This is a genomic window from Pseudohalioglobus sediminis (genome assembly GCF_008370495.1).
Taxonomy (GTDB): domain Bacteria; phylum Pseudomonadota; class Gammaproteobacteria; order Pseudomonadales; family Halieaceae; genus Halioglobus.
The window spans coordinates 115344-172823 of the sequence record NZ_VTUX01000006.1 but is presented as its reverse complement, the minus strand read 5'-3'; the positions used below and the strand labels follow the sequence as shown (position 1 = coordinate 172823).

The window sequence follows — 57480 nt, the reverse complement described above, 5'->3', positions numbered from 1 at the left end:
CTGGCGCCGGATGGTGTCTGCGTGGTGATCTCACCGGATGTTGACTCGCTGTGTGCGCGCCTGCTCGGCAAACGCTGGTGGCATTACCGTATTGCACATATCAGCTACTTCAATCGCAAGACGCTTACTCATGCAGTACAGGAGGCGGGGCTGGAAGTGGTTGCCGTGTCTCGCCCGGGCTGGTACTTCCCGGCGAGCTACCTGTTTTCAAGGGTCATGCAGTACCTGCCCGCTTTCATGCGTGTGCGTCCGCCACGGTTTCTTGACCGTTTCACCGTGCCGCTGAATCTCTTTGACTCACTGATGCTGGTCTGTCGCCACCATGGTGAGCAACCCCGGGTGTAGCGTCATTCAGGCTGTTTCCGGCCGCTGCCGGCAGAAGGCGAGGTTGGGGTTATAGTTCGGGTCGTCGTCGGATTGCACTTCGGGTGCCGACACTGCGAAGTCATCGGGTGGTGCGCCCGCTGGCACCGTTGCCAGTATCCCGGGTGTCCAGATATTGCGCAGTCCCATGCGCTGGCAGCCCAGCGCCAGTGCCATGTGCACCGGGTATGACTCGAGCGACGCATCTGCCGCGGCCGCCAGCGCGCGCAAGTGCTCCTGGCGCAGCAACAACGGCGCTTGCTGCTCAAGCAGTAATACTTCCCGGTCAAGGCGGGCCGCGGCGAAGTAGGCCCTGCCTCCGCCCCAGTAGGTTTCACAACCCAGTTCTCCGGAAACCACCGGGGGTGGACCTGGCTCACCGCCGTGATCCAGTGCCGTACCCACACAGCCCACTTCGCGCCTGCCGGCGATGGCTGCGAGGGACATCAGCCATTCGCTGCCCCGGGGTTGCGAACCTGGTGGTACGCTGCACAGCATGTCGCAACGTTGCAGGTCACAGGCGTCGAGTTGCGCCAGCAGTTGCGGCAGCGTTGCCGGGCGTGGGCACTCGATGACGGTGATGCCGTCGTGGGTTGCTGTCTTGTGCCTGACCTGTTCTGGCGCGGTGGCAGGCTCGTATTGCCGCAGCACCGCGATGCTGGGGCGTGGCTGTGGCAGGGGCCAGTCCACCCGGTTATAGATCAATGCGCCCCTGGCGGGATGTACGCTGGCCGGTGAGCCAATGCGTTGCAGGTGTTCCTGCACCGCGCGCCGGGCAGCGGCAGCGGCGCTGGCGAGGTCGCTGCGTGAGACAGAGTCGGGCACTTCACGCCAGTGGTACAGCACGGCGGGTATATGCCTGATCTGGTCAGCCTGCAGCAATTCCACCGCGCGCAGTAACAGGTCATAGTCCTGGCTGCCATCATAACCCTGGCGCAGGCCGCCCAGTTCCTGCAACAGGGGTGTGGCGATGACGGTGAGATGGTTAAGGTAGTTCTGCCCGAGCAGCAACTCGTGATTCCAGGCGGGCTTGAAGTAGGGTCGGCAGCGCTGCCCATTTATATCGAGATGATCAGCATCGGTGTACAGCAGGCGCGCTCCGGCATGTTGCGCCAGTTCGTGCGCAACACAGAGCAAGGCGTGGTCGGGTAGGCAGTCATCGTGGTCCATAAAAGCGACGTAGTCACCGGTGGCCATGGCAATTGCGCTATTGCCTGCCGTCGCGATGCCGCTGTTGGTAGTCGCGCGTTTCACCTTGATGCGGGCATCGCGCTGCCGGTATTCGACCAGCGTGCCCCAGACCGCAGTTTCGGTCGAGCCGTCATCCACGATGCACAGCTCCCAGTTCTGGTAGCGTTGTCGGCACACGGAATCAACAGCCTGGCACAGCCAGTGCTGCGGTGTGTTGTAGGTAGTGAGCACTATTGAGATCAGCGGCCCGTCAATGCTCTGCATGCGCTTGCGCATGGGTGCCTCGACTTCCCGCAGCCAGCTTTCATAGCTGGCCTGGCTGACGTGCCAGTTCGCCGCGGCTTCGCTCATTGCTTCAGCCGGTAATCATCAACTGCCGGGCGTGTTCATTCGGCATGTGTCCAAAGTAATGCAGCGGCTTTTTGCATACCGCGTAGGGCTCGCCACGCACCGCCTCGTACTGGCGCAGGTAGGACTGCCACTTCTGCTTCTGTTCGGCCACGGTGACATTGGTGCTGGTGCCGCCATGGACCTGGTGGAAACTGGCCTCTCCCATCAACTGCACCAGGCTCGAGTCTTCCAAGCGTCCCAGCTGTCGATACAGGTCGGGCAACAGGATGCCACCGCCGGGAAGGTCAAAGCGCTCATCGCAGCCGCCTACCTGGTGGAATGCGTCCCTGCGCATGAACAGGCAATTGCTTTCAAACTGGCGTACCAGCCACAGCAGGGGTGGCCGGTAGCCGTTTGGCTCTATGCGGTAGGGTGTGCTGATCTCGAACAGGCGGTAGCCGTCTTGCGGCCAGTTTATCTGCTCCAGCAGCGCATCCTCGGCGACCTCGTCATAGCCGTTGGCCACCGTCTCCATCTGCGGTCCCGGGCCGAGGAAAAACGGCAGGGTCACGACGACGGGATTGGCGAAGCTGTCAAAACAGCGCAGGCCGAAGCGCAGTACGCCAGGTGACAGCATATGCGCGCCATCGATCATTACCGCCAGTACCTCGCCGCGGGCGGCTTGTGCAGCCATGTTGATTGCGCGAGCGGGGGAGGGCGGTGCGTCTTCGAGGTAGATGTAGCGCACGTTGGGCCCGAGCGCCTCGATGGCCGCGCCGTCCAGTGCCTCGCTCGAACCGTTCTCGACGACGATGACTTCGTAGTCGTCATTGTTCATGTCGCGCTGGTACGGTGCCAGGCAGGACTGCACCGAACGCGGCGCTTCACGGCACATATTGTACACCACGAGTATGACTGACAGGCGCACACTCACGGCCTAGGATTCACCTGTTGCTTTGGCCGCATTGGCGGATGCCACCGGGCTGGTCTGGCGCACCGACTCCAGTAACTCCGGCGTCGGTGGCGTGTGGCTGCGCGCGTTGTTGCGCATGTGTATCTTGGAATGCAGTGTCGGCAGGTGGCCAAGGAAATGCACGGGTTTGTCGCTGAGCACCAGGTCCTGCCCGTGGATTTCGCGGTACTGGGCCTTGTAGCGGGCCACTTCCCGGTCCCGCTCCTCGGGGGCGACGTTGGTTGTGGTGCCGCCATGCAACTGGTGAAAGCTGCCTTCACCGATCAACAGTACCGGTTCTGTGCCGGGGTGGTCAGCGGCACGCTTGTACAGGTCCAGGTTGACGAAGCCGCCTCCGGGCAGGTCGAAGCGCTCATCGGCACCACCGATGTCTGCAAACGTGGACTTGAGCATGAACAGGCAATTGCTCTCCGTCATTTTATTGAACCAGGTGATCTTTGGCACGTCGCCCTGCAGCGGCGTGCCAATCTCGAACAGGCGGTAGCCCTGTTGTGGCCAGTCAATGCTTTGCAGCAGGCGATCCTCTTCCTCCCGGCAGTAACCATCGGCGATGGTGTCATTCTGGTCACCGGGCCCGAGGAAGAAATAGCGGGTCAACACAATCGCATCGCCAAAGGCGCGAAACGATGCCAGGGCATGCTTGAATACACCCGGTGTCAGCAGGTGGGCGCCATCGATCATGAAGCACAGTATGTCTCCGCGTGCGAGTCTGGCACCGTGATTCATTGCCATCGCGGGAGAGGGTGGTGGACTGGGCAGGTAGTGGTAGTGAAAATTGTCGCCGAAAGCTGTTATTGCACCCGCATCCATGGGCTGCGGTGAGCCGTTGTCCATCACCAGAACCTCGTACTCCAGATCGGCGCAGTCTGTCTGGTAGTCACGGGTGAGGCTTTGCAGGGTGCGGGGTATTTCACGCTGCATGTCGTAGGCAACGACGACAACCGACAGTTTCACGGCTGCCGGGCTCCGCCCTGCGGGGTCTCTCCGAGCTGCGCTTCCAGCTCTGCCACACGCTGCTCGCTGGCTTCCAGCTTGCGTTGCAGCGTCTGCAGCACCACACCCTCGACGATGCGCAGGTGTTCGGCCAGACGGATCAGCTCCTCGCCCTGCAGCTGCTGCTCCAGGGTGCTGATCTGTGCCGCCAGCGCCGGATTTGCAGCCAGGCGTTGTTCGGTGACCAGGATACCCAGGCCGTAGTAGAAGGGCAGGTTCAGGAAACGAAAATCGAGGGCGGATTGGGCGATATAGTCTTCCACGCCGGTAAGCACACCGTTCTTCGGGCCGCCTTCGTCGACGGCGTTGCACAATTCCAGGTTCATGCCCCCCTCATCCACCAGGTGAGCCTTGTTGGGCAGCATGCCTTTGCGTTCATGGGGCTGCAGGAAAGCCTCGGGGATTGTGGTGGGATCATAGTAGAGGTCGCGGCGCCCGTAGGGCCAGCCGATGTCATGGGCAAAAATGATGGGCTGCCGCATCGGGTCACCACCGTGCAGGTCTTCCAGCGCCTTGAGTTCGTTGAATACCGTGTACCAGTTGTGGTCACCGTCCACCATGGCCACGTCCAGCTGCGGCAGCTGGCCGATTACGTTCAGGCTCAGGTCGCCGTAAAACGTCAGTCGTTCACCGTACTCCCTGCGGAAGTCATCGGCCTCGAACAAAGGTGAAGGGTCGATACAATGCAGGTGACCATCAACAGCATTGATGTAATTCATCAGCACACGTGTACTGAGGCCATATTCAGCACCGATTTCCAGTACATTGCGAGCCTCGGCCGCTTCGAAAACGGGCTTTATCAAACGCCCCCACAATCTGATCATGTCTTGTCTTGTTTATCCTTGTCGTCAGGCCAGGGTGATTCACCGCGCTCGGCAAACCGCTTCATACGGATCTCGGCACTCTGGGCCGAGCGTTGCAGGAATGGTAGTGCATGCTGCGTCACAGGGCCATACAGCAACGGTTCCCGGCTGACCGCCTTGAAGCCGCCGGGCCAGAATTCATCGAGCTGGGTCTTGAATGCGCGCACCAGCCGGTCTCTCTCGTCACCGGGTGTGGTGCTGGTGCCGCCGTGAAACTGGTGGAAATTGCCTTCACCTGGGAGGATATAAATCTCGCCCTCGATTTCGGTGGCCAGTTTGCGGTACAGGTGCAGGTTCAGGGCGCCGCCACCACGCAGGTTGAAGCGCTCGTCCGCCCCGCCTGCGGTGCGCAGGCGCTGTGCCTGCATGAACAGCGCGGTGCACTCCATGATCGGGTCCAGGTAGCCATGGCGGTTGCCGTTACTGAAACAGGCATGCTGAAAAAGCCGATAGCCGTTTTTACGCCAGTCCAGTTGTTCCAGTAACTGTCGTTCGTGCTGTAGTACTGCCTCGGGGTCGCCGCCGTCGCGGCCCTGTTCAGTCAGGTAATAGGCCGGCACCACGACAAGGGCATCTTTATCCGCCAGTGCTTCCACTGCCAGCTGCAGCGCTCGCGGGCTCAGCATGCGCGCGCCGTCGATCATCAGCCCCAGGCGCGGAGCGCGGCAAAGTGCCAGCCCGGCATTGATGGCTGCGGCGGGTGACGTGCCGGTTTCCTGCCTGCGCTGATAGATGAAATTGTCACCAAGGGCCAGCACCTCGGCCTCGTCGAGCATATCCGCCGAATCGTTCTCCACCACGATAACCTCGTAGCGTGACGCGGCGATATCCCGCTGGTACCGGGCACTGAGGCTGTACAGCGTATTCATCGCCTGCTGTCGCATATTGTGCGCGATAACAACGATGGACAACTCTGGCGGGTTCGGGTCAGTCACGGTGTCTCGGGATGCGGGAGGCCGGGCCACGAGGTAGCCAGGTGATACTTATTGTATGCGAGTGCGGCAGTATAGCGCCGGCCCGTGGGCGTGACCAGAAGCAGGATCACGTCGCCGGCGCCAGCAGTCGCGCCTGCTGCAAACTGGCTCCATCCGGTGCGCGCAGCCGCAATTGCTTGCCGCCCACGCCCTGGTGCCAGCGCCACAGGGCACTGATGCGCAACACGTAGCGGTGCGTGCCGGGGCGCACGGCAAAACTCGCCTGCCTGCGACTGCCGATACGCAACACCGCCTCCCCCGGCTGCGTCGCTTCCAGGTCCAGTTCCAGGTAACAGCTACCGCGCCGGCAGAAACCCGAGCCCGGTGCACGCAGCACAAGAGCCCCCGAGGGCTGTGCGCTGGTTGGCAGGGGCTCGCTTGCTACCAGGGATTCCGGGTGTTCGTCGTAGTTGGCCCAGATGTAGGCGAGGTGACCAAAGGCGATATCCTGTTGCAGGTAGTCGCGCTTGAGCATCTGCATGTCCTGGCCGGCGACCGATTGTGGCGGAATCTGCCGGGCGATACTCTGTTCGCAGGAGCGGCGCTTGTCGGTCCAGATATCAAAGCGGCCGATGCGCACGCAAGGGCGGAAGTGCTGGTACAGGTACTCGGCCATGCGATAGGAGCGCAGGGCATTGTCGACACCGTCGAGGGCATCCCAGCGCGGCTTGTTCTGGCGGAACACCACGAATGGCAGGCGATTGTCGGCGCGCAGCGCCTCGAGCTCTGCCAGGGTCGTTTCCTGCACCGTTTCTGAGGTGTGCCACACGGTCTCATAGACATAGTTGGGCAAGCGGATCCCGGCGAGTACATAAAGCATCGGCGCGTTGGAGAAATCGTAAAATGCGTCCCCTTCATTCAGGTAGCGCGCACTGAAATCGATGAAGCTGTCATACTGGCTGACATTGTTCTGCAGGCGCTGACCCGCCTGCACCAGGGGAGGGAATTCCCCGGGTTGCGTGCTCACTGGATAGGAGTGCCTCGGGCTCCACGGTGCGTTCGCCCTGTAGGTTTCGGTTTTCGGGATGGTAATGAAGATAAGCGCCACCAGTGCTATCGCGAACAGGCTTTTCCAGCGCCGACAGACTTCGAAGGTGGCCAGGGCCAGCACCGGCATGAGCACGAAGAAGTTGGTCTTGATCACGCCCTCCACCAGAGAGTGGCGCTGGAACAGGCGGATAGACAGCGCGAAACCGATGGCGGTGCCAAATATGATCGCCAGATGGACCGCCAGATCAGTGCTGGCGCGACGCAGATACACCTGGGCCAGGGCGTAGCCACCGGCGAGGGCACCCAGGGCAGGCAGCACGATGTACTGCCCCCAGGCCATGTAGGTCCACTCCTTGTAGAAGTGGTCATAGGATGCCGCCAGCAGTTGTATGCCCATGAGATCGCGCCAGCGCAGCAGTCTTTCTGCAATCAACTCCGGGTCCGTGGCCAGCACTACCAATACCGTGACCACAAGCACTGCCAGCGCACTGCCAACACAGGCAGCCAGCGCTTGCCATCCCCTGCTGTGCCAGGATAGCGCGGCGGCGCTGATCAGGTTGCCCGCCGCCACGATCAGGCCAAAATCGGTGCGCCAGAACACCAGCCCCAGGGTAATGATCCATTGCAGTAGCCACCAGGGCAGCGGTTTACCCGTTCGGGCGATCTGCATCAGGTTGAACAGCGGCAGTAACAGCAGGGTGTTGTAGGGCTCGAACAGGTGAAACACAGGTAGCAGCCAGAGCAGTCCGAAAGCTGTCATCGTGCCCAGGTGCCGCGCCAGCAGCACGAACAGTAGCGCGATATACAGGGTTTGCACCGTCCAGCCGATAAAGTAGCCGTTGCCCCAGATAAGCGATTCCAGCGGGTCGCCGTTGTTCAGCGCGTGGTAAGCGCCATGGGGCAACATGTCGAAGACGCCGTGACCCGGGTGGTAGTCGAGGTAGGGTATGGAGCGGAACAGGTCCCATTGTTGTAAAGGCAGGATTTTCTCCGCCAGGTGGAACATGTCGTAGGCCCGGTAGGCAATGGTGTTGTCGTACTGGTTGATTATGAAGGTGCTCATCAGTACGCCGAGGCACCCGAGCCAGGCCAGGCGTCGGAGTCCGGGATTCACTATAGCCAGGGTGGCGAGAGCCAGGGCTGCAAGCGCCAGCAAACGCAGCAGCACGCCGGCTGCGGTTGCGCTCTCTCCACCACGGAAATAGTTCCACTCGATAGCTGCGATCAGCAGCACCGGGGCTGTCAGCAGCAGTCCGCGCAGTGCGACCTGCCAGCGCCCGATTGATGCGGTGGGCGCGAAACGGAGCAACAGCAGGTAACAGGCAATGGTCAGCGCATAGTGCAGCAGCCCCGGTTGCAGCCCCCCCAGCCAGAGAATGAGCGTGGCAACCTGCCAGGCACAGCAGAATTGCAGCAGAAACTGCTCGGTCCCGGGTTCGACCTGGTCTTCGGCGATGCATTTGTCGCGGCGGCAATAGCGCCCATGCCACCACCACATTGCCAGTATGAAAGCGGTATGCGCCGCGCCGGCCAGGAACAGCGCCTGATCGGGGTGTGTCATGGCGGCCAGGCCATTGGCCACCAAACAGCTCACCAGCACCACGCCGGGCAGGGAGCCCGGCAGCTTGGGCTGCCAGGCGGGGCGGAAACCGCTAAGGGTAAACAACGCGAAGCTGGCGAGGATGGCCAATGCAGAGAGCAGCAGGAAAATACCGATGCGATAGTGCGGATCGACATCGGACAGCAGGCTGATGCCGATGGTACGGCCGGCAAAACTGTCGAAAGCAGCGCCTTCCTGTAGCACGGCGCCCAGCAGTCCGCCGAGGAGGAGTACGGCAATCCCTATCAGGACAAGCGTAAATCTGCTGCCGGGCGCGGCGTGGCAGACGGCCGCGGTCGGCGTGCCCGGTGTATTCATGAATCCCTGTCTTCCCTGTTATTGTGCGCGCCCTTGCTCATTCCCGGTATAGCTGTGGCATGTCGGTGCTGCTGCGCACCGACGCTGGCGCGGCATACGCTATACAAAGCGGCTGGCATGCGACTAGAATGGCGCTTTCGCACATACGTCCCACTTGCTTTTGAGCGAACGGCAGGCGAGGTCCGGATGCGTCTCTACATAACTATCGATTTTACACGCTATGAAACCGGAAACGACAGTAAAACCCTCTGCTGAGGACATTCAGCGGGAGTATTTCAATCGCCTGCTGGATAAGTATGAGGCGCATTACGACGACCCCACCAGCCAGCTCTACCGGCGCCGGTTCATTTTCGAGCCGATGTTCGAGGGCCTGGATTTTTCCGGCAAACACGTGCTCGAGGCCATGTGTGGCAGTGGTCCGACCACGGCTTACCTCCTCGAACGCGGCGCCCGGGTGACCGGTCTGGATGTGTCCGACAGTGCCGTGGCGTCGTTCGAGGCGCGTTGGCCGGGGTGCCGGGGTATCCGCGCCTCCATATTCGACTCGCAGCTGGAAGACGCATCCTTCGATATGGTTATCGTGCAGGCCGGTTTGCATCATCTGCACCCGCGGCTGAACGACGCGCTGGAAGAGTTGTACCGTATTCTCAAGCCGGGCGGGTATTTCTGTTTTTCCGAGCCTCACCGCGGCTCCCTCTACGATGGTGCCAGGAATCTGTGGTACCGCTTCGATCGTGATATTTTCGCCGAGAATGAGGAGTCGGTGGATGTTGAGGCAATGAGTGAACAGTTTCACGGGCGCTTTGTTTGCGAGAAAACCCATTACCTTGGCAGCGTGGCTTATTTCCTGGTAGCGCAGTCCATGGTGTTGCGCATTCCCCTGTGGGCCAAGAAGTACTACGCGCCGGCGGCATTTTTCCTGGAGCGGCTGTTCAGCCCGTTAATGGGCAAGCGCACCGCCCCCCTGGTTGCCTGCCGTTGGCGCAAGTGTGACCAGCCCCGTCAGCTGGACGGCAGCGAGGCTGCGTCATGAGTAGCGCCGCGCGCAAAATCGACCAGTATTTTGAAGAGGTGGACTGCCTGCTTTGCGGTAGTGATGCTAGTGTCCCTGCCACGCCGGTCATGCCGGATACCGATATCTACGGCGAGGCAGAACAGCCCTACCGGGACATGCGCTTCCAGTATGTCAGCTGCACGCAATGTGGCACGGTTTACCTGCGCAGGCGTATCTGCCAGCAGGAGCTGGACTACTTTTATAACAACGAATATCACTGCTACCAGAGCTACGACGAGCGCGGCTTTATCTTCAAGCACCTGGCGCTGGCGGTAACCCGGGGCAAGATCCGCACGCTGGCGCAGCTGTTCCCGGGCGATAACCGGGTGCTGCTGGATTACGGCTGCGGTGCCGGTATCTGGCTGGAACTGCTGCGGCGTGGCGGCGTGGACTGGCGTTTGATCGGCACTGAGGTCAATCCCCGCTCTATCGAAGCGGTGCATGAGCTGGGCCTGGAGGGCTATCTCTGTGACGAGGACACACTGCAGCAGCACGTGGCCGCAAATTCCGTGGGTGTCATTCACCTGTTCCATGTGATCGAGCACCTCCCGGACCCGGTGGGGGCGCTGCGCAAGCTGGCTGAAGTGCTGGAACCGGGTGGGGCAATCTACGGGCAGACTCCCAACATAGACGCCTGGGACTGCAAGCTGTTTGGCCAGTACTGGTCGCAGTGGCATGTACCCCGTCACCTGGTGCTATACACGCCGGATACGCTGCGCCGCCACGCCGAGGCCGCCGGTCTCGAGGTGCACAGTATCAGCAACTCACTTTCCAGCGCGACCGGTTGGGCCAATAGCCTGGAGAAATGGTGGGCACTGCGCCGTGGCAACAACTTCATGCCATCCAGCAGCAGGCTGTACCCCTACCTCACCCTGGCAGCAATCCCCCTGACCCTGGTACAGCAGGTGTTTTCCAGTACCGGCAATATCGACTTTGTATTCACCAAACCAGGGGGCGCGGCGCGATGACTATCCGCTTCGCCGACCTGCCCGCTGAATTCAAGCAGGTGGACGACGCCTGGGCCTGGCGGCAGTTATTGCGCTGCTGGCTCACCATCGGCGCGGCGATCTGGCTGTGCGGTCTCAGCGACAACCCGCTGGTCTGGCTGCTGGCCTTTGTAGTGGTTGGTCATATGCAGTACCACCTTTCCGTGCTCGGTCACCACGGCTTGCACCGGAACCTGTTTTCCAGCCAGCGCGTGAATGAGTTCGTGTCCCGTTACCTTTTGCACGGACCGCTCGGCCTGCCCAACGAGGCGATGCGTCGCAATCACATGACCCACCATCGTTATTTTGAGCAGGAGCAGGATTACGAGCGGGAAAACTACGATTTCAGCCTGTTTGGCCGCGACACACCGCGTGGCCTGCTGCGCTGGCTGATCGGTGCCTATACCGGTGGTGCCGTACTGCCCGCGGTGGGCAGGGTACTGCGTGGCTCCGGTAAGCAAGCCAAAAAAGATGCAAGCGGTGGAGAGGGTGCGCCCGGGGCAATGCTGTGGTCAACGCTGCGCGACTGGTTGCCGGTGATGGTATCGCAGTTGGTGCTGGTGTGCCTGTGGTGGTGGGGGACCGGGCACTGGTGGGCCTACTCACTGTGGTTTGTCGCTATCTTTACGCTGCTGGCCGGCTTCAGCGCCACCAGGGCGATGCTGGAGCACGCTGATCCCGCTGAGCCGCCGCAGCGCTTGATGAGTTTCCCCTGTAGCGCCTGGCAGCGTTACCTGCTTGGGGCGGCCAATTTCAATTTCCATGCCGAGCACCATCTCTACGGCGGGGTTCCGGCCTGCCACCTGGAGCGGCTGCATCATTACCTGCGTGAACGGGACGCCCTGCCGGGAGTGGTCCTGGTGCCGTCCTATACCGAGCGCCTGGGGCAGCTGCTCAGCCAGCTACGGCTGAGCTCTGCTGAGGGCGGCGCCCGATAAAATCAATGGTGCCGGATTTGCCGGCTATCCAGGCAAGAAACTCGGCGGGCAGGCTCAACAACAGCAGCAGGCCGTAGATGCTGGAGCGGCCATGATCCAGCTTTAGCGACCAGCCCCTGGCGAGGGCCGCGTTCTGCATTGAGATTGCTGTCTGGCAATGCGGCGCGGCGGTGATTGAAATATCGGTGAAGCCCTTTTCCTGCATCAGTGTGCGCAGGCCGTTGCGTGAGAATACCTGCAGGTGGCGTGGGTAGTGGTAACCCGCCCAGGCATCGCCGAACACGGTTTCCCAGGTGCTGTTGGTGGGTTGCTGGCCGATAAGGTAGCCACCGGGTTTTAACAGCGCGTAGCAGCGCGCCAGTACCTCGCCGGGCTCACGCACGTGTTCCAGCACGTGATTCATCGAAACCACGTCATACCTGCCCCGGTGACGTGTCATATCCATGTTTTCCAGCACGCCGGTTTCGATGTCGTAGCCACGTTGGCGCGCCATCTCCGCGACCGGTTCCTGTATCTCGATGCCGGCAAATTCCCAGTCAGCGTAACGCTGCAACTCATCAAAGTGTCGACAGTCGCCCGCGCCCACGTCGAACAGTGCACCCTGTTTGCGATCGGGCAGCAAGGCGCGGTATTTCCGACCGCGCAGCCAGCCGCGCAGGCGCACCAGTGTCCCGGCAACCAGCCCGTGGTCGTCATTGTGCGCGTGGTAGTTGTCAGGGTAGAAGGCGGGTAACTGGGCGTCAGTCGGGCGTGGGTCAAGCCACTCGGAGGCGCAGCGGCCGCAGCGCAGGTAACGGTAGTCTTCGCTGGGTTCCACGCCGTACTCATAGTCGACCGGGTGTGCGAGGCTGACCTGTGTCAGTGGTGCGCCACAGGCCTGGCAGCTGGCGGCTTGCGTATCAGCCATTCGTGGTGCTCCGTTGCGGACGAACCAGCTTGTACAGGGTCTGTGCGTAGCCGCTGCCCAGTACCTCGCTGTGATCGCGGAAATAGCCGCGATCCTGCAGCAAACGATGCATTCGCGGTAACTGGTGATACGGCACAGAGGGCATCAGGTGATGCTCGTGATGATAATAGAAATTCATTGGTCCCAGTAAAAACCGGCCCATTGGCCCGGGTTGCAGTGTCCGCGTCAGTGCCGGCGTAAAGGATTCGGGTGCGCGATCGATGCCCCGCGCTGCATAGCTCTCCGGCTGGTGCTCGGCGATAACCCGGTAGTTCTGCAGCAGCATGGTAAGGGTAAGCAGCGGCAGGAACCACATCACCAGGTAGAGCGCCGGTTGCCCCAGCCACCAGCAGTACAGCAGTAGCAGGCCATTGCCCAGGGCGGCGCAGCACAGTCGCCACAGCAAGCCGCTGTTTTCGCCGCCGCCGTCGGCGCGCGCATAGGAGCCAAATGTCACCAGTGCTTCCCAGCCGGCAAGCGTGAGCAGGGTGCGTTTCCAGAACAGGCCGCCCTTGATGGCGTACCAGCTGCGCTGGTCTGAGTCGCGGGTCCTGTCGCCCAGGTAGCGATGGTGCGGCAGGTGCTGGGCGCGATAACTGGCGGTGGAGATGCCTACCGGCCCTGCCAGCAGGATATCGCTGAACAGGTCGTTGAACTGGCGCGAGGCAAACAGCCGATAGTGGCTGGCGTCGTGAACAAGGTGGGTAAGTGCGAGCTGGCGCGAGGCGATGACCACGAAGCTGAGTACCCACAGCACCGGGTTATTCCAGGTGGCGCAGGCCGCCAGGCAGGCGAGCACCAGGGCCCAGGTGAAGAGGGTGTCGATCCACACTCGCGCAGGTGAGAAAGCCTGTAGCGACCGGATCTCATCATTGCTGAGGTAGGCGCTTAGCGGTCTGGTTGTGGTGGCGGAAGCGGTTGTCATGGATTATGCGGCAGTTACGGCTGCGTGATCATACCCCATTTGATTTCCCGGCAACACTCGGGTGCCTCACTCACCGTGGAAGTGCCAAGCGGCGTAATCCCGTGTGGCCTCAAGGATATCCCGGCACAGTGAATCGGAAAGCATGTGCCGGTAGGGGAAGAGGTAGTCGGTGGATACCGTGTTGCCATAGACGAAGTGCTCCGAGGAAAATTGCAGGTAGTCGGGCTCGAAGCCCAGGCCCAGGAAACGGAATACCTGTTGCAGCTTTTCTTCGGGAGCCAGGCACAGTGGCTCGAACTGGCTAACCAGGATGCGCGAACTGTGCGCCTTCATGGCGCGGGAGTAACCGTGCGCGTAACTGAGATAGCGCTCGCAATTACTGGCAAAGTTTTCACGCAGCCATTGCTCGGCGTCTTCCTTGTGACCGGACCAATGTGCCCATGAGCACATAAGGGCGCGCGGGTCGCGCACGCAGACGACGCAGGGGATATCGGTGGCGCGATCGAGCACCGCGTCCAGCACTTTCATGTAGGCCGGTGTCTTGTCGAACAGCAGGCTGTGCTTGTCCTCGATCACGCCCGCGCGCTCGCGGACGCGGCGATAGCACTCATCCCAGTCGTCCGTATCGCAGATATAGCGTATGTCGTCCTTGCTGACGCCCCATTTCTGGCGGAAGAAGGTGCAGTAGGGCTGTATAGAGGGAAAATCCCGCGGTGACTGGCCGAGCAGGAAGCCGCATTCAAAGCCGGAATCGACCCCGGGGTGGCGCCTGAGGATCTCGTTGAGCAGGGTGGTACCCGACTTTTCAAAGCCGCAGACAAGGGCGAATAGCGGTGATGTAGCCTGTTCGTGCATGCCTGTCCGTCCTCAATCGGTGCTACTGGTAACCATAGGGTGCAAGGTCCAAACCGGTCAGTTGTTGCAGTCTGCGGTTGCTGTCGGCAAACACACCTTGGGTCAACGCCTCGACCCTGGCATGGAAACGCCGCTCCAGCCAGTTGTCCACGGGCAGTGACCTGTTGTGCTGCTTGTGCCACGCGATCCGCCGTATCACCCTGGCGAAATCGTTGTGTTCATTGCGGCCACTGAAGTCGTTGCGTGTGTTGCCTGCCAGGCGATTGGCCATGCGCTGGCCCTCGATGAAGCCGAGTTTATCGCTGGCGTTGAGTTTTTGCTTGAAGGGCAGGGGATCGAAGTGCGTGTCGGCCACTGCCTCAAGTCCGACGTGTTCGCGGATGCGTCGCAGGAAAGCTCGCGGATTGTCACGAAACATTTCATAGGGAAGCACCAGCACCGCGGGAGCGGAAAACAGGCCCTGGTAGAGTTCCACGAGTCGGTCGAAGCAAAGGAAGCCGGGATGGAATCGTGGGCTCTCCGATGCCGAAAGCGGTTGCAGCAGGCGGCTGATATTGCGGCTTTCACCAAAGTACACCAGGGTCTTGTACGCGGAGCGCAGCAGCTGGCGCTGTTCCCGTACCACCAGCAGGATGCGCGGGTCGCCCTTGGTGATGTCACGCAGGCGCCTGGCATTGTGTTGCTGGTTATGGCCGCCACGCAGCAGGTCGCCACACAGGCCTTCTGACGAAATCACCGGGCACAAGCCGCGCTGAACGATCGGCTCCATCTGTGCCGCCAGCCTCGCGCGACTGGCGCTGGCCTGGTACCCGGGTTCTTTCGGGTCAAGGTAGTTCACCTGCAGGCGCAGAGAATCCATCACCCGCTGGTAGCCGAACTGTTCACAGAAGTAGCGCTTTTGCAGCCATGTTGATGCAGCTTTATAAAAGCCGATGTGGATCAGGGGTGTTGGCATGCGTGATTGGGGCTACAGTCGATGTCGTGGCCAATCTACCAGTGGTATCGCACGAATGCCATCGTCATTCCCTGCCGACGCCCGGGCCGGTGCAAAGAATGCTGGCCAGAGTTGCCAGCAGCCTCTGGATGTAAGACCCTTTGCCGCTGCGTGGGGCAGTGTTGGAGAATGCCATGGGATTCAAGGAACAGGGCGGCGAGTCGGAAAAGGGCCTGATCGAAGCGGTCAATGAACAGGCGGGAGAGTTGATTCACCTGCTGCGCTGCAGTCGCGCGCCCGATTCGGTACTGGCCGAGGCAACCGCGCACCTGCAGGCCGCGATGAGTTCACTGGCACCCTATCTGGAGCAGGGCGAGGGCTGGTCTGTCGCCTCTATCGCCAGTGATACCCCTGGCCTGGGTTGGTTGGAGAACGATCTCACGCACTGCATGCCCTACAGTCCGGTGAGCGGACGTCGCAACCCGGTTGCGCCCAGCATACGCATGTGGCGTGATGGTGGTGAAGTGCGCGGCGAGGCACTGTTTTCTGCGACCTATGCCGGGCCGCCCAACAGCGTGCACGGTGGTGTTATTGCTGCCGTGTTCGACGAATTGTTGTCCATGGCCAACGTGATTTCCGGCGCTGCCGGATTTACCGGTACCCTGACCGTCAAATACCACCGCCATACGCCGCTGCAACAACCGATAGAATTGTGGGCGGTCAACGACAGAAACACCGGCAGGAAACAGTTCAGCCGCGCTGAGATGCGCGTTGATGGCGAGGTGACCGCTTCCGCCGAAGGCCTGTTCATCCTGCCTGCGTCTGCGTCAGATGAGCCCTGAGGCCCCTTTATGAATGACAAGACCTCGCCGCTGCGACTGCCCCCTGAAGAGGCTGGCCGGCTGATGCGCCTGGCCACTTATGCCTCGGTGTCGGTTGCCGCGGTGCTGATACTGGCCAAATTCGCCGCCTGGACCCAGTCCGGTTCAGTCAGCCTGCTGGCATCGCTGGTGGACTCGACGCTGGATGCGCTGGCGTCGCTGGTCAACCTGTTCGCCGTGCGTCATTCGCTGTCCCCGGCTGATCGAGAGCACCGCTTCGGCCATGGCAAGGCCGAGGCACTGGCAGCGCTCGGCCAGGCCGCGCTGATCAGCGCTTCGGCGGTTTTCCTGTTGTACGAATCAGTGGGCCGCTTGCTCTCTCCGGTAGAGATCCAGTCCTACCAGTCGGCGGTGTGGGTGATTGTATTGGCGATCGCCATGACCCTGGGGCTACTCGGCTTCCAGCGCTACGTGATTCAACGCACCGACTCCACTGCCATCAAAGCCGATGCCTTGCACTATCGCTCCGACCTACTGGTCAACACCAGCGTGCTGCTGGCCCTGGCGTTATCTTATTGGGGCTGGCCGGGCTTTGACGCGCTGTTTGCCCTGCTTATCGCACTGTATATCCTTTACAGCGCCTGGGAGATCGTTCGCGGCGCTTTCGATCACCTGATGGATCGCGAGTTACCGGATTCGGAGCGCCAGGATATCCTGTTGATTGCCACGTCCCAGTCCGGTGTCCGTGGAGTGCACGACCTGCGTACGCGGCGCTCGGGAACAGACACATTCATGCAGATGCACATTGAGCTGGATGACGACCTGCAGCTGCTGCAGGCCCATACCATCGCCGAGCAGGTCGAGGCGGCGGTGTTGGCAGCGTTTCCCGGGGCCGAGGTCATCATCCATCTCGACCCGCTGTCGGTGGTGGGAGACGATGTGCGCCGGCATTGACCGGCGCAGCGCTGTTGTTCAGAAGGTATAGCTGACCCGGGCGAAGACATTGCGCCCGGTGCCGTAGAGCCGGTCGCGGATGGCGATATCGGGATTCTGCGCCCGGTTGTAGCCAGCCAGGTGATCCTGGTACTCCTTGTCCAGGGCATTATCGACACCGGCCGCCAGTTGCAGGCTGGGTGTCGCCTGCCAGGTGGCAGTGAGGTTGAGGAGGCCATAACCGGCCGTTTCCTGTTCCCGGTTGGTCTCTGACACCTGGTTTTGCGCGCTGTACAGCACATTCTCGAGCCCCAGCGACCAGGTGGCAGCGCTGTACTCCAGGCGCAGCGTCGCGTTCAGCGGGGCGATACGGTACAGCTCGTCTTCGATATCCCGGCGTTTGCCGCGTACGTAGTTGACCAGCCCCGACAGTGCCCAGTGCTCGTTCAAGCGGTAAGCCCAGTCCATATCAAAGCCGTAGAGCTTGGCGTCGACGTTATTGAACTGCAGTGGGTCTGGATTACTGGTGCCATTCATCTGGTTCATCATCCGTACCATCATCACTGCCGGCGTGAGCTCACTCGGTGTGCCCTGTATGTAGTCCTGGATGGTGTTGTAGAAAAACCGGGGCGCCAGGGTCAGCCGATCGTTGCTGAAGTCCAGGCCGAACTCGAATTTGCGCGCGACTTCGGGGTCCAGTTCAATGTTGCCGGTGTACAGGTTGCCGTCCGCCAGGCCCGCCGTGGCCTCGAGAGGTAGCCAGAGGTAACGCTCCTGGTAACTTGCAGAACGGTGTTTCTGGGCAAATCCCGCGTACCAACTGGTCGTGTCCGACGCGCTGTACCAGGCCTTTGCTACCAGGTCGACGTTGTGATCGGTTTGTCCGCGCCGGGCATTGTTGAAAGCATCCCTGAGCATTTGCGCTGGTGGCATCATATTCGCCGGTGTGCCATCGACCTCATCTGCATCCATTTTTACCTGGTTGTAGCGCATGCCGAATTCAGCACGCCAGCTGTCGCTGAAGTCGTGGTTGCGCTCCAGGAACGCGCCCAGCACCTGGCGTTCGGCGTCATTGAAGTTGACCACGAAAAACATGTCGTTGTTGGGGTTGTCGATGTTGGAGTTATGCACCGAATCGAAGCCGTCGAAGCCGAACACCCAGCTGCCCGCGTCGTCGAACATTTCGCTGTGCACGCGGAAACCCAGGTTGTCACTGTCGGCGATGTTGCGGCGCCAGCGCGCCTTCTCACCGGGGGGCTGGCGCAGGTGGTAATTGGTCATGCCGTGGTCCAACGCGCTGCCGAACAGTGCCGCCGTTATCTCCAGCTCGCCGCTGAGTTCGAAGCGATAGGTCAGGTCGTAGATATCGCCATCGAAGTAGTCGATGTCCATTGGCAGCGCCGGGGTGCCGGATTCCCCTGTGTCATTGTAGCCATAGTCGAATTGCAGGCTGTGGTTGCCGCTTCTGAAACCGTAACCGATGTCGTAGCGCTGGCGCTGGTATTCGGTGGGTAACAGCTCACCGCCGGGGAACTCTGCATCATCGCCCTGTTCGGTTACGCCGGCGAGCTTGAGTCGATGCGTGTTGTTGGTGGCATAGACTGCGCCACTGAGTTGCTGCCCGTTATTGGTCGACTGGGCACTGCCGATCACTCGGCCGCTGATCTGGAAGTCCTTGCCGGGGCTGAATTCGCCCTGGTTGCTGCGGGCATCAATGGCGCCTCCGATGGACTCCTGGGCCACACTGACCGGGACGATGCCCCGGTAGATTTCCAGCGACTCCAGTTGCCCGTTGCGGGCGTAGGACAAGGGCGGATCCATCCAGTTCGGGCCCGATGGCGCGAGCTGGGTGCCGTCCAGGGACACGGCAATGCGCTGCCCGTACATGCCGCGGTACTGCGGGATGCCGGTGATGGGCCCATTGCTGTTGACGTTGGCTCCGGGCGCTTTCCTGAGCAACTGCGCGACATCTGCAGCGACCACTACTTCGTCGGTGATATCGATAGTGCGCGTGTCGTGGCTGGCCGTGATGACCAACTCTTCCATGTGGTCAGCGCTTGCATAGTGAGGAAGCAGTGCGGCGACGAGGCCCAGGTACAATCTGCAACGTTTCATGGTGTCTCCCGGTGGCTTGGCAGTAAGGCGGGCGCAGTATATAGAGCATGGCCAGAAGCCGCCTGAGACATGATGTCGCACCCCCTGGCGAGCATTCGGTTCAAATAGGTTTACTAACCCGGGATGACCGTGGTCGATGTCAGGTTTGATTTTGTAACTAACTGTTTATAAAGGGGAAAATAAGGCTGCCCCTGCGTATCGTGTTAATAGTTCACAAGCCTTCGCAACAGGGATTTCGTATAGTGAAATAAGCTCTACACCGCAAAAAACTATTCTTACAATGATGGAGAAACATCATGCCTGTTAACCGCTCTCGCAAGCTCTTGCCCGTTGCCGTAACCCTCGCCACCGCGCTCTCTGCCGGTAACGCCCTGGCCCAGTTGGAGGAAGTCGTCGTCACCGCGCAAAAGCGCGAACAGTCACTCCAGGATACGCCAATAGCCGTCACCGCATTCGACGAGACGGCCATCGACAGCCGGGGAATTTTCAACGTGAAAGACCTGGCGCAGTTTGTGCCCAATACCATGATCGTGGAATCACCCGGCGGCACGACCGGCGCCACGGTAGCAATCCGGGGTGCGGTAACCATCAACCCGGCGATCACCTGGGAGCCCACCGTGGGTATGTACCTCGACGGGGTATTCCTCGGCAAGAACCTGGGCGGCATTTTCGATATTGCCGAACTGGAGCGAGTGGAGGTGCTGCGTGGTCCCCAGGGTACGCTGTACGGGAAGAATACTGTGGGTGGCGCGATCAACCTGATTACCCGCATGCCGGGTGAAGAGTTCGGCGGCAAGGTCGACCTGTCCGTTGGCAACGAGGGCTACCAGCGCGGGCGCCTGCGCATTGATACCGGCGCGCTCGGCGATTTCCGGGCCTCCCTGGCCTATGCCAAGGCCGAACGCGATGGCTTCTACGACAACGTGGACGCAGACCCCAGTGGCGGCATGAACCCTTTCGTCATGCCGCGTTCCAGCGACGAGTTCACCAACCTGGACAGCGAGGTCTGGCGCGTGGATGCGATCTGGGATGTGACGGACAACTTCAGCGCCCGTTACGCCTATGACTCCAGCGAACGTGATCAGCAGCCTTCCAAAGCGCAGCTCACCGATGTAAACCAGGATGCCTTCAATACCCTGCCGGGTGCAGAGTTTCTTGGCTTCCTGATGGCCCCCTACGTGGTGTCGGAGGACAAGAACGCCAGCAAAATCAGCAATGACTCTTCGTTGTACGAGGTATCCGAGACCGAGGGCCATGCACTGACCCTGGACCTGGACGCCGGAACCTGGGGCTTCATGGGTGATGTGCGCTTGAAGTCCATCACCTCCTACCGCGAACTGGACTGGGATGACTACATCGACATCGATGGCACCAACATGGACCTGTTCCATTCGGCGCGCGACATCGAGTACGAGCAGACCAGTCAGGAACTGCAGCTGCTGGGTACGACAGATACCCTCAACTATGTACTCGGCGCCTACTATTTCGATGAAGAAGCCGACGTGATCAACCCCATCACCTTCTTCGGCCTGTTCGGTTCGCCGACAGACAACAACCGATACGGGCTGGATAACGATTCCATCGCGTTTTACGGCCAGGCTGACTGGACGCCGGCGTCACTGGAGAAACTGACCCTTTCGGTAGGCCTGCGCTACACCGAGGAAGATCGCGAGCAGTATATCGAGCGTCCCAGCACCTCGACCGGCGGCGTCGGCGCCTTTGCCGGCACTGACAGCGACACCTGGGATAATACCTCCGGTACGTTCGTCGCGGCCTGGGATCTCACTGATGACATCAACCTTTACGGCCGTGTGGCCCAGGGTTGGAAGTCGGGTGGTTTCAACGGCGAGGCGCCTACGGAGACGGCCTTCCGTGAGGGCTATGATGAAGAAACGGTGCTGTCCTACGAGATTGGCATGAAGTCGCGTTTTGCCGATGATCGCGTGCAGCTGAATATCGCGGCATTCCAGAACAATATCGACGATATGCAGGTTTCCGTGTTCCTGGAGGGTTCCGGCGGTGCGGCTTCCAACGTGCAGAACGCCGGTGAAGCCACCTACCAGGGCTTCGAGGTGGAATTCATGTGGCAGGTGCTGGATGCCTTGCGCCTGTCTGCGAATTACGGCTATCTCGATGCCGAGTACGATGAATTCATTGAACTGGGCGAGGACGTGAAAAACCAGAAAGACCTGCCCTTCGCCCCGGAAAACACGGCGAGCCTGGCACTGGACTGGACAATCTGCAACTGTGATTTCGGTAGCCTCGATTTTCATGTGGACTACAACTTCAATGACGACTATGTGCCCTACATCGAGCCATCACAGAACGCCACCAGCCAGATCGATAGCTACGAGATCGTCAATGCCAGCCTGATCCTGAGCCAGGTGCAGGTCGGCAGCGACATGGATATGCAGTTTGGACTCTGGGGCAAGAACATTACCGACGAAGAGTACCGTCAGCACACGATCCCCTTCGGCTTCTGGACCGCCTCCTACTTTGGCAACCCGGCAACCTATGGTTTCGATGTGCGCCTGAATTTCTAGCACACTTACCGCGCTCGCAAGGTGCAAAGCCCCGCATAAGCGGGGCTTTTTTTGCTTTCCAATCGCTGTGCGGGCGCAAATCATCGCTGTTTCCGGCCCCGCCGGAGCTTGCAGTGCCCGCTCTTGCGCTAGCCCGCAGGTCGCCTGCTGTCGCCAGCGCGACACACCTGCGCTGACGCAACTGCTAGAATCCCTGCTTCACGTTGGTCAAGCAAGGTAACGAATATGGATCTGGGAGTAAGTGAACGAGTAGCGCCGCTGTTGGCGGAAGTGAAAGCGTTTGTAGCCGAAGAGGTGCTGCCGCTGGAGGAAGAGTATCTCAGCGAGGTCGGTGTCGGCGATCGCTGGCAGTTTACAGAGCGGCAGGTGGAGATTATGGAGGGTCTGAAGGAAAAGGCCCGCTCGCGGGGTCTGTGGAACTTCTTCCTGACCGACGGTGAATCCGGTTCCGGGTTGACCACCGTTGAATACGCCTACCTGGCGGAGGAAATGGGCAAGTCGCATATCGCCGCCGAGGCCTTCAATTGCTCTGCGCCGGATACCGGCAATATGGAAGTACTGCACAAGTACGGCAGCGAAGCGCAGAAGCGGCAGTGGCTTGAGCCACTGCTGCGCGGCGAGATCCGCTCCGCTTACGCCATGACCGAACCGGGTGTGGCCTCCTCGGATGCAACCAATATCTGTACGTCGGCTGTACTCGATGGCGATGAGTGGGTGATCAACGGCGAGAAGCACTATGTTTCAGGCGCCGGTGACCCACGCTGCAAGATCATGATTGTGATGGTCAAGACCGACCCGGATGCGCCCAAGCACCTGCAGCAATCGCAGATCCTGGTGCCCACGGATGCGCCTGGGTTCAGCAACCTGCGGGCCATGAACGTGTTCTCCATGGATGATGCACCCCACGGGCATATGCACCAGAAGTTCGACAACGTGCGGGTGCCAAAAGACAATATCATCCTGGGCCCGGGCCGCGGTTTCGAGATTTCGCAGGGGCGCCTGGGCCCGGGCCGTATCCATCACTGCATGCGCGCCATTGGCGCTGCCGAGAAGGCGTTGCAGCTGATGTGCGAGCGCGCGGTCTCCCGCACCGCATTCGGCAAGCAGCTGGCCCGCCTCGGCGGCAATGTGGATATCGTGGCCAATGCGCGCATGGATATTGAGCAGGCCAGGCTGCTGACCCTGAAAACCGCGTGGATGATGGATAACGTGGACCCCAAGGAAGCAAGGGTTTGGATATCCATGATCAAGACCGCCGTACCCAACGTGTCGATTCGCATCGTCGACCAGGCCATCCAGATGTTCGGTGCGCTGGGCGTCTCCCAGGACACCCCGCTGGCGCACATGTACATGGCGCAGCGGACCCTGCGCCTGGCAGATGGGCCCGATGAGGTGCACCGCATGGTAGTGGGTCGCAACGAGTTCAGGCCTTATATGACAAGCGCCATGGAATCGGTAAACGCCACTTTCCGCGACGGGTAAGACCCGGCCTCGGGTGGAGCCCGCCTCAGGCGGTCTTCAGTACCTGCGCCAGGCGGCGGTGGAAGTGCACCGCCGCCTCTTCCAGGGCACCAAAAGTCAGGTCTGCGTTCGCGCCTGCAAGCAGTCCCTGCTGGGAGCCCTCGGCGACAAACAGGTCCTCGGCGGCAAATACCCCCTCGTCAATCAGCTGGAAAGAGCGCTGGAAATGGTCGCGCTGCTCCGGGGTGGACGGCACCTCCGGCGTGAGCATGGTATGGACAAACACCGTGCTGTCCGGGGCCTGCGGGAACAGGGCGATAATGCTTGTGTAGTCCGGCTGGAATACCAGCACCGCATTGGGAAAGGTGGTGTAGGAGAACGTCACGTAGCGACGCAGGTCACCCAGTTGGTCGGGGGCCACATCCACAGCTTCCTCGATCTCGTTGCGCGCGACGCCATTGCGCAGGTGGTCACCGATGAACTCTGATCCCGCCAGCGCATCTGGAAAAAACGGGCCCACCGTGCCCTTGTGCAGGCGGGTCACGTGGTAGCCGTCCAGGAAGGCGTCCTGGATCAGTTTCCAGTTGGCAGCAACGGTGCGCACACTTTGTTGGCAGTAGTTGAAGTCGCCCAGGCGGAAATAGTCGAAGTCCGCGCCCAGCCCGGCGAGGTGGCCGTCAATGTCCATGTCGCTGTCGGGCGTTGCCTGTATCCAGACCAGTCCGTTGCGTATTGCCGTTGGCACCGCCACCAGACCGAGGCGCTCCTGTTCCGGCGCCTGGAAACACTCTGCCCGGGGGACATTCCGCAAGTTGCCATCAAGGCCATAGGTCCATTGGTGGTAAGGGCAGATAAAGGCGCGTAATCGGCTGGCGCCTGGGGGTACGAGGCGCATGCCGCGATGCCGGCAAACGTTTAGATAGCTGTGGATGGAGCCGTCTTTGTCGCGCACGGTGACCAGGGGTATGCCCAGCCAGTCCTGGGCCAGTACATCGCCGGGCGCCGGTAACTGTGTCTCGTGGCAAAGAATGACCGGGCGCTGCAGGAACAGTTTCTCGCGCTCAAGCTGGAAGTGGGCCTGGTCAGTGTAGTGGCGAACCGGTACGCGTTCGGTCAGCGGCTCGGGGCCGGGGCTGCGCCCGGCGAAGCGTTCGGCGAGCTGGTGAACCATTTCCCTTGGATGTGGTGCCGTCATACGATTTTTCGAAGTGTTGGCGCGTGGGTCGAGCATACCAGCAGCGCGTCAGCGCAGGCAAAACAGTTGCAGGTCCGGCATTCTTGCATTAGCGTCGCTGCTTGTACCGATGCGACCAGAGGATGTCATGCAGGGATTTGAATTCAACACGGTCGGACGTATTGTCAGCGGGTCTGGCAGCGCGCTGGAGCTGGCGGAAGAGTGCCGGCACCTGGGCGTCAGGCAGCCATTGCTGGTCACCGACCCCGGCCTGGTCAGTATCGGCCTCGTTCAACCCGTGATCGACGCACTGGCGGCAGCCGGTGTCACTGTAGTGCTGTTTGACGCGGTGCGCGAGGACCCACCCGAGGCGACAGTGCTCTCTGCTGCTGAACTGGGCCGTCTGCGGCAGGTCGATGGGGTTATCGCTGTGGGCGGTGGCAGTTCCATGGACGTCGCCAAGGTGGCCAGCGTATTGCTCGCTGGCGAGCAGCCGTTGTCAGGGCTGTACGGTGTCGGCCAGGTGCAGGGCTCCAGGCTGCCGCTGATACTGGTGCCAACCACTGCGGGCACCGGCTCCGAGGTCACTCCGGTGGCGGTGGTCACCACCGGGGAGACCACCAAGGCCGGCGTCTCCTCGCCTGTGCTGCTGCCAGATGTGGCCGTGCTCGATGCCGCCCTTACCATGGGTTTACCGCCGGCCATCACGGCGATGACCGGCGTGGATGCAATGGTCCATGCCATTGAGGCGTACACGTCACGGCACCAGAAAAACCCCATCTCCGATCACCTGGCGCGACAGGCATTGCGACTGCTGGCGGGTAATATCCGCACCGCGGTGGGTGATGGCGGCAACCGCGAGGCGCGCGAGGCGATGTTGCTCGGTGCCTGCCTGGCAGGGCAGGCTTTCGCCAATGCCCCGGTGGCGGCGGTACACGCGCTAGCCTATCCGCTTGGCGGGCACTACCACATACCCCATGGCCTGAGTAATTCACTGGTGCTGCCAGCGGTGCTCAGGTTCAATGCCCCGGCAGCCACCGGGCTATATGCCGAGCTGGCTGAACTGGTGGTGGGTCAGCCGGTGCCAGGCGATGAGGAAGCCGCCACCGCAGCACTGATCTCGGCCCTGGTAGGCCTGATAGCAGACGTCGGCCTGCCGGCAACGCTTGCAGACGCCGGCGTTCCCGCAGGCGACCTGGAGATGCTGGCGGAAGACGCCATGCTGCAACAGCGCCTGCTGGTGAACAACCCGCGTGATGTCACTTATGAGGATGCGCTGGGCATTTATCGCGACGCCTATGGAGAAGCGAAATGAGCAAGCCTGCGCGCCCCGTGCGCGATGACTACAAGGTGTTTTATCCCATCGACACGCGCTGGTCGGACAATGATATCTACGGCCATGTCAATAATGTCACTTACTATGCCTATTTCGATAGCGCGGCGAACCGCTACCTGATCGAGGAGGGCGGCCTGGATATCCAGAGCGGTGACACGGTGGGCTACGTGGTCAGTTCCGGCTGCGAATACCATGCGCCCGTGGCCTATCCGGATGCGCTGGAAGCAGGGCTGCGCGTGGAAAGGCTGGGCAACAGTTCGGTGCGCTATGGCCTGGCGATCTTCAGGCAGGGAGAGTCGCAAGCGGTCGCGCACGGGTATTTCGTGCACGTGTTCGTGACGCGGCCGACAGATCAGTCCGCAGCCATCCCCCCGGGACTGCGCACGGCGCTGGAACAGATCCTGGTCTGAACCCTACTCGCTGAAATATGTCTGTGCCAGGGCACTGGCTTCTGCAGCGCAGTCGCGCGAAGGGGTCAGATTGGTTCTGTCCAGAGCCGCCAGTTCTTCCCTTGCGCCGGCCATTGCGGTGGCAAAAGCCGCGTTGCCGTGAAGACTTGCCAACGCGGCAGCACCGATCATGCGGCCCGCCACGATATCGCTGTGCCAGTGTACATTGCAGACACTGCGGCTTTCGCCAAAGGCACGGCCACGGGCCAGGATCGCTTCCGCGTTCTCGGGAATCAATTCAGCCAGTATCAGCGCCCAACCCCAGCCGATTGCGGTATGGCCGGAGGGGTAGGAGCCATTCTCGCGCAGGCTGGTCTCGTCCTCGGGGCTGCAGATAGGCTGGTTGTTGACCATGAAAGGGCGGGGGCGCTGGTAGGCGTTTTTCGCTGAATTGGCGGCAAAGGCGAGATCGGCAACCGTCCGTCGCAGCAGCATGTAGAGCCTTGGCGTGACCTGTTCGCTGATGGGCAGGCCGGTAGCGCAGCTGAAAGTGCCCTCGGCCTCGGGGAACCGTAGTTGTGCGTCCTGCCTGGCCAGTTCCCAGCGCGGGGTGTTGCGCAGGGTCAGGGCACGCGCCGCGAGGGCCTCGTCCAGGGCCTGTCGCGCTGAGCCTGCTTGCGGAGCCGGTGGCACGACCTCCACGCTGCGCAGCGGTGTGTCGAGGGGCAGGTAGCCTTGCAGGACACCCGGGTGAATCTCGGGCACTGCATCCGTTTCGGCGACAGGTGCCGTGCCGGCACAGGCGGCCAGTAACAGTGAAGCCAGGAGCATGCTGGCCGGGAACAGGTTGTGTCGCATAGGGGCTGCCTTGTTATGCGTGAATTCGGGGCTGTCATCCGTTCAGGGTGCGCGTTGTTGCCGGGGTCTGCGTATTACGACCCGCTATCGGGTTCCACGACGCTCTGCAGGCGCAGGATTTCAGGATAGCGCACGGGGAAAATTCGCGACAGGAAGGAGGCGATCTTGGCGTCGAGACCAATCAACAGTCTTGGTTTGCGCTTTTCGACAGCGTTGATGATTTGCGCCGCTGCCGACTCCGCTGTGGTGCGGGCGAATTTCTGGAATCGCGCGTCCCTGTCATCTGCCGAGGCGCCCAGGTCACCACCCCGTGAATTGCGCGCGATATTGGTGGCGATACCACCCGGGTGGACGCAGCATACGTGTACGTTTGTGCCTTTCATCTCCTGGCGCAGGGACTCGGTGAAACCGCGCACACCGAACTTGGCTGCGTTATAGGCCGATTGCGTGGGTACGGCGATGATCCCGAACAGCGATGAAATATTCACCAGATGGCCTTGTTCCGCGCGCTTGAGCAGCGGCAGGAAGGCCATGCTGCCCTGGATAACACCCCAGAAGTTGATGCCCATCAGCCAGTCCAGGTTCTCGTAGTTCATCTCCTCCACGCGATCGCCCAGGCCAACACCTGCGTTATTGATCACAATATCGACCTTGCCGCGCGCGTCGGCGATACGCTCAGCCCAGGCGTGCATGGCCGCGCGATCGGCGACGTCGAGCAGTTGCTGGTCGCAGGGTATGTCGGCGCGCGGCAGTTGGTCGACGGTTTCCTGCAGGCCGGTGGCGTTGATGTCGGAGAGGTAGAGCTCGCAGCCTTCACTATTGAGCTGCTTTGCCAGTGCCCTGCCAATGCCTGAGGCGGCGCCGGTGATGACGGCGCACTTGCCGCTGCTGTATGCCATGCTGTTTCCTTTTGTTATCCAGCCGGGAGCGGGCTTACAGAGCCCGCGGAAGGTCAAATCAGGTGGGAAATGGTAATGCGGTGATTGCGATTTATCACGGATTTTGTCGCCTTTGCCGTCAAGCCACCCGCCTCGGTTCGGCATGATGCGCACATTCGTCGTCCTGGCGCCAAACCGACTGGACAGGATATGCCCGTTCACCTAAAATCACCCGCCAGATTTCACATGCCCGAAACGCGCACCGGGCACAGTGTATTCCTGTGAAAACCTGAGCCACTCATGCGACGAGGCGAGATGAGGTCACCCATCTCGCCTTTTTGCGAGCGCCTGAGCGAGACGCGGGAAGCGACCGGTTGCGCGACATAGACGGAGGTTTTTGCTTGTCCAATCCTGCCCTACTGGTCCTTGAAGATGGCAGTGTTTTCAAGGGCTTAGCGATCGGAGCCAGCGGAACATCCGTTGGTGAAGTGGTTTTCAATACCGCCATGAGCGGTTACCAAGAAATACTTACCGACCCCTCTTACGCCCGCCAGATCGTCACCCTGACCTATCCGCATATAGGCAATACCGGCACGAATCCGGAAGACGAGGAGTCCAGCGCCGTCTGGGCGGCCGGCCTGGTTATCCGTGATTTGCCGCTGCTGGCCAGCAACTACCGCAACACCCAGAGCCTGGGTGACTACCTGGAAAGTCATAACATCGTCGGTATTGCCGATATCGACACCCGTCGCCTGACCCGGATCCTGCGCGAGAAAGGCGCCCAGAACGGCTGCCTGATGGCCGGTGCGGATATCGATGAAGACAAGGCGCTGCAGCTGGCGCGGGAATTCTCCGGCCTCAAGGGCATGGACCTGGCCAGGGAAGTGACCGTTACCGAGACCTACCAGTGGACGCAGGGCAGCTGGGAGTGGGACAAGGGGCACCTGGATCGCTCCGCAGATGACCTGCCCTGGCATGTCGTGGCCTACGATTTCGGGGTCAAGCGCAATATCCTGCGAATGCTGGTTGACCGTGGGTGCCGGCTGACCGTGGTGCCGGCACAGACGCCGGCTGCTGACGTGCTGGCGATGAATCCGGACGGGATATTCCTGTCCAACGGCCCCGGTGACCCGGAGCCCTGTACCTACGCCATCGACGCCATCAGCGAGATTTTGCAGACCGATATCCCGGTGTTCGGCATTTGCCTGGGCCACCAGCTGTTGGCACTGGCCTCTGGCGCGCAGACGGTGAAAATGAAGTTCGGCCACCATGGTGCCAACCACCCGGTGCAGAGCATTGATGATGGCACGGTACTGATTACCAGCCAGAACCACGGTTTTGCCGCTGATGAGGCCAGCCTGCCGGACAACCTGCGGGTGACGCACAAGTCGCTGTTCGATGGCAGCCTGCAGGGAATCCACCGTACCGACAAACCCGCGTTCAGTTTCCAGGGGCACCCCGAAGCCAGCCCGGGGCCCCACGATGCAGCGCCGTTGTTTGATCATTTTATTGAGCTTATCGAGGACCGGCAGAACGCCGCGTCAGCAGGGAAGTAGAGCGCCATGCCCAAGAGAGAAGACCTGAAGAGCATCCTGATTCTCGGCGCCGGGCCTATTGTGATCGGCCAGGCCTGTGAATTCGATTACTCGGGTGCGCAGGCCTGTAAAGCGCTGCGTGAAGAGGGGTACCGGGTGATTCTGGTCAACTCCAACCCGGCGACCATCATGACCGACCCGGCCATGGCAGACGCCACCTACATCGAACCTATCGAGTGGCGAACCGTGGCGCGCATTATCGCCGAAGAGAAGCCTGATGCCCTGTTGCCCACCATGGGTGGCCAGACGGCCCTCAACTGCGCACTGGACCTAGCCCGGGAAGGGGTCCTGGAAACGCACGGTGTGGAGATGATCGGCGCCACCAAGGAGGCCATCGACAAGGCGGAAGACCGGCAGCTGTTTGACCAGGCCATGAAGCGAATCGGCCTCGAGACACCGCGTGCCTCTACCGCACACAGCATGGAAGAAGCCTTCCAGGTGCTGGACAGCATCGGCTTTCCGTGCATCATCCGGCCCTCGTTCACCATGGGTGGCTCGGGCGGCGGTATCGCCTACAACCGCAAGGAATTTGAAGAGATCTGCACACGCGGACTCGACCTGTCGCCCACCAATGAGCTGCTGATCGACGAGTCCCTGATCGGCTGGAAAGAGTACGAGATGGAGGTCGTTCGCGACAAGAACGACAACTGCATCATCGTCTGCTCCATTGAGAACTTCGACGCCATGGGTGTGCACACGGGCGATTCCATCACCGTGGCGCCCGCGCAAACCCTGACCGACAAGGAATACCAGATCATGCGCGACGCCTCGCTGGCGGTGCTGCGTGAAATCGGTGTGGAAACGGGTGGGTCCAATGTGCAGTTTGGTCAGGACCCCAAGACCGGCCGGTTGGTGATTATTGAAATGAACCCGCGGGTCTCGCGCTCTTCCGCGCTCGCCTCCAAGGCCACGGGTTTCCCGATTGCCAAAGTGGCGGCGAAACTGGCGATCGGCTACACCCTGGATGAGTTGCAGAACGACATCACCGGTGGGGCCACGCCGGCGTCCTTCGAGCCGGCGATCGACTACGTGGTAACCAAGATCCCGCGCTTTGCCTTCGAGAAGTTCAGTGGCGCCGATGCGCGCCTGACCACACAGATGAAATCCGTGGGTGAGGTCATGGCGATCGGGCGCACGTTCCAGGAATCCGTACAGAAAGCCCTGCGCGGCCTCGAAGTGGGCTCGGCGGGTTTTGAGCACCAGATCGACGTGGATGACCCGGATCTGCGTGATGAATTGATCTCTGAGCTGGTCAACCCCGGCGCCGAGCGCATCTGGTACATTGCCGATGCCTTCCGCGCCGGGATGAGCCTTGACGAGGTATACCGGCATTCCGGGGTAGATCCCTGGTTCCTGGTGCAGATCGAGGACATCGTCAACACCGAAAACGGCCTGAAGCAGGTCGAGCTGGCCGATATAGATGCCGAGCATATGTATCGGCTCAAGCGCAAGGGCTTTTCCGATGAGCGTCTGGCAGTGTTGCTGGCCAGCACTGAACAGGCGGTGCGTGAGCATCGACAGGGCCTGGGTATTCGCCCGGTCTACAAGCGCGTGGACACCTGCGCCGCGGAATTTGCCTCGGCCACCGCGTATATGTATTCCACCTATGAGCAGGAATGCGAGGCCGCTCCCTCCGATCGCGACAAGATCCTGGTACTTGGCGGCGGGCCCAATCGTATTGGCCAGGGTATCGAATTCGACTACTGCTGTGTGCACGCGGTCCTGGCGATGCGCGAGGACGGTTATGAGACCATTATGGTCAACTGTAACCCGGAAACCGTGTCCACTGACTACGACACCTCGGACCGTTTGTATTTCGAACCGGTGACCCTTGAGGACGTGCTGGCGATCGTAGACCTGGAGCAGCCCAAGGGTGTCATCGTGCAGTTTGGGGGGCAGACACCGCTCAAGCTGGCGCGTGCCCTGGAAGCTGCGGGCGTGCCGATTATTGGCACCACGCCAGACGCGATTGATCGCGCCGAAGACCGGGAGCGCTTCCAGCACATGATCCAGAAGCTGGGGCTCAAGCAACCCGCTAACACCACGGTGCGCAGCACTGGGGAAGCGATAGAGGCTGCGGCCTCGATCGGTTATCCGCTGGTGGTGCGCCCCTCTTATGTGCTCGGTGGACGGGCCATGGAAATCGTGTATCGCGAGGAAGATTTGCTGCGCTACATGACGCACGCGGTGCAGGCATCTGATGACGCGCCGGTGTTGCTGGACAGTTTCCTGTCGGCGGCAGTGGAGGTGGACATTGACGCCGTTTCCGACGGCGAAGAAGTGGTGATCGGTGCCATCATGCAGCACATCGAACAGGCTGGCGTGCACTCGGGCGACTCTGCCTGTTCCCTGCCACCCTACAGCCTGGATGCCAAGGTGCAGGACCAGATGCGTGACCAGGTGAAACAGATGGCGCTCGAGTTGGGCGTGCGTGGCCTGATGAATGTGCAGCTGGCCTGGCAGGACGATGAAATCTACGTGATCGAGGTAAACCCCCGCGCATCCCGCACGGTGCCCTTCGTCTCCAAGTGTATCGGCCGCTCCCTGGCCAAGGTGGCCGCACGGTGTATGGCCGGCCAGAGCCTTGCGGATCAGGGCTTCACCAAGGAGGTTGTGCCGCCCTATTACAGCGTGAAAGAGGCCGTGCTGCCGTTCAACAAGTTCCCTGGCGTGGACCCGATTCTGGGCCCCGAGATGCGCTCCACTGGCGAAGTCATGGGTGTCGGCGACAGCTTCGCCACCGCCTTTGCCAAGGCCCAGTTGGGGGGTGGCGCAGCGCCGCCCACCTCCGGTACGGTGCTGATGAGCGTTCGCGATGTGGACAAGCCGGGGGCGGTCAAGGTCGCGAAAGACCTGGTAGCACTGGGTTTCAAACTCGCTGCTACCGGCGGCACGGCTGCTGCCCTGGAACAGGCGGGCCTGGAAGTGCGGCGGGTAAACAAGGTGCTCGAGGGTCGTCCGCATATCGTCGATATGATCAAGAACGACGAGGCGGATATCATTATCAACACTACCGAAGGGCGCCGTGCCATTGAGGACTCGGCCCCGATCCGCGCCAGTGCCGAGGCGCACCGGGCGTTCTACACGACCACCCTGGCGGCGGCGGAAGCCATTACCATGTCGCTGCAGCAGGAGGGCGACGAGAAAGTGCGCAGGTTGCAGGATCTACACGGGAGCCTCAGTGCATGAACAAAGTACCGATGACAGTAGCAGGGGAGGCGGCCCTGCGAGAAGAGTTGGAGCACTTGAAGAAGGTGGAGCGCCCGCGCATCAGCGAGGCGATAGCCGACGCACGCGAGCACGGTGACCTCAAGGAAAATGCCGAGTACCACGCCGCCAGGGAGCAGCAGAGCTTCACTGAGGGGCGCATCATGGAGATAGAAAGCAAACTGGCCGGCGCCCAGGTGATCGACGTCACCCAGATCGCCAAGACCGGCAAGGTTATCTTCGGCACTACCGTCGATCTCATCAATATCGATACCGACGAGACCGTCACTTACCGTATTGTCGGGGAAGACGAGGCCGACGTGAAAAACAACCTGATTTCCATCGGCTCGCCGATCGCCAGGGCCCTAATCGGCAAAGAGGAAGGTGATGTTGTCGTGGTCAGGGCGCCGGGTGGCGAGATCGAATACGAGATCGACCAGGTACATCACATCTAGGTTGCGGTCACCCGCGCCCGGACGAGTCCGGCGCGGGGAGATCAGCGCGATTACAGCGGCGTAAAGCTGTACTTCTGACCGGCGATCGCCGCTTCGTACATCAGGCCACCCTTGGCCACAGTGAATACCGCCATGCCCTTGCGATAGCCACCGGAAACGGTATTGGCGTCATTCTTGCCGCCTGCGGCTCCGGCCTGGGCGCCGCCACCGGTGGTGGCCTGCGCACCGGCGGACGCGGTAATAGCGACAGCGGTTGCCTGGGCGCCGAATTCGAAGTTTCCGGAAGTGAAGTCCTCAAGTGCGCGCGCGTCCTCAAAGAAAATAATCTGGCTGTAGGCCTGGCCGCCAAGCTGCCAGCCGATGGAAAGTTGCGTCATCTTGGTATTGCCGATGTGTTTGCCGTTGGCGTAAACGCGACCGGAGCCGTGCGCGCCGCCAATGCCCATGCCACCTTTGCCGATCGTGGGGAACAGTGCGTAGCCGTAGGCGCTGTCAAAAAATGCGGCGCTTTCGCCGGCGTTGTAGAACGTTTTACGCGTGTCCGCGTACTCGTCAGCCTGGGCGCTGTGAAACGCCAGCAGCAGGGTAGAGGCCAGCAGGGTTTTGATCAGTTTTGTCATTATCGGAATCCTCGTTAAGTGAAGTCAGAACACTAGCTATAAGGTGGGGCATAGGCTGGCATTTGTCCAATCGAATCGCTTAGGTGTCGTCAGCTTAATGCAAATCGTTATCATTAATGTTAGTCTGGTCGGCTTATCCCGACAGGTTTTATGGATTTATCCGACGTGAACCAGACCTTATGGTCCCTGCAGGCAGGCGACTGCTGCGAAATCGTGGGCTATGACGATGCCCTGGCAGAAAAGTATCGCATACGCCTGATGGAATTCGGCTTTCATGTGGGTGAGCGGGTAACCTGTCTGCACTCCCTCGCCTTTGGCGCACCCAAGGTTTATCGGGTCAGCAACACGGTCTATTCGCTGGACGACGAGGTTGCGACCCATGTGCTGGTGAGGAAGGAGCCCGCTGGTGAGTAAGATCATACTGATCGGTAGTCCCAATTCCGGCAAAAGCCTGCTGTTCAACCGTCTTACCGGCCTGGCGCACAAAGTCGCCAACTTCCCGGGCATCACCGTGGATATCGGCAGCGGAAATCTGCAGGCGCTGCCGGATAAACAACTGGTCGACTTCCCCGGCACGTATTCGCTGCAAGCCATCTCCGCAGAGGAAGAGGTGGCAGTCGGCTACTTTGAGAATGCGCTGTGCGACCCGGAAGTGGAGCAGGTGCTGTGTCTGATTGATGCCACGCGGCTGGAGAAAAGCCTGTATTTTACGCTGCAGGTGATCCGCGACTGCGAACGCCATGGCAAGCCGGTGACGGTGCTGGCAAACATGATTGACGTGCTCGACAAACATGGTCTGGATTTGGATGTGGAGGGCCTGTCGGCTGCACTGTATACGCCGGTACTGCCAATTTCCGGGCGCACCGGCAAGGGTGTCGATGCGGTGATCGCCGCGCTGTCGCGGCCGCTGCCCGAAGCTGGCGTGACGCGTAGTCACCTCACTGAAACGCCGGACGCCATCCTGCGCGGCGAGGCGCACCAACTGGCGCGGCGCTTTGGCCCCCGCGACGATATCCTGATCCGGACACAGCACAGGCTGGACAGTTTCTTCCTGCATTCCCTGACCGGCGGTGTCGCCTTTTTTGTGATCATGTACCTGTTGTTCCAGTCCATTTTTACCTGGTCGGCACCGGCCATGGATGCCGTGGAGGGAGCGCTTGCCTGGTCTGCAGATCGTGTGGTGCCGCTGCTGGGAAACCAGGTGGCTGCGGATTTCACCGCGGATGCCTTGTTCAGCGGTGTGGGTGCTTTCCTCGTTTTCGTGCCACAGATCTTCGTGCTGACCTTTATTATCGGCCTGCTGGAAGATTCGGGTTATATGGCCCGTGCTGCACTGATCTGCCATAAGCCCCTGCGGTTCTTCGGCCTCACTGGCAAAAGCTTCATTCCGCTGTTGTCCGGCACCGCCTGTGCCATACCCGCGATCTACGCCGCGCGAGCGATCGACTCCCCGGGCAAGCGTTTACTGACCTATATGGCCATCCCGTTGATGCCCTGTAGCGCCCGTCTGCCCGTGTACAGCCTGCTGATTGCCGCATTCATACCGGCGCAGACCGCACTCGGCGGGCTGCTGGGGTGGCAGGGCCTGGCAATGTTCGGCATCTATTTCTTCGGTATGTTCTGTGGCCTGTTGATCACCGGCCTGGTATCGCGTGTGGCGGGCCAACGCTACCAGGACCTGCCCTTCGTGCTGGAACTGCCGCCGTATCGTGTGCCCGGCTTTGTGCCCATACTGCGCAACTCCGTGAACCGGGCCAGGCACTTCGTGACCAAGGCCGGCAAGATCATCTTCACCGTGACCCTTCTCATATGGGTACTGGGTTACTTCCCCAATTACGGTGCTGATCTCGGGCAGTCCTGGCTGGGCCAGATCGGGCGAGTGGTGGAGCCCCTGTTCGAGCCACTGGGGCTGGACTGGCGTTACGGGGTGGCCATATTCACCTCTTTTGCCGCGCGTGAGGTGTTCGTGGGGACCCTGGGTACCATCTTTGGCATCGAGGGCGCTGATGAGAACATGGTGCCACTGGTGGAACACATCCAGTCCAGCCAGTTGGCACTGGGTTCCGGGCTGGCACTGCTGGTGTTTTTCGCGATTGCGCTGCAGTGCGTCTCTACCCTGGCCATTCTGTCCAAGGAGAGTTCGTCGCGGGGCCTGGCACTGAAAATGTTTTGTGGCTACTTCCTGCTGGCCTATGTGGCGGGCATTGTGGTCTACCAGGTGACGGGCTGGTTTGTTGGCTGAGCAGTAGCCTGTCAGCGCCGGGACAGTTCGAAGCCTTTCATTTCCGCCAGCACCAGTTCCGCAACCAGTTCCACCAGCAACCGGTGATTGTCCCTGCGCAGTTGCTCGAGGCCCGTCTCGATGTCGCTTTGCAGTGCCTGGCGCTCGGTCTCGCTGATAGCGTCCGGCAGGCGCACCGTAAACTGGTATTGCTGCGCATTGGTGATACGGGTGTAGATGCGGTTCAGCTGGCTGGCGGCGTGGTCTACGAGGGCTTCGTCGGCGCCCTTGGCAGTGAGCAGGTCCCTGATCTGGCGATCCAGGAACGCCAGGCCCTGCGCCTGCCTAGAAGGAAATTCCAGCACGTCACCCATGGTATGGCCTCCACCCCTGACAGCATGACTTTATCCCAGTCGGCCCGGGTGAGTCCATGCGGGTGGCTCATCGCAGGTGCAGGCACTGCTCGGCTGCGCGAGGGTACTTAGACAGGGCGCAGGAGGTTGGACAGCCGGGGATCGGGCTGGCTGGTGCGGCGAAGTATCAGGATGACATTGCCAATGCTCTGTATCAGCCTGGCGTTGCAGCGCTCACACAGGGTTTCAGTGAGGGCGCGCTTGGTCTCGCGATCGCCGACGGCCAGTTTTATCTTGATCAGTTCATGCTGGTCCAGCGCGCGCTCGATTTCCGCCAGCACAGTGTCCGAGAGGCCGTTGCCGGCTACAGTGACCACAGGCTTGAGCTTGTGCCCGATGGCGCGAAGTTGCCTGGTGTCCTCGTTGTTTTTCTTGCTCATAGTGAATCCACGGTACAATAGGCGTCACCGCCCGAGGGGCGCGTATTCTACACAACGGACCTGGTTCCCGATACTGATGAAACTGCGGTAAATCTATGGCCAAAAAACGCTCATCCAGCAAAGCCTGGTTGAAAGAGCATCGGGACGACCCCTATGTGCAACAGGCGCAGCGGGAGGGTTACCGCAGTCGCGCCTGCTATAAGTTGCTGGAACTGCAGCAAAAAGACCGGTTTATACGGCCAGGTATGACCGTGCTGGACCTGGGCAGTGCGCCCGGCGGCTGGTCGCAGGTGGCTGTCGAACTGGTGGGCCACAGCGGTCGCGTGGTGGCGTCCGATATCCTACCGATGGATAGTCTGGCTGGCGTCGAGTTTATTGAGGGCGACTTCACCGAGGAGGCGGTATTCGAGCGCATACTGGCGTGTCTCGGTGATCACCCTGTGGATGTGGTGATTTCCGATATGGCCCCGAATATGAGCGGCATGACGGCCGTTGACCAGCCACGGGCGATGTACCTTGTCGAGTTGGCCCTGGACCTGGCGCGCCGGGTTCTGTGTCCTGGCGGGGTGTTTGTGGCCAAGGTTTTCCAGGGAGAGGGCTTCGATGAGTTGTTCCGTGAAACCCGCGACAGCTTCGACCGGGTCCTGACCCGCAAGCCCAAGGCCTCCCGGCCGCGCTCACGGGAAGTGTACCTGGTGGCGACAGGCTTTCGCGATTGATGGTGTGTGGCGCTTGAAACATGGCCGTACGACCCCATCTGTAGTACATTGGTGGCCAGATTTATCCAGATTTCGCGCAGGTCCACAGCGGTTGCTCGCGCGTATATCCAACGACCCCCTCGCATGTCAGGCGAGAAGCTATAATTGAGGAGTGAGGCTGTGTAGGCCAGATTTCTGGCCGGCCCCGTTAAGGTGTCTCCGATGAGGAAGCAGCGTTGAACGATATGGTGAAAAATTTATTGTTGTGGTTGGTGATAGCCGCCGTTTTGTTGTCGGTGTTCAACAACTTTAATATGCAGAGCCCGTCCGAGCAGCTGCAATATTCTGAATTTATTCAGGAAATTCAGCAGGACCAGGTGCGCAAGGTCACTGTGGACGGCCTCACCATCACGGGCGAGCGCTTCGACGGCACCCGTTTCGAGACGGTTCGCCCGATGATCGAAGATCCCAAGTTGATCGACGACCTGCTCGAGCACAGCGTGGTGGTCGAGGGCAAGAAACCGGAACAACAGAGCGTCTGGACGCAACTGCTGGTCGCTTCCTTCCCGATCCTGATTATTATCGCCGTGTTCATGTTCTTTATGCGCCAGATGCAGGGCGGAGCCGGCGGCCGTGGCGGCCCGATGAGCTTTGGCAAGAGCAAGGCGCGCCTGCTGGGTGAAGACCAGATCACCACTACCTTTGCCGATGTGGCGGGTGTGGATGAAGCCAAGGAAGATGTGCAGGAACTGGTGGAGTTCCTGCGCGATCCCAGTCGTTTCCAGAAACTCGGTGGCCGCATCCCCCGCGGCGTGCTTATGGTGGGGCAGCCCGGTACCGGTAAGACCTTGCTGGCAAAAGCGATTGCCGGCGAGGCCAAGGTGCCTTTCTTCTCCATTTCCGGATCCGATTTCGTGGAGATGTTCGTCGGTGTGGGTGCGTCCCGAGTACGCGACATGTTCGAGCAGGCCAAGAAGCAGGCTCCCTGCATCATCTTCATCGACGAGATCGATGCCGTGGGCCGTCATCGCGGTGCGGGTCTTGGCGGTGGTCACGACGAGCGCGAACAAACCCTGAACCAGTTGCTGGTGGAAATGGACGGCTTCGAAGTCAATGACGGTGTCATTGTTATCGCCGCCACCAACCGACCCGATGTGCTGGATCCCGCGCTTTTACGCCCGGGCCGCTTTGACCGCCAGGTCGTAGTGGGCCTGCCCGATATTCGCGGTCGTGAACAGATCCTCAAGGTACACATGCGCAAAGTGCCACTGGCCGAAGATGTACAGCCAGGAAAAATCGCTCGCGGTACCCCCGGATTTTCCGGCGCGGACCTGGCAAACCTGGTGAACGAGGCGGCCCTGTTTGCCGCGCGTGCCAACGTGCGCACGGTGGGTATGCAGCAGTTTGAACTGGCCAAGGACAAGATCATGATGGGCGCGGAGCGCAAATCCATGGTCATGTCCGAAGACGAGAAGCGCAACACCGCTTACCACGAGGCCGGCCACGCGATTGTCGGCAGGCTGGTACCGGAGCATGATCCGGTCTACAAGGTCAGCATTATCCCGCGCGGTCGCGCCCTTGGCGTCACCATGTTCCTGCCCGAGGAAGACCGTTACAGCCACAGCCGCCGGCACATTATCAGCCAGATTTGCAGCCTGTTTGGTGGCCGTATCGCCGAAGAGATGACCCTGGGCCGCGACGGTATTACCACCGGCGCATCCAATGATATCCAGCGCGCCACAGAAATAGCCCGCAAGATGGTCACCCAGTGGGGCCTGTCTGACACCATGGGGCCGCTGATGTACGACGAGGGCGGTGAGGAAGTGTTCCTGGGGCGCAGTGCGGCCCAGCCCCACCAGGGTATTTCAGACGACACGGCGCGCCAGATAGACGTGGAAGTACGTCGCATCATCGACGAATGCTACGAGACTGCCACGCGCATCCTGAAAGAGAACGAAGACAAGCTGCACTTGATGTCGGATGCGCTGATGAAGTACGAGACCATCGATAGCGACCAGATCGACGACATCATGGCAGGACGTACGCCGCGCCCACCGAGTGACTGGGACGAGGACTCACCCGGCGGCGGTACTACCGAGGCCAAACCGGTCGACGACAGCTCAGACTCCAGCCGTCCCATAGGTGGCCCAGCCGGCGAACACTGAGCCCGCGGCGCCTCGATGACCAGTAAACAACGAGCCCCGGCACTGGATTGTGCCGGGCGCTTACTGGATTTTTCACGCCCCCGGGTCATGGGGGTCATTAATATTACCCCCGATTCATTCTCTGACGGTGGCACGCTGTATCGCCGTGAGCAACCGGACCTGGACCTCGCCTTGCGCCGCGCCGCCGACATGGTGGACAGCGGTGCTGCGATACTTGATATAGGTGGTGAGTCCACGCGCCCCGGTGCCACGCCGGTCAGCGAAGCCGAGGAAATGGATCGCGTTCTGCCCCTGGTCGAGCGGATCAGCGCAGAGCTGGATGTGGTGATTTCCGTTGATACCAGCTGCCCGGCGGTAATGCGTGAAAGCGCGGCGCGCGGGGCGGGGATTATCAATGACGTGCGTGCACTGCGCAGGGAAGGTGCGCTGGAGGCCGCGGCAGCCAGCGGCCTGCCGGTGTGCCTTATGCACATGCGCGGTGAGCCTGGCAACATGCAGGATGCGCCTCGCTATACCGAGGTTGTGCCGGAAGTGACCACGTTTCTTCAGCAGCGGATCAGTGCCTGTGAAAACGCCGGCATCCCGCGTCATCGCCTGCTGATCGACCCCGGCTTCGGCTTTGGCAAGTCGGTGCAGCATAATCTGGAACTGCTTGCGGGCCTGCCGCAGTTGGCCGGGCTGGGCATGCCGTTACTGGTGGGTTTGTCGCGCAAATCCATGATAGGCCAGTTGATAGGCCGCGACGTGGACCAGCGACTCCCGGCCAGCCTGGCGCTCGCTGTCTTGGCTGTGGAGCGCGGTGCTGCCATCATACGCACTCATGATGTGGCTGAGACCAGCGACGCCCTGGCTATGTGCGCCGCCCTGATGGAACGGATAAAAATATGACACGACAGTATTTTGGCACCGACGGTATTCGCGGTGAAGTGGGAGAGGGCGCTATTACGCCTGACTTTATGCTCAAGCTGGGCTGGGCATGTGGGCGTGTATTCTCACGCCTGGCCGGCAGCGAAGGCCGCTGCCTGGTCATTATCGGTAAAGACACCAGGGTCTCCGGTTACATGTTCGAGTCCGCCCTGGAAGCGGGGCTCGTGGCCGCCGGGGTCGATGTGAAGCTGCTGGGGCCGATGCCGACTCCCGCGGTGGCCCTGATGACCCAGACACTGTCTGCAGACGCCGGCATCGTCATCAGTGCCTCCCACAACCCCTTTCAGGACAATGGCATCAAGTTTTTCTCCGCCAGTGGATCCAAGTTGCCTGACGAAATAGAGCTGGCTATTGAAGCCGAACTTGAGCACGACCTGGAAACAGTGGGTTCACGGCAAATCGGCAAGGTCCTGCGCGTGGTTGATGCCGCCGGTCGCTACATCGAATTCTGCAAGTCCACGGTGCCCGAAGGTTTTAACCTGCGCGGTATGCGTATCGCCGTGGATTGCGCCAATGGCGCCACCTACCATATCGCCCCGGGCGTGTTCTCGGAGCTGGGCGCGGAAGTGCTCGGCATGGGTACGCAGCCCGACGGGTTCAATATTAACGAAGGCGTCGGTTCCACCGATACGGCAGCGCTGTCCGCACTGGTGCGTGAGCGCAACGCCGATCTTGGCATCGCTTTTGATGGTGATGGGGACAGGGTGCTGTTCGTGGACGCCAATGGCGAACTTGTCGATGGCGATGAGTTGATTTACGTGATCGCCAGGCATCGCCTGGCCACTGGTTCCAGTGATGCCGGCGTGGTCGGTACGCTGATGACCAACCTGGGTATGGAAATTGCCCTGCGCGATGCCGGCCTGGAGCTGGCGCGGGCCCAGGTGGGCGATCGCTTCGTCAAGGAAATGATGGAGGCGGAGGGGTGGCACCTTGGCGGGGAATCATCTGGCCATATAATCTGCAGCGATATCACCACCACCGGCGATGGCATTGTGGCGGCACTGCAGGTCCTGCGGGCGGTGCGAGAATCGGGCGAAACACTTGCCGCGTTACGCGCGGGCATGACCAAGTACCCGCAGACCATGATCAATGTGCGTATGGCGGGCAAGGTAAACCTGGAAGACTACCCACAGGTGGCCGAGGCTGTCGCCCGCGTGGAGCAGGAGCTGGGATCCCGGGGCCGGGTGCTGCTGCGCCCTTCCGGCACAGAGCCGGTGGTACGGGTGATGGTGGAGGGTGAAGACGAGGCCGAGGTGCACACACTGTGCCAGCGTCTGGCGGCAGACGTGGAGCGTTGTCTTACCTGAGCCGGGACGCCTTGCCTCTAACTGGTAACTCCGTTAAGATTGCCGCCGCTTTTTTGTCCGGGGGGTCATATGCGTCAGCCACTGGTTGCAGGAAACTGGAAGATGCACGGCTCCGCGCAGAGCGTCTCGGAGTTGCTCGGTGCGTTGGTTGAAGGCGGCGTCCCTGAGGCCGTAGAGGTAGTTGTCTGCCCTACGTATGTACATCTTCCGCAGGCCATTGACCTGTGTCGCGCATCATCTGTTGAGGTGGGAGCGCAGGACTGCAGTCATGCCGTGGAAGGTGCGTACACCGGAGAGGTGGCCGCGCCAATGATCGCCGAGCTGGGATGTCAGTGGGTGATTATCGGTCACTCCGAGCGCAGGGCGTATCACGGCGAGGGCGAGGACCTGATCTCGGCCAAACTGAAGGCAGCCATGGCCGCGGGGCTGAAGCCGATTTTCTGCGTTGGCGAGACCCGCGAGCAACGTGAAGCGGATGAGGCTGAGACCGTGGTGGCCGCGCAGTTGCGCGGTGCTCTTGAGAGTGTTGATACGCTCGCGGGCCTGGTGATTGCTTATGAGCCGGTCTGGGCTATTGGTACTGGTCTCACGGCAACCCCGCAACAGGCACAGGATATGCATGCGTTTATTCGCGGCGAACTGGCCGGTTTGGGCGTTGATCCGGCGGCGACGCGCGTGCTGTACGGCGGCAGCGTAAAGCCGGGAAATGCTGCGGAGTTATTCGCACAACAGGATATAGATGGCGCACTGGTGGGCGGAGCAGCCCTGGTGGCCGAGGATTTCCAGGCAATCGTCACTGCGGCGGTGCCTGAATAGCGAAGTGAACTGTCCCCTGGAGGGACTTGGATAGAATGGAACAGATTATACTTGTGGCGCACCTGCTGGTGGCACTGGCCATTATTGGCCTGATCATGCTGCAACAGGGAAAGGGCGCAGATATGGGCGCATCTTTCGGCGCGGGCGCCTCGCAAACCCTGTTTGGCTCGGATGGCAGTGGCAACGTGTTGACGCGCTCCACTGCCTGGCTGGTGGCGCTCTTCTTCGCAACCAGTTTTGGCCTGGCACTGATTGCCAAGAATGCATCGCAGCCAGTCAACGAACTGGGTATCGATATACCCCCGGCGTCAGTCCAGTCTGGCGGCGCGGTGGTGGACGAAGAGTTGCCAGTGGTTGACGATGCGATACCAGCGGCAAGCGGCAGTGGCGCAGAGCAGCCTGAAGGGGATCTGCCGCAACTGGATTAAACTGGAAACAACGCCGAAGTGGTGGAATTGGTAGACACGCTATCTTGAGGGGGTAGTGAGCTATGCTCGTGCGGGTTCAAGTCCCGCCTTCGGCACCATCTTTGCAGGCCTGCTCTGTTTTCAGCAGAGTGTTCGTGCGGCCCTGGCCGGTCGCACCTCGCCGGCCGCACCTCGCCGGCCGCGTTAAGGCCCGCCTTCGGCACCATTTTTCATAAGCTGCTGTGCTTCCGTTGCCTGCAGTCGTCCTGAATTGCTCACGATGACAATCACACAATTGGCGGGATTTTTATCTCCCTCGGAAGCGCTGGCCAACTGCGGAAAAGGCAGCTGATCCGCGGGCGCAAAATTCCCCTGAAAAACGCACCGCATTTGGGTTGACCCCGGTAGGGGCGGTACCTATAATGCACAGCCTCGAATTTGGGGCGGGACGACGAGACCGCCCTGATGTGAAAGCCAAGGGGCTTCACAGCGAGGAAGTATTGATGCGGGGTGGAGCAGCCTGGTAGCTCGTCGGGCTCATAACCCGAAGGTCGTCGGTTCAAATCCGGCCCCCGCTACCAACAATACGTCGCCCGCTCCGTAACGGCGACGTGTAAACGAAAAAGCCCCTTTTTTAAGGGGCTTTTTCGTTTGTGCGAGAACCCCTGATGGGGTTTTTTTACATGTGGAGAGTCGCATCGGCGTGGCCAGCAAAGAGCAACAGATCCAGACACTGCTGGAACCGACTGTAGAGGCCCTGGGCTTCGAACTGTGGGGCCTGGAGTACCTGTCCCAGGGCCGGCACAGTTTGCTGCGCGTGTACATAGAGCACGAGAACGGGATCTCCGTTGACGATTGCGCCGCGGTAAGCGAGCAGATCGGCAGCGTGCTGGATGTGGAAGACCCCATCACTGGCGAATACACGCTCGAAGTGTCTTCACCTGGTATGGATCGCCTGCTGTTCAAACTTGAGCAATATCCCGCCTACAGCGGTGAGCCTGTTGAACTGCGCTTACGCCGCGCGTTCGAAGGCAGGCGTAAATTTAAAGGCATTCTCAAGGGCATCGAGGGTGATGATGTCGTAGTGCAGGTAGATGAACACGAATACCTGTTGCCCCATAGCGCCATAGAGAAGGCGCGTGTGCAACCCCGCATCTGATTGCGGTATGTGAACTGGCGAGGCTATAAATGACGAAGGAAATTCTGCTGGTAGCGGAGGCTGTGTCCAACGAGAAAGGGGTGTCCCAGGACATCATCTTCGAGGCGATAGAGCTGGCGTTGGCGACTGCTACAAAGAAGCGCTACGACGAGGAGTCGGATATCGAGGTCACCATCGACCGGGAATCCGGTGATTACGTCACCAGGCGCCGTTGGCTGGTGGTTCCAGATGAAGAGTTGGCGCTGCTTGGCACCCAGTTCACGACGGAAGAAGCGGCAGAGAAAGACCCCAGCCTGAAGCCCGGCGATATCTACGAAGAAGTGGTAGAGAACGTTGGCTTCGGCCGCATTGCAGCGCAAACCGCCAAGCAGGTTATCGTGCAGCGTGTTCGCGATGCAGAGCGTGCGCAGGTGGTTGAAGAGTATCAGGATCGCGTGGGCGAACTGGTAGCGGGTACGGTCAAGAAAGTTACACGCGATAATGTCATTGTAGATCTTGGCAGTAATGCAGAAGGTTTGCTGCCGCGCTCCGAACTGGTTGGCCGTGAGACGTTCCGCGTGAATGATCGCGTGCGCGCCATCCTCAAGGAAATCAGCACTGAGACCCGTGGACCGCAGCTCATACTCAGCCGCGCCTGCCCGGAAATGTTGATAGAGCTGTTCAAGATCGAGGTGCCGGAAATCTCCGAAGAGGTAATTCAGATACGTGCCGCAGCGCGCGATCCGGGTTCGCGAGCCAAGATTGCAGTCAAGACAAATGATCAACGCATTGACCCGGTTGGTGCCTGCGTTGGTATGCGCGGCTCGCGGGTACAGGCAGTTTCGAACGAGCTCGACAATGAGCGCGTGGACATCGTGCTCTGGGACGATAACCCGGCACAACTGGTCATCAACGCGATGGCGCCCGCTGAGGTGGAGTCGATTGTTGTCGACGAGGACTCGGGCACCATGGATGTCGCTGTCTCCGAGGACAACCTGGCTCAGGCTATTGGCCGCAGTGGCCAGAACGTGCGCCTTGCCAGCGAGCTGACCGAATGGACCATCAACGTGATGAGCCTCGAAGAAGCGGCGGAGAAGCACGAGGCCGAAGCCGGCCAGGTAATCAACCTGTTCTGTGAGCAGTTGGACGTGGACGAAGAAGTAGCCGACATCCTGGTAGAAGAGGGCTTCACCACGCTGGAAGAAGTGGCTTACGTGCCGCTGGAAGAAATGACCGCGATCGAGGGCTTCGATGAGGATATCGCCGAGGAACTGCGTGCGCGGGCGAAAGATGCGCTGCTGACACAGGCAATTGCATCTGAAGAACAATTGGGTGCCAACGAGCCCGCCGAAGACCTGCTTACCATGGATGGAATGGACCGTCACCTAGCCTACATATTGGCCAGCCGCGGCATCGTCACCATGGAGGATCTTGCCGAGCAGGGCGTTGAAGACCTGATGGATATCGAAGAAATGACAGAAGAGCGTGCGGGTGAGTTGATCATGACCGCGCGCGCACCCTGGTTTGCCGAGGCCGAAGAATAAGCGGTCGCGGTAGGGCAGACACACAGAAACAGGGTAGCAAGGAGAATATTGCATGGCGCAGGTGACAGTAGAGCAACTCGCGAAAGTAGTGGGTGCATCCGTTGAGCGTCTGCTGACGCAGATGAAAGAAGCGGGTCTGCCTCACGCTGAGGCGGGGGAGGCTGTATCTGATGAGGACAAGCAGACGCTGCTTGCCTATCTGAAACGCAGTCACGGTGAGTCGACTGACGCACCCAAGCGCATCACGCTGAAGCGCAAGACAATCAGTACCCTGAAGACTTCGGGTTCCCAGGGCAGGAAGACAGTCAACGTGGAAGTGCGCAAGAAGCGTACCTACGTGAAACGTGATCCCGCCGAGCTGGAGGCGGAAGCCAAGGCAGCTGAGGAAGCCGCTGCGGCGGAAGAGGCAGCGCGTGAGGCAGAGGCAGAAGCCGCCGAAGCCGAAGCTGCTGCAGCCCAGGCCGAAGCAGAAGCCGCGGCCGCCGCCGCTGAAGCCGCTGCTAAAGCAGCTGAGGACGCAGCGGTGCAACCGGAGCCGGAGCCAGAGCCTGAAGAAGACCTGGCGAATATCGATCCCGAGATTCTGCGCCAGCGTGCTGCCGCGCGCCGCAAGGTGCGTGAGGCCGAAGAAGCCGCTGCCCGCAAAGCCGTCCTGGAAGCGCGCAAGGCTGAAGATGAGCGCAAGAAAGCGGAAGCAGAGGCGAAAACCAAGGCTGACAAGGCCGCTGATGCCGTCAAGCGACCCAAGCGTTTACACGAAGCGCCCAGTGCCAGCCCCGCTGCGGAACAGCGCAAGAAGAAGCACGGTCGTCTCGATCGCAACGCCCCACCGGGGCGCGGCAAGCAGCGCGGCCACAACCTGTCACTGTCAGATCTGGACCGTGCAGAGTCCGGTATGGCGCGTCGCCGCAATCGCAAGAAGCTGAAGGCTACGCACGAGGAGCACGGCAAGCATGGATTTGAAATGCCTACCGCCAAGAAGGCCGTAGAGGTCGCCGTAGGCGATATGATCGCGGTCGGTGACCTTGCCCAGCAAATGTCGGTCAAGGCCGGTGAAGTCATCAAGGAACTGATGAAGCTGGGCGTGATGGCCAACATCAACCAGATGATCGATCAGGATACCGCTACCCTGGTAGTGGAAGAGATGGGTCACAAGGTCAAGATGGTCAGCGCGGATGCTGTAGAGGAAAGCTTCGAAGAGACCCTGGCACAACACACAGGCGAAGGTACGCCCGAGCCGCGTGCGCCGGTGGTGACAGTCATGGGGCACGTTGACCACGGTAAAACCTCGCTGCTCGACTACATTCGCAAAAGTCATGTGGCTTCTGGTGAGGCCGGTGGTATCACCCAGCACATCGGTGCCTATCACGTGGACACAGACCACGGCATGATTTCTTTCCTCGATACACCCGGCCACGCCGCGTTCACCGCAATGCGTGCGCGGGGTGCCAAGAGCACGGATATCGTGATCCTGGTGGTGGCTGCCGACGACGGCGTAATGCCGCAAACCGAGGAGGCGGTACAACACGCCCGGGCAGCCGAAGTGCCCTTGATTGTGGCCATCAACAAGATGGACAAGGAAGGCGCCGATCCGGATCGTGTGAAAAATGAGCTCGCAGCCAAGGACGTGATCCCCGAGGACTGGGGCGGCGATACGCAGTTCATCCCCGTGTCTGCGCATACGGGAGACGGTGTAAACGAACTGCTGGAAGCTGTGCTGCTGCAGTCGGAACTGCTTGAATTGAAGGCGCCGCGCGACGTCCCTGCACAGGGCATTGTGATCGAATCCCGCCTCGACAAGGGCCGTGGTCCCGTGGCCTCGCTGTTGGTACAGAGCGGTACCCTGCGTCAGGGTGACATCGTGCTGGCAGGTGTGCAGTACGGCCGCGTCAGGGCGATGCTGGATGAGAATGGGCAGCCAATCGAAGAGGCGGGCCCGTCCATACCGGTGGAGATTCTCGGGCTGGACGGCACGCCGGACGCAGGTGACCAGTTTGCTGCCGTGGAAAGTGAACGCCGCGCGCGCGAAATCGCCGATTTCCGTCAAGAGAGAAACCGCGATACCAGGCTTGCGCGCCAGCAGGCCGCCAAGCTGGACAATATGTTCGAGAGCATGACCGCGGGTGAGAAGAAGACCCTCAATGTGGTAGTGAAGGCAGACGTACGCGGCTCGCTGGAGGCTATCCAGACCGCGCTGCTCGACCTCGGCAACGAGGAAGTGAAAGTCAACATCGTATCGGGCGGCGTTGGTGGTATTGCCGAAACCGACGTGACCCTGGCGATCACTTCGGGCGCGGTAATATTTGGTTTCAATGTGCGTGCCGACAACGCTGCGCGTCGCCTGATAGAGGCCGAAGGCGTGGACCTGCGCTACTACAATGTCATTTATGACCTCATCGATGACGTGAAGGCAGCGCTCACCGGCATGCTGGCCCCTGAAATGCGTGAGGAGATCGTCGGTATCGCCGAGGTTCGCGATGTCTTCCGCTCGCCGAAGTTCGGCCAGATTGCTGGCTGCATGGTGACCGAGGGCACCGTTTATCGCTCCAAGCCAATACGCGTATTGCGCGATAACGTGGTGATATACGAAGGCGAACTGGAGTCACTGCGTCGCTTCAAGGACGATGCCAACGAAGTCCGTAACGGCATGGAGTGTGGTATCGGCGTGAAGAATTACACGGATGTGAAGGTCGGTGACCTCATCGAAGTGTTCGAAGTGAAGGAAATTGCGCGTTCCCTGTAATCGGGAACGTCGTCGCCAGCCATGGCCAAGGAATATGCCAGAACCCAGCGCGTTGCCGACTATCTGCAGCGTGAGCTGGCCACACTGATCCAGACTGAGGTCCGTGACCCCCGCGTTGGTATGGTCAGTGTCACCGGAGTCGACGTGAGTCGTGACCTCGGGCATGCGCGGGTGTATTACACCAAGATGGACGCGGATACTGCTGAGCAGGCCGCCGAGACCACCGAAGCCCTGAACCGGGCGGCGGGGTTCCTGCGCAGCCAGTTGTCGAAAGACAGCAGCATGCGCAGTGTGCCGAATTTGCGCTTTTACTTTGATACCAGCGTCGGTCATGGCCGCGATCTTGAAGATTTGATTCGTCGCGCCGCTGATGCGGACAGGGACCTGGGATTGCGCGACGACAGCGCAGAGGAGTCCTGAGCCGTGGCGAGGCGCCGGCGCGGGCGTCCCGTGAACGGGATTCTCGTGTTGGACAAGCCGCAGGGTTTGAGCTCCAACCAGGCTTTGCAAACGGCCAAGCGCCTGTTTTTCGCCGCCAAGGCCGGGCACACGGGTAGTCTCGACCCGCTTGCCACCGGTGTGCTGCCGCTGTGTTTCGGCGAGGCGACCAAGTTTTCCCAGTATTTGCTGGACGCCGACAAGGCCTACGAGAGCAGCTTTGTGCTGGGCACCACCACCGACAGCGGTGATGCGGAAGGCAGCGTGCTGGAAACGCGCGATGCCACGGCGGTGACTGCCGCTGACGTGGAAAGCGCCCTGGCGGGTTTCCGCGGAGAAATTGAACAAGTGCCATCCATGTTCTCCGCGATCAAGAAAGACGGTCAGCCGCTGTACAAGCTGGCGCGCAAGGGCATTGAGGTAGAGCGAGAATCGCGCCGGGTGGTAATTCACAGGCTGGAACTGCGCGATTTTCGACCCGGCCCGGCGCCGGTTGTCGATATATACCTGGAGTGCAGCAAGGGCACCTACGTGCGCTCTATCGCGGAAGACCTGGGTGAGGCCCTCGGTTGCGGGGCTTACGTGAGCGCGCTGAGGCGCACACAGGCAGGCCCCTTTGGCCTTGAGCAAAGCGTCACACTGGAGATGCTGGAGGCGCTGAAACAGAACGACGAGCTGGCGAAGATGGACCAGCTGCTGATGCCCGCAGACACCGCGGTGAAGGCGCTGCCCCTGGTAGCCCTGAGCGAATCAGCCGGTTTTTACATGCGCCAGGGCCAGCCGGTACTGGTGCCAAATGCGCCCTGTAATGGTATGGTGCGCATCGCCCTTGACTCTGGTGAGTTCCTGGGTGTAGGAGAAATATTGGACGACGGGCGTGTAGCGCCGCGTCGGCTGGTAGTCACCGGAGGGTGACGCGAACCTGTCTGTCAATCTGCACGGACAGGCTCTTTTTATCAATGAAGGGTGGGATACCGCCTGAGGCAGATTATTCAAGAGGAATAGAAAATGGCTTTGAATGCTGAAAAGAAAGCAGCAATCGTTAAAGAGTACCAGGTAGGCGAGGGCGATACAGGCTCCCCTGAAGTTCAGGTAGCACTGCTGACAGCAAATATCGAGCAGCTGCAGGAGCACTTCAAATCGCACAAGCACGACCACCACTCCCGCCGCGGCCTGATCCGCATGGTAAACCAGCGCCGCAAGCTGCTGGACTATCTCAAGCGCAAAGACGTAACGCGCTACAGCGACCTGATCAAGCGACTCGGTCTGCGTCGATAAGTTATACCTGCTGCCGGGGGCAAAGGGCCGCATGGCCGTCCCCCCGGTAGTCATATTCAGAATTGGAGAAAAATAGTGAATCCAGTAAGAAAAACGTTCCAGTATGGTGGCCAGACAGTCACCCTGGAAACCGGCCGTATTGCCAGGCAGGCAACCGGTGCGGTTCTGGTAACTGTCGAAAACACCTCGGTTCTCTGCACCGTGGTTGCAGAAAAGACCCAGCGCGAAGGTCGCGACTTCTTCCCGCTGGCAGTGCACTACGTTGAGAAGACCTACTCCGTGGGTAAGATCCCCGGCGGCTTTTTCAAGCGTGAGGCGCGTCCAAGCGAAAAGGAAACCCTGACCAGCCGTCTGATTGACCGGCCCATTCGTCCGCTGTTTCCCGACGGCTTCATGAATGAAGTTCAGGTGGTTTGTACCGTGATGTCGGCGGACAAGCACATCGACCCGGACATCCCCGCGATGATCGGCACCTCGGCCGCACTGGCCATTTCAGGCGCGCCCTTCAACGGGCCCATCGGCGGCGCCCGCGTTGGTTTCAACGAAGAGCACGGCTACCTGCTGAACCCCACCTACGAACAACTGCAATCGTCCAAGCTGGACATGGTGGTAGCTGGCACTTCTGACGCCGTATTGATGGTGGAATCCGAAGCCAAGGAACTGACTGAAGACCAGATGCTGGGCGCAGTTTTGTTCGCACACCAGGAAATGCAGGCCGTCATCCAGGCGATCAACGAGCTGGTCGCCGAGGCTGGCAAGCCGCGCTGGGACTGGCAGGCGACACCGGTTAACGAGGAGTTGCTGGCTGCAGTCGAAGCGCAGTGCAAGGCAGACCTGGGCGAAGCCTATCGCATCACTGACAAGTCCGAGCGTTACGCGCGCGTCGGCGAGATCCGCGACGCTGCCGTCGCGGCACTGGCCTCTGAAGACGGCCCCTCTGCGGACGCAGTGAAAGAGCTGTTCAAGAAAGTTGAAAAGAACCTGGTGCGCAAGCGTATTCTCGCTGGCGAGCCGCGCATCGATGGCCGCGACACGCGCACGGTGCGGGCTATCGCCTGTGAAGTTGACGTCCTGCCCAAGGCTCACGGTTCCGCCCTGTTCACTCGCGGCGAGACCCAGGCAATCGGCGCCGTGACACTGGGATCTACCCGTGACGCGCAGATCATCGATGCCCTGGAAGGTGAGCGTCGTGACCCGTTCATGCTGCACTACAACTTCCCTCCCTACTCCGTGGGCGAGGCGGGCCGCGTAGGCTTCACCAGCCGCCGCGAAGTCGGTCACGGGCGTTTGGCACGCCGCGGTCTGGCGGCAGTGCTGCCGGGTGAAGAGGAATTTCCCTACACCGTGCGCCTGGTATCAGAGATTACCGAATCCAACGGTTCCAGCTCCATGGCGTCGGTGTGTGTCGGCTCCATGTCGCTGATGGCTGCCGGTGTACCGCTGAAGGCACCTGTGGCAGGTATCGCCATGGGCCTGGTCAAGGACGGCAACCAGTTTGCGGTACTGACCGATATCCTGGGTGACGAAGACCACCTCGGTGATATGGACTTCAAAGTGGCCGGTACCGCTGAGGGTGTGACCGCGCTGCAGATGGACATCAAGATCGAGGGCATTACCTCCCAGATCATGGAGACTGCCCTGGAGCAGGCCCAGCAGGCGCGCCTGCACATCCTGGGTCAGATGAACCAGGTCATCGCCGAAGGCCGTCAGGTGACTTCCGAGAACGCACCTTCCATGGTGACCCTGAAGGTGGATTCGGACAAGATCCGCGACATCATCGGCAAGGGCGGCGCGACTATCCGCTCCATCACCGAAGAGTCTGGCGCGACTGTCGATATCGATGACGACGGTACTGTCCGCGTCTTCGGCCAGGACCAGGCCGCGCGCGACAAGGCGGTAGGCATGATCGAGGAAATCACTGCAGAGGCGGAAGTAGGCGCCGTGTACACCGGTAAGGTGGCGCGTATCGTCGACTTTGGCGCGTTCGTGAACATCCTGCCTGGCAAGGACGGCCTGGTGCACATCTCGCAGATTGCCAACGAGCGCGTGGAAAGCGTTTCCGATCACCTCAGCGAGGGCGATGAAGTCCGCGTGAAGGTGCTGGACGTGGACCAGCGTGGCCGCATCAAGCTTTCCATCAAGGAACTGCTTGAAGATGAAGTCGTGGCCGACGAGGAGATTGTGCTGGAGGAGTCGGAGGACTAATTCCCCGCGACTCAAGCACAACATCGATCCCGAAGAGGGGAGGCGCCGCCAGGCGCCTCCCCTTTTTTGTTAGTGCGCGCTGTGGCAGGGGATCTTGCAGCGCAGGCAGCCCGGGCCCCGGTCAGCGGTGATGACCCCGGGGCAAAAAAATGGGGCCTTGTAGGCCCCATCCGTGGTCTCACTCCAGTGTTGATCAGCCGGGCCGGTTTTCCACCAGGCTGTCCACCACTGAGGGGTCAGCCAGGGTGCTGGTATCCCCCAGGCTGTCCAGCTCGTTTTCGGCGATCTTGCGCAGGATACGGCGCATGATTTTGCCGGAACGGGTCTTGGGAAGCCCTGGCGCCCACTGGATGATATCCGGCTTGGCGATGGGGCCGATTTCCTTCACGCAGAGCTGTATCAGCTCCTGTCGCAGCTCCTCGCTGGGCTCCACACCCTGCATCGGGGTGACGTAGGCATAGATGCCCTGGCCCTTGATATCGTGCGGGAAGCCCACCACGGCGGCTTCGGCGATATCGTCGTGCAGCACCAGGGCGCTCTCTACTTCCGCGGTACCCATGCGGTGTCCGGAGACGTTGAGTACATCGTCCACGCGGCCAGTAATCCAGTAGTAGCCGTCCTCGTCGCGCGAGGCGCCGTCGCCGGTAAAGTAGTAGCCGGGGTAGTTACTGAAGTAGGTGTCCACCATGCGCTGGTGATCACCATATACGCTGCGGATCTGGCTTGGCCACGAGGCCTTGATAACCAGGTATCCCGCGCCCGCTCCTTCGATTTCGGAGCCGTCCTCGTTGAGCAGCGCCAGGTCGACGCCAAAGAAAGGCATGGTGGCCGACCCCGGTTTCAGTGGTGTGGCGCCCGGCAGCGGCGTGATCATGTGCGCACCGGTTTCGGTTTGCCACCAGGTATCGATGATGGGGCAGCGGCCGTCGCCGACCACGCGGTGATACCATTCCCAGGCTTCCGGGTTGATCGGCTCACCCACGGTGCCAAGCAGACGCAGGCTGGCGCGTGAAGAACGGGTGACCGGTTCGTCGCCAACGGCCTGCAGGGCGCGGATCGCGGTCGGTGCGGTGTAGAAAGTGTTGACCTGGTGCTTGTCGACAATTTCCCAGCAGCGTCCCGCGTCCGGGTAAGTCGGCACGCCTTCAAACATCAGGGTGATGGCGCCATTGGCGAGCGGGCCGTAGACGATGTAGCTGTGGCCCGTGACCCAGCCCACATCGGCGGTGCACCAGTAGATCTCTCCCTCGCGATAGTCGAAGGCGTACTTGAAGGTCATGCTCGCCTGCAGCAGGTAACCGCCGGTGGTGTGCAGCACGCCCTTGGGCTTGCCGGTAGAGCCGGAGGTGTACAGGATGAACAGCGGATCCTCCGCGTCCATGGATTCGGGCTCGCAGTCACTGCTCTGTGCATCGACCAGGTCGCCGTACCAGACGTCGCGATCATCGTTCCAGGCCACGTCGCCACCGGTCCGCTTCACCACCAGGCAGGTGTGCACGTTGGGGCAGGATTCCAGGGCCTTGTCGGCGTTGACCTTGAGCGGAACCTTGCGGCCGCCGCGAACACCTTCGTCCGCGGTGATCAGCGTCTGGCAGTCGGAATCCTGGATGCGGTCTTTCAGGGCGTCGGGCGAGAAACCACCGAACACGATTGAGTGAACAGCACCGATGCGGGTGCAGGCCAGCATGGCATAGGCCGCTTCGGGAATCATGGGCATGTAGATGCAAACGCGGTCACCCCGTTTCACACCTCTCGCCTTGAGGGCATTGGCCAGTTTGCAGACGTGATCTTTCAGTTCGCCGTAGGTGATGTGCTTGCTGTCGGCGGGGTCATCGCCTTCCCAGATCAGCGCGGTCTGGTCTGCGCGTTCGGGCAGGTGGCGATCAATACAGTTGTAGCTCACATTCAGCTTGCCACCGGCGAACCATTCAGCGGTACCTTTGACAAAGTCGTATTCCATGACCTTGTCCCAGGGCTGTTCCCAACTCAGGAACTCTGTCGCTTTTTCACCCCAGAATCCCTCTGGGTCATCAATGGAGCGCTTGTACATCGCCTGGTACTGCTCCGCGTTGATGTGAGCGTCTTTGAAATTGGCTGGCACCGGATGGGTGGGAAACTCGGACATGACTGCCGCTCCAATGAGTGATGTAGGACAGATGATGATACGGTGCAACGCCGACGATTCAAGCCGACCAAGGTCTAATTGGTGGGCATTTGTTAATTCATGGCCTTCCCACGCCGATCTCGGTGCTGGCTTTGTGCGTTTTCGAACTCATTCCCTGACCAGTTTTTTGGTCATCCCCGCGCATAAGGTGATTGACAGGGTTGAGGCGGGAACGCTTTATGAGTGACTAAACTTACCCGTCGGCCAGCATGCGCCAGTCGTCCACCGGGTTCAGCGACAGCCGCACATTGTCGATCAGCCTGGTATTGCCCAGGCGCGCCGCTGCAAGAATGGCGACTTCCTCGGTATTGTCAGTCACCGCGCGCAGTGTGCGGGCATCGCGTATCGCGAAGTAATCCGGCTCAAAGCCCGCCTGCAGTAACTGCATGCGGGCGTGTGATTCCAGTTGCAGGAAATTGTCGAAGCCGCAGGCGATCGCCTCACGGCAGGTATTCAGGGTCTGGTGCAGAAGCGGCGCGATGCGGCGTTCTTCCGGGCTGAGGTAGCCGTTGCGAGAACTCATTGCCAGTCCGTCACGGTCACGCGTTGTGGCCACGCCAACTATGGTGATCGGCATGCACAGGTCTTCCACCATTTTGCGCACGATGGAAAGTTGCTGGAAATCCTTCTCGCCAAATATCGCCGTGTCAGGTTGTACGATGTTGAACAGTTTGCTGACCACGGTGGTAACGCCGTCAAAATGCCCGGGGCGGCTGCTGCCGCAAAGCGTGTCGCCCAGGTCCGGAACGCTGACCACTGTCTGGTGGTCCATGCCCTCGGGATAAATGTCATCGACGCCGGGTGCGTAAAGAATATTCACGCCCTCGCTGAACAGCTTTTCCTTGTCTGCGGCCATGGTCCGCGGATAGGCGTCAAGATCTTCGTTGGGGCCGAATTGCAAGGGATTGACGAAGATGGAAACCACCACTACGTCGCAAAGCTTTCTCGCCTTACGTACCAGGTCCAGGTGGCCCTGGTGCAGGTTTCCCATGGTGGGGACGAAAGCCACGGTCTGGCCTTCCTTGCGGCAGTGCTTAACGGCTGTCTGCAGTTGTGCCTTGTTGTTGCAAGTGCGCATAGCTAGCAGTTCCTCGCGGCTGGTATGGCGACGCTGAACCAGATATAACTCGATGTTATATCCGCCCTGAAGCAGTGCTCTCAAGGGATCGAAAGTATGCCCCAAGCACCCATGTCGGGCAATGGAACAGGGCGAAATTTTCTGCGCGGCGATTGCCCCCGATGGGCTATTTATTGGCGATAACTAAGCTCAGCTGACAACAAATAATGAATTCCGGACAACACGGCCGTCATACCGCATTGGGGGGCTATCCGCAGGTATGGAGCAGGTGGTGTGGGGTCGCGGTTGCCCGCCGGCGCGTCAGTTGTAGGTATGCTCGTCGCGAGGGTATTCGCCGGACTTGACCGCTTTGACAAAAGCGCCGAGTGCGCCCTGGATCGTGGTCTGCCCGGCCATGAAATTCTCAACGAAACGTGCGGTATGTTCCGACAGGCCGAGCAGGTCGTGCATGACCAGCACCTGTGCGTCGGTACCGGCACCGGCGCCAATGCCGATAACCGGTATGTCCAGCTTGGAACTGATATCCGTCGCCAGTTCTGCCGGTATGCATTCCAGCACCAGCAGGCTGGCGCCTGCGTCCTGGATCTCCACCGCGTCGGCGAGGATAGATTTTGCTTCCTTGGGGGTGCGTCCCTGGACCTTGAAGCCACCAAACTGGTTGACCGACTGCGGGGTAAGCCCCAGGTGGGCGCAGACGGGGATGCCGCGTTCTACCAGCATGCTGATACTGTCGGAGAGCCAAGTGCCGCCCTCCATCTTTACCATCTGCGCGCCGGCCTGCATCAGCTCAGTGGCGTTCTTCATGGTTTGCTTGGGGCTGGTGTAGCTCATGAAGGGCATATCGGCAATCACCAGTGAATCCGGTGCCGCCCTGCACACGCACTCGGTGTGGTAGGCCATGTGTTCCATGGTGACCGGTATGGTGCTGTCGTGGCCCTGTAGCACCATGCCCAGGGAATCACCCACCAGGATGGTTTCGGCGCCGACGTCGCTGATAATGCGCGCGAAGGTGGCGTCATAGGCGGTGATGCAGACAAACTTCTCGCCGTTTGCCTTCATCTTGTCCAGGGTGCTGATAGTAACCTTGCCCATGGGCGACCTTGCTGCGTTAACCGAAAAACGTTGGATTGAAATAGTGGCGCCCGCTGCGGATATCCAGCAGGTACTCCACCAGGTGCTCATAGTCCCTGTCGCTGCCGGCCAGGTCGATTTCACTGGCATTGACGATCAGCAGGGGGGCGCCATCGTAATATAGAAAGAACTCACTGTACACTTCGTTGAGAAGCTCCAGATACTCCCTTTCTATGGCCTGCTCGGCGGCGACGCCGCGGTTTTCAATACGCGACAGCAGCACATCCGTGGAGGCTTGGAGATAGATTACCAGGTCGGGTTTCGGCGCATCGATGGTCAGCTGCTGGTACACCTTTTCATAGAGCTGGAATTCTTCCCGGTCCAGGTTGATGCGGGCAAACAGTGGATCCTTTTCGATGAGGAAGTCCGCCACCCGCACCGGTTCGAAGATGTCCGCCTGGCGCAGGTCCTGGAGTTTCTGTGCGCGCTGGAACAGGAAGAAAAGCTGCGTGGCCAGCGCGGCCTGCTGGCGATTGCGGTAGAACTTCTCCAGGAACGGGTTTTGCTCCGCTTCCTCGAGCAGGGTCTGGTAGTTGAAAGTATCGGCGAGGCGTTTGGCGAGCGTGGTCTTGCCCACGCCAATGGGGCCCTCCACGGCGATGTAAGCGGGTGGTTTGCGCCCGTTCAGGTCAATTTTGATGGCCTTGTTCTCCCTTGTCAGGGCCTGTTAACGCCATGCCTTCTGGCCGCAGCTCAGGGCACGAGAAGCAGGTCTGTGCGGGTGAGTTCACCCGGCGGACATGCCGCTACTAATGTACCAAGTTCGGCGCCATCGGGCAGCATCAAAGTGCCTGTTGCGACCTCAAACA

Annotated in this window: 50 protein-coding genes and 2 tRNA genes (2 of these 52 running past the window's edge); 30 read left to right on the top strand and 22 right to left on the bottom strand. The window is 60.6% G+C overall.

Translation table 11 applies throughout. The annotated features are described in order from the left end of the window. On the top strand, window positions 1-345 hold the end of the coding sequence (locus F0M18_RS13465; protein ID WP_149611969.1) for a class I SAM-dependent methyltransferase. The gene continues 555 nt to the left of window position 1, outside the view; 345 of the gene's 900 nt are visible here — the last part of the coding sequence; its start codon lies off the left edge, out of view; its stop codon occupies window positions 343-345. Window positions 346-351: 6 nt separating this feature from the next. Here F0M18_RS13465 and F0M18_RS13460 read toward each other — a convergent pair whose 3' ends face one another. The 6 genes from F0M18_RS13460 to F0M18_RS13435 all read right to left on the bottom strand — a co-directional run bounded on the left by F0M18_RS13460 (window position 352) and on the right by F0M18_RS13435 (window position 8595). Continuing rightward, window positions 352-1905: a glycosyltransferase family 2 protein gene (locus tag F0M18_RS13460; protein WP_149611968.1), complete on the bottom strand. Its 1554-nt coding sequence runs from the start codon at window positions 1903-1905 to the stop codon at window positions 352-354. 4 nt (window positions 1906-1909) lie between these two features. After that, a complete protein-coding gene (locus F0M18_RS13455) occupies window positions 1910-2818 on the bottom strand; it encodes a glycosyltransferase family 2 protein (protein WP_149611967.1) in 909 nt (302 codons plus the stop codon). Between the two features lie 3 nt (window positions 2819-2821). Further along, on the bottom strand, window positions 2822-3811 hold the full coding sequence (locus F0M18_RS13450) for a glycosyltransferase family 2 protein (RefSeq protein WP_149611966.1): 990 nt from the start codon (window positions 3809-3811) through the stop codon (window positions 2822-2824). After that, a complete protein-coding gene (locus F0M18_RS13445) occupies window positions 3808-4674 on the bottom strand; it encodes a class I SAM-dependent methyltransferase (protein ID WP_149611965.1) in 867 nt (288 codons plus the stop codon). The genes F0M18_RS13450 and F0M18_RS13445 overlap by 4 nt, the downstream gene beginning before the upstream one ends. Continuing rightward, window positions 4671-5648, bottom strand: coding sequence for a glycosyltransferase family A protein (locus tag F0M18_RS13440; protein ID WP_149611964.1), 978 nt, complete (start codon window positions 5646-5648; stop codon window positions 4671-4673). Before F0M18_RS13440 ends, F0M18_RS13445 begins: the two co-directional genes overlap by 4 nt. Window positions 5649-5754: 106 nt before the next feature. Beyond that, window positions 5755-8595 (bottom strand): hypothetical protein, encoded by a 2841-nt coding sequence (locus tag F0M18_RS13435; RefSeq protein WP_149611963.1) that lies wholly within the window; start codon window positions 8593-8595, stop codon window positions 5755-5757. A gap of 220 nt (window positions 8596-8815) precedes the next feature. Here F0M18_RS13435 and F0M18_RS13430 point away from each other — a divergent pair, with 220 nt between their 5' ends. Genes F0M18_RS13430 through F0M18_RS13420 form a run of 3 tightly spaced genes read left to right on the top strand, consistent with a single transcriptional unit; the run spans window position 8816 to window position 11573 of the window. Next, window positions 8816-9628: a class I SAM-dependent methyltransferase gene (locus tag F0M18_RS13430; RefSeq protein WP_149611962.1), complete on the top strand. Its 813-nt coding sequence runs from the start codon at window positions 8816-8818 to the stop codon at window positions 9626-9628. Next, on the top strand, window positions 9625-10617 hold the full coding sequence (locus F0M18_RS13425) for a class I SAM-dependent methyltransferase (RefSeq protein WP_149611961.1): 993 nt from the start codon (window positions 9625-9627) through the stop codon (window positions 10615-10617). Before F0M18_RS13430 ends, F0M18_RS13425 begins: the two co-directional genes overlap by 4 nt. After that, window positions 10614-11573, top strand: a complete 960-nt coding sequence (locus F0M18_RS13420; protein WP_188109715.1) for a fatty acid desaturase family protein — start codon at window positions 10614-10616, stop codon at window positions 11571-11573. The genes F0M18_RS13425 and F0M18_RS13420 overlap by 4 nt, the downstream gene beginning before the upstream one ends. Here the strand turns inward: F0M18_RS13420 and F0M18_RS13415 are convergent. From F0M18_RS13415 to F0M18_RS13400, 4 genes are all read right to left on the bottom strand, one after another. Beyond that, the gene (locus tag F0M18_RS13415; RefSeq protein ID WP_149611959.1) at window positions 11530-12480 is read right to left on the bottom strand and encodes a class I SAM-dependent methyltransferase; all 951 of its coding nucleotides are present in this window, start codon (window positions 12478-12480) and stop codon (window positions 11530-11532) included. The genes F0M18_RS13420 and F0M18_RS13415 overlap by 44 nt on opposite strands. Beyond that, window positions 12473-13444 (bottom strand): fatty acid desaturase family protein, encoded by a 972-nt coding sequence (locus F0M18_RS13410; RefSeq protein ID WP_149611958.1) that lies wholly within the window; start codon window positions 13442-13444, stop codon window positions 12473-12475. The genes F0M18_RS13415 and F0M18_RS13410 overlap by 8 nt, the downstream gene beginning before the upstream one ends. A gap of 66 nt (window positions 13445-13510) precedes the next feature. Then, on the bottom strand, window positions 13511-14299 hold the full coding sequence (locus F0M18_RS13405; RefSeq protein ID WP_149611957.1) for a sulfotransferase family protein: 789 nt from the start codon (window positions 14297-14299) through the stop codon (window positions 13511-13513). Between the two features lie 22 nt (window positions 14300-14321). After that, entirely contained in the window at window positions 14322-15254 is a 933-nt protein-coding gene (locus F0M18_RS13400) for a hypothetical protein (RefSeq protein ID WP_149611956.1), read from the bottom strand. Window positions 15255-15427: 173 nt separating this feature from the next. Here F0M18_RS13400 and F0M18_RS13395 point away from each other — a divergent pair, with 173 nt between their 5' ends. After that, the gene (locus F0M18_RS13395; protein WP_149611955.1) at window positions 15428-16075 is read left to right on the top strand and encodes a PaaI family thioesterase; all 648 of its coding nucleotides are present in this window, start codon (window positions 15428-15430) and stop codon (window positions 16073-16075) included. A gap of 9 nt (window positions 16076-16084) precedes the next feature. Further along, window positions 16085-17008: a cation diffusion facilitator family transporter gene (locus tag F0M18_RS13390; protein WP_149611954.1), complete on the top strand. Its 924-nt coding sequence runs from the start codon at window positions 16085-16087 to the stop codon at window positions 17006-17008. A gap of 18 nt (window positions 17009-17026) precedes the next feature. Here F0M18_RS13390 and F0M18_RS13385 read toward each other — a convergent pair whose 3' ends face one another. Next, window positions 17027-19102 carry a TonB-dependent receptor gene (locus F0M18_RS13385; RefSeq protein WP_149611953.1) on the bottom strand — a complete coding sequence of 692 codons (2076 nt, stop codon included), beginning with the start codon at window positions 19100-19102 and terminating at the stop codon, window positions 17027-17029. 296 nt (window positions 19103-19398) lie between these two features. On the opposite strand from F0M18_RS13385, the gene F0M18_RS13380 reads away from it, so the two are divergent. Beyond that, on the top strand, window positions 19399-21645 hold the full coding sequence (locus tag F0M18_RS13380) for a TonB-dependent receptor (RefSeq protein ID WP_149611952.1): 2247 nt from the start codon (window positions 19399-19401) through the stop codon (window positions 21643-21645). 225 nt (window positions 21646-21870) lie between these two features. Continuing rightward, complete coding sequence (locus F0M18_RS13375; protein ID WP_149611951.1) at window positions 21871-23127, top strand: acyl-CoA dehydrogenase family protein; 1257 nt, start codon at window positions 21871-21873, stop codon at window positions 23125-23127. A 25-nt stretch (window positions 23128-23152) separates the two neighbouring features. Here the strand turns inward: F0M18_RS13375 and F0M18_RS13370 are convergent, their stop codons facing one another. Continuing rightward, a complete protein-coding gene (locus F0M18_RS13370) occupies window positions 23153-24301 on the bottom strand; it encodes an aromatic ring-hydroxylating oxygenase subunit alpha (protein WP_188109714.1) in 1149 nt (382 codons plus the stop codon). Between the two features lie 127 nt (window positions 24302-24428). Between F0M18_RS13370 and F0M18_RS13365 the strand changes: the two genes are divergently transcribed. Further along, window positions 24429-25595 (top strand): iron-containing alcohol dehydrogenase, encoded by a 1167-nt coding sequence (locus tag F0M18_RS13365; RefSeq protein ID WP_149611949.1) that lies wholly within the window; start codon window positions 24429-24431, stop codon window positions 25593-25595. Then, window positions 25592-26026: an acyl-CoA thioesterase gene (locus tag F0M18_RS13360; RefSeq protein ID WP_149611948.1), complete on the top strand. Its 435-nt coding sequence runs from the start codon at window positions 25592-25594 to the stop codon at window positions 26024-26026. The genes F0M18_RS13365 and F0M18_RS13360 overlap by 4 nt, the downstream gene beginning before the upstream one ends. Before the next feature lie 3 nt (window positions 26027-26029). On the opposite strand, the gene F0M18_RS13355 is transcribed toward F0M18_RS13360, so the two are convergent. Both F0M18_RS13355 and F0M18_RS13350 read right to left on the bottom strand, forming a co-directional pair. Further along, complete coding sequence (locus F0M18_RS13355) at window positions 26030-26863, bottom strand: acid phosphatase (RefSeq protein ID WP_262500949.1); 834 nt, start codon at window positions 26861-26863, stop codon at window positions 26030-26032. 74 nt (window positions 26864-26937) lie between these two features. Further along, on the bottom strand, window positions 26938-27762 hold the full coding sequence (locus tag F0M18_RS13350) for an SDR family NAD(P)-dependent oxidoreductase (protein WP_149611947.1): 825 nt from the start codon (window positions 27760-27762) through the stop codon (window positions 26938-26940). Between the two features lie 380 nt (window positions 27763-28142). Between F0M18_RS13350 and carA the strand changes: the two genes are divergently transcribed. Genes carA through greA form a run of 3 tightly spaced genes read left to right on the top strand, consistent with a single transcriptional unit; the run spans window position 28143 to window position 32998 of the window. Next, complete coding sequence (carA, locus tag F0M18_RS13345) at window positions 28143-29297, top strand: glutamine-hydrolyzing carbamoyl-phosphate synthase small subunit (protein ID WP_149611946.1); 1155 nt, start codon at window positions 28143-28145, stop codon at window positions 29295-29297. 6 nt (window positions 29298-29303) lie between these two features. Beyond that, the gene (carB, locus tag F0M18_RS13340; RefSeq protein WP_149611945.1) at window positions 29304-32525 is read left to right on the top strand and encodes a carbamoyl-phosphate synthase large subunit; all 3222 of its coding nucleotides are present in this window, start codon (window positions 29304-29306) and stop codon (window positions 32523-32525) included. Next, window positions 32522-32998: a transcription elongation factor GreA gene (greA, locus tag F0M18_RS13335; protein ID WP_149611944.1), complete on the top strand. Its 477-nt coding sequence runs from the start codon at window positions 32522-32524 to the stop codon at window positions 32996-32998. The genes carB and greA overlap by 4 nt, the downstream gene beginning before the upstream one ends. A 50-nt stretch (window positions 32999-33048) precedes the next feature. Here the strand turns inward: greA and F0M18_RS13330 are convergent, their stop codons facing one another. Further along, window positions 33049-33618 (bottom strand): YSC84-related protein, encoded by a 570-nt coding sequence (locus tag F0M18_RS13330; protein ID WP_149611943.1) that lies wholly within the window; start codon window positions 33616-33618, stop codon window positions 33049-33051. A 165-nt stretch (window positions 33619-33783) separates the two neighbouring features. On the opposite strand from F0M18_RS13330, the gene F0M18_RS13325 reads away from it, so the two are divergent. Further along, window positions 33784-34032 carry a FeoA family protein gene (locus tag F0M18_RS13325; RefSeq protein ID WP_262500948.1) on the top strand — a complete coding sequence of 83 codons (249 nt, stop codon included), beginning with the start codon at window positions 33784-33786 and terminating at the stop codon, window positions 34030-34032. Continuing rightward, window positions 34025-35860: a ferrous iron transporter B gene (gene feoB / locus F0M18_RS13320; protein ID WP_149611941.1), complete on the top strand. Its 1836-nt coding sequence runs from the start codon at window positions 34025-34027 to the stop codon at window positions 35858-35860. The genes F0M18_RS13325 and feoB overlap by 8 nt, the downstream gene beginning before the upstream one ends. Window positions 35861-35871: 11 nt before the next feature. Here feoB and F0M18_RS13315 read toward each other — a convergent pair whose 3' ends face one another. Next, complete coding sequence (locus F0M18_RS13315; protein WP_149611940.1) at window positions 35872-36213, bottom strand: hypothetical protein; 342 nt, start codon at window positions 36211-36213, stop codon at window positions 35872-35874. A 107-nt stretch (window positions 36214-36320) separates the two neighbouring features. Beyond that, complete coding sequence (yhbY, locus tag F0M18_RS13310) at window positions 36321-36632, bottom strand: ribosome assembly RNA-binding protein YhbY (RefSeq protein ID WP_149611939.1); 312 nt, start codon at window positions 36630-36632, stop codon at window positions 36321-36323. Window positions 36633-36727: 95 nt separating this feature from the next. Between yhbY and rlmE the strand changes: the two genes are divergently transcribed. The 15 genes from rlmE to pnp all read left to right on the top strand — a co-directional run bounded on the left by rlmE (window position 36728) and on the right by pnp (window position 52298). Beyond that, window positions 36728-37351, top strand: a complete 624-nt coding sequence (gene rlmE, locus F0M18_RS13305; RefSeq protein ID WP_149611938.1) for a 23S rRNA (uridine(2552)-2'-O)-methyltransferase RlmE — start codon at window positions 36728-36730, stop codon at window positions 37349-37351. Between the two features lie 224 nt (window positions 37352-37575). Then, entirely contained in the window at window positions 37576-39495 is a 1920-nt protein-coding gene (gene ftsH, locus F0M18_RS13300) for an ATP-dependent zinc metalloprotease FtsH (protein ID WP_149612035.1), read from the top strand. Window positions 39496-39510: 15 nt separating this feature from the next. After that, on the top strand, window positions 39511-40383 hold the full coding sequence (gene folP / locus F0M18_RS13295) for a dihydropteroate synthase (protein ID WP_149611937.1): 873 nt from the start codon (window positions 39511-39513) through the stop codon (window positions 40381-40383). Continuing rightward, window positions 40380-41729: a phosphoglucosamine mutase gene (gene glmM, locus F0M18_RS13290; RefSeq protein WP_149611936.1), complete on the top strand. Its 1350-nt coding sequence runs from the start codon at window positions 40380-40382 to the stop codon at window positions 41727-41729. The genes folP and glmM overlap by 4 nt, the downstream gene beginning before the upstream one ends. A 69-nt stretch (window positions 41730-41798) precedes the next feature. Continuing rightward, window positions 41799-42545, top strand: coding sequence for a triose-phosphate isomerase (gene tpiA / locus F0M18_RS13285; protein ID WP_149611935.1), 747 nt, complete (start codon window positions 41799-41801; stop codon window positions 42543-42545). 35 nt (window positions 42546-42580) lie between these two features. Then, on the top strand, window positions 42581-42973 hold the full coding sequence (secG, locus tag F0M18_RS13280; protein WP_149611934.1) for a preprotein translocase subunit SecG: 393 nt from the start codon (window positions 42581-42583) through the stop codon (window positions 42971-42973). 12 nt (window positions 42974-42985) lie between these two features. Continuing rightward, window positions 42986-43071 (top strand) — tRNA-Leu (locus F0M18_RS13275). A gap of 385 nt (window positions 43072-43456) precedes the next feature. After that, a tRNA-Met gene (locus F0M18_RS13270) sits at window positions 43457-43533 on the top strand. A gap of 122 nt (window positions 43534-43655) precedes the next feature. Next, window positions 43656-44111, top strand: a complete 456-nt coding sequence (gene rimP, locus F0M18_RS13265; protein ID WP_149612034.1) for a ribosome maturation factor RimP — start codon at window positions 43656-43658, stop codon at window positions 44109-44111. A 29-nt stretch (window positions 44112-44140) separates the two neighbouring features. After that, window positions 44141-45634, top strand: coding sequence for a transcription termination factor NusA (nusA, locus tag F0M18_RS13260; protein ID WP_149611933.1), 1494 nt, complete (start codon window positions 44141-44143; stop codon window positions 45632-45634). A 52-nt stretch (window positions 45635-45686) separates the two neighbouring features. After that, entirely contained in the window at window positions 45687-48377 is a 2691-nt protein-coding gene (infB, locus tag F0M18_RS13255) for a translation initiation factor IF-2 (protein ID WP_149611932.1), read from the top strand. A gap of 21 nt (window positions 48378-48398) precedes the next feature. Continuing rightward, window positions 48399-48797: a 30S ribosome-binding factor RbfA gene (gene rbfA / locus F0M18_RS13250; protein ID WP_149611931.1), complete on the top strand. Its 399-nt coding sequence runs from the start codon at window positions 48399-48401 to the stop codon at window positions 48795-48797. Window positions 48798-48827: 30 nt separating this feature from the next. Further along, window positions 48828-49730 (top strand): tRNA pseudouridine(55) synthase TruB, encoded by a 903-nt coding sequence (truB, locus tag F0M18_RS13245; protein WP_262500947.1) that lies wholly within the window; start codon window positions 48828-48830, stop codon window positions 49728-49730. A gap of 93 nt (window positions 49731-49823) precedes the next feature. Next, window positions 49824-50093 (top strand): 30S ribosomal protein S15, encoded by a 270-nt coding sequence (rpsO, locus tag F0M18_RS13240; RefSeq protein ID WP_149611929.1) that lies wholly within the window; start codon window positions 49824-49826, stop codon window positions 50091-50093. 75 nt (window positions 50094-50168) lie between these two features. Continuing rightward, a complete protein-coding gene (gene pnp / locus F0M18_RS13235) occupies window positions 50169-52298 on the top strand; it encodes a polyribonucleotide nucleotidyltransferase (RefSeq protein ID WP_149611928.1) in 2130 nt (709 codons plus the stop codon). A gap of 193 nt (window positions 52299-52491) precedes the next feature. Here the strand turns inward: pnp and acs are convergent, their stop codons facing one another. From acs to folK, 5 genes are all read right to left on the bottom strand, one after another. After that, entirely contained in the window at window positions 52492-54423 is a 1932-nt protein-coding gene (gene acs / locus F0M18_RS13230) for an acetate--CoA ligase (protein ID WP_149611927.1), read from the bottom strand. A 232-nt stretch (window positions 54424-54655) separates the two neighbouring features. Beyond that, entirely contained in the window at window positions 54656-55540 is an 885-nt protein-coding gene (panC, locus tag F0M18_RS13225) for a pantoate--beta-alanine ligase (protein ID WP_149611926.1), read from the bottom strand. Between the two features lie 300 nt (window positions 55541-55840). Continuing rightward, the gene (gene panB, locus F0M18_RS13220; protein WP_149611925.1) at window positions 55841-56632 is read right to left on the bottom strand and encodes a 3-methyl-2-oxobutanoate hydroxymethyltransferase; all 792 of its coding nucleotides are present in this window, start codon (window positions 56630-56632) and stop codon (window positions 55841-55843) included. A 16-nt stretch (window positions 56633-56648) separates the two neighbouring features. Further along, entirely contained in the window at window positions 56649-57305 is a 657-nt protein-coding gene (locus tag F0M18_RS13215; RefSeq protein WP_149611924.1) for a deoxynucleoside kinase, read from the bottom strand. A 59-nt stretch (window positions 57306-57364) separates the two neighbouring features. Then, window positions 57365-57480, bottom strand: the final stretch of a protein-coding gene (gene folK / locus F0M18_RS13210) for a 2-amino-4-hydroxy-6-hydroxymethyldihydropteridine diphosphokinase (protein ID WP_149611923.1). Its footprint extends 382 nt past the window's final position; only the last 116 of its 498 coding nucleotides appear in the window; its start codon lies beyond the right edge, outside the window — the gene reads right to left on this strand; its stop codon occupies window positions 57365-57367.

Bases quoted from the DNA above. Each gene is read 5' to 3' on its own strand.
- rbfA (WP_149611931.1), top strand. From the start codon at position 48,399: ATGGCCAAGGAATATGCCAGAACCCAGCGCGTTGCCGACTATCTGCAG.
- F0M18_RS13390 (WP_149611954.1), top strand. From the start codon at position 16,085: ATGAATGACAAGACCTCGCCGCTGCGACTGCCCCCTGAAGAGGCTGGC.
- folP (WP_149611937.1), top strand. From the start codon at position 39,511: ATGACCAGTAAACAACGAGCCCCGGCACTGGATTGTGCCGGGCGCTTA.
- panB (WP_149611925.1), bottom strand. From the start codon at position 56,632: ATGGGCAAGGTTACTATCAGCACCCTGGACAAGATGAAGGCAAACGGC.
- F0M18_RS13400 (WP_149611956.1), bottom strand. From the start codon at position 15,254: ATGCCAACACCCCTGATCCACATCGGCTTTTATAAAGCTGCATCAACA.
- F0M18_RS13420 (WP_188109715.1), top strand. From the start codon at position 10,614: ATGACTATCCGCTTCGCCGACCTGCCCGCTGAATTCAAGCAGGTGGAC.
- F0M18_RS13365 (WP_149611949.1), top strand. From the start codon at position 24,429: ATGCAGGGATTTGAATTCAACACGGTCGGACGTATTGTCAGCGGGTCT.
- F0M18_RS13370 (WP_188109714.1), bottom strand. From the start codon at position 24,301: ATGACGGCACCACATCCAAGGGAAATGGTTCACCAGCTCGCCGAACGC.
- infB (WP_149611932.1), top strand. From the start codon at position 45,687: ATGGCGCAGGTGACAGTAGAGCAACTCGCGAAAGTAGTGGGTGCATCC.
- F0M18_RS13315 (WP_149611940.1), bottom strand. From the start codon at position 36,213: ATGGGTGACGTGCTGGAATTTCCTTCTAGGCAGGCGCAGGGCCTGGCG.
- F0M18_RS13395 (WP_149611955.1), top strand. From the start codon at position 15,428: ATGGGATTCAAGGAACAGGGCGGCGAGTCGGAAAAGGGCCTGATCGAA.
- carB (WP_149611945.1), top strand. From the start codon at position 29,304: ATGCCCAAGAGAGAAGACCTGAAGAGCATCCTGATTCTCGGCGCCGGG.
- F0M18_RS13430 (WP_149611962.1), top strand. From the start codon at position 8,816: ATGAAACCGGAAACGACAGTAAAACCCTCTGCTGAGGACATTCAGCGG.
- yhbY (WP_149611939.1), bottom strand. From the start codon at position 36,632: ATGAGCAAGAAAAACAACGAGGACACCAGGCAACTTCGCGCCATCGGG.
- panC (WP_149611926.1), bottom strand. From the start codon at position 55,540: ATGCGCACTTGCAACAACAAGGCACAACTGCAGACAGCCGTTAAGCAC.
- F0M18_RS13385 (WP_149611953.1), bottom strand. From the start codon at position 19,102: ATGAAACGTTGCAGATTGTACCTGGGCCTCGTCGCCGCACTGCTTCCT.
- F0M18_RS13380 (WP_149611952.1), top strand. From the start codon at position 19,399: ATGCCTGTTAACCGCTCTCGCAAGCTCTTGCCCGTTGCCGTAACCCTC.
- secG (WP_149611934.1), top strand. From the start codon at position 42,581: ATGGAACAGATTATACTTGTGGCGCACCTGCTGGTGGCACTGGCCATT.
- F0M18_RS13410 (WP_149611958.1), bottom strand. From the start codon at position 13,444: ATGACAACCGCTTCCGCCACCACAACCAGACCGCTAAGCGCCTACCTC.
- rpsO (WP_149611929.1), top strand. From the start codon at position 49,824: ATGGCTTTGAATGCTGAAAAGAAAGCAGCAATCGTTAAAGAGTACCAG.
- F0M18_RS13375 (WP_149611951.1), top strand. From the start codon at position 21,871: ATGGATCTGGGAGTAAGTGAACGAGTAGCGCCGCTGTTGGCGGAAGTG.
- nusA (WP_149611933.1), top strand. From the start codon at position 44,141: ATGACGAAGGAAATTCTGCTGGTAGCGGAGGCTGTGTCCAACGAGAAA.
- F0M18_RS13435 (WP_149611963.1), bottom strand. From the start codon at position 8,595: ATGAATACACCGGGCACGCCGACCGCGGCCGTCTGCCACGCCGCGCCC.
- glmM (WP_149611936.1), top strand. From the start codon at position 40,380: ATGACACGACAGTATTTTGGCACCGACGGTATTCGCGGTGAAGTGGGA.
- ftsH (WP_149612035.1), top strand. From the start codon at position 37,576: ATGGTGAAAAATTTATTGTTGTGGTTGGTGATAGCCGCCGTTTTGTTG.
- acs (WP_149611927.1), bottom strand. From the start codon at position 54,423: ATGTCCGAGTTTCCCACCCATCCGGTGCCAGCCAATTTCAAAGACGCT.
- rlmE (WP_149611938.1), top strand. From the start codon at position 36,728: ATGGCCAAAAAACGCTCATCCAGCAAAGCCTGGTTGAAAGAGCATCGG.
- F0M18_RS13330 (WP_149611943.1), bottom strand. From the start codon at position 33,618: ATGACAAAACTGATCAAAACCCTGCTGGCCTCTACCCTGCTGCTGGCG.
- F0M18_RS13350 (WP_149611947.1), bottom strand. From the start codon at position 27,762: ATGGCATACAGCAGCGGCAAGTGCGCCGTCATCACCGGCGCCGCCTCA.
- tpiA (WP_149611935.1), top strand. From the start codon at position 41,799: ATGCGTCAGCCACTGGTTGCAGGAAACTGGAAGATGCACGGCTCCGCG.
- F0M18_RS13445 (WP_149611965.1), bottom strand. From the start codon at position 4,674: ATGATCAGATTGTGGGGGCGTTTGATAAAGCCCGTTTTCGAAGCGGCC.
- F0M18_RS13415 (WP_149611959.1), bottom strand. From the start codon at position 12,480: ATGGCTGATACGCAAGCCGCCAGCTGCCAGGCCTGTGGCGCACCACTG.
- F0M18_RS13460 (WP_149611968.1), bottom strand. From the start codon at position 1,905: ATGAGCGAAGCCGCGGCGAACTGGCACGTCAGCCAGGCCAGCTATGAA.
- F0M18_RS13360 (WP_149611948.1), top strand. From the start codon at position 25,592: ATGAGCAAGCCTGCGCGCCCCGTGCGCGATGACTACAAGGTGTTTTAT.
- greA (WP_149611944.1), top strand. From the start codon at position 32,522: ATGAACAAAGTACCGATGACAGTAGCAGGGGAGGCGGCCCTGCGAGAA.
- F0M18_RS13355 (WP_262500949.1), bottom strand. From the start codon at position 26,863: ATGCGACACAACCTGTTCCCGGCCAGCATGCTCCTGGCTTCACTGTTA.
- F0M18_RS13405 (WP_149611957.1), bottom strand. From the start codon at position 14,299: ATGCACGAACAGGCTACATCACCGCTATTCGCCCTTGTCTGCGGCTTT.
- F0M18_RS13425 (WP_149611961.1), top strand. From the start codon at position 9,625: ATGAGTAGCGCCGCGCGCAAAATCGACCAGTATTTTGAAGAGGTGGAC.